31 protein-coding genes and 2 pseudogenes (1 of these 33 cut by a window edge) are annotated in these 42,027 nt (G+C 34.7%); 18 read left to right on the forward strand and 15 right to left on the reverse strand.

Annotated features, from left to right (window positions below):
- The 5 genes from LEP1GSC049_RS208800 to pyk form a co-directional block, all read right to left on the reverse strand.
- Positions 1-904, reverse strand: the 5' portion of a protein-coding gene (locus tag LEP1GSC049_RS208800) for a sensor domain-containing diguanylate cyclase (protein WP_004759441.1). It extends 23 nt beyond the left edge of the window; the window shows 904 of its 927 coding nt (coding positions 1-904); its start codon is at positions 902-904; its stop codon lies off the left edge, out of view.
- A gap of 25 nt (positions 905-929) precedes the next feature.
- Positions 930-1,871 carry a sensor domain-containing diguanylate cyclase gene (locus LEP1GSC049_RS208795; RefSeq protein ID WP_004754111.1) on the reverse strand — a complete coding sequence of 314 codons (942 nt, stop codon included), beginning with the start codon at positions 1,869-1,871 and terminating at the stop codon, positions 930-932.
- A gap of 28 nt (positions 1,872-1,899) precedes the next feature.
- Positions 1,900-2,841, reverse strand: coding sequence for a sensor domain-containing diguanylate cyclase (locus tag LEP1GSC049_RS208790; protein ID WP_004755222.1), 942 nt, complete (start codon positions 2,839-2,841; stop codon positions 1,900-1,902).
- 122 nt (positions 2,842-2,963) lie between these two features.
- Positions 2,964-3,905 carry a sensor domain-containing diguanylate cyclase gene (locus LEP1GSC049_RS208785; protein ID WP_004759461.1) on the reverse strand — a complete coding sequence of 314 codons (942 nt, stop codon included), beginning with the start codon at positions 3,903-3,905 and terminating at the stop codon, positions 2,964-2,966.
- Between the two features lie 1,274 nt (positions 3,906-5,179).
- The gene (pyk, locus tag LEP1GSC049_RS208780) at positions 5,180-6,607 is read right to left on the reverse strand and encodes a pyruvate kinase (protein ID WP_004762998.1); all 1,428 of its coding nucleotides are present in this window, start codon (positions 6,605-6,607) and stop codon (positions 5,180-5,182) included.
- 102 nt (positions 6,608-6,709) lie between these two features.
- On the opposite strand from pyk, the gene LEP1GSC049_RS208775 reads away from it, so the two are divergent.
- From LEP1GSC049_RS208775 to LEP1GSC049_RS208760, 4 genes are all read left to right on the forward strand, one after another.
- Complete coding sequence (locus LEP1GSC049_RS208775) at positions 6,710-7,618, forward strand: histone deacetylase family protein (RefSeq protein ID WP_004755293.1); 909 nt, start codon at positions 6,710-6,712, stop codon at positions 7,616-7,618.
- 2 nt (positions 7,619-7,620) lie between these two features.
- Complete coding sequence (locus tag LEP1GSC049_RS208770; RefSeq protein WP_004754296.1) at positions 7,621-8,436, forward strand: hypothetical protein; 816 nt, start codon at positions 7,621-7,623, stop codon at positions 8,434-8,436.
- Position 8,437: 1 nt separating this feature from the next.
- Complete coding sequence (locus LEP1GSC049_RS208765) at positions 8,438-9,547, forward strand: SpoIIE family protein phosphatase (protein ID WP_004754961.1); 1,110 nt, start codon at positions 8,438-8,440, stop codon at positions 9,545-9,547.
- 199 nt (positions 9,548-9,746) lie between these two features.
- The gene (locus LEP1GSC049_RS208760) at positions 9,747-10,922 is read left to right on the forward strand and encodes a hypothetical protein (RefSeq protein WP_004762987.1); all 1,176 of its coding nucleotides are present in this window, start codon (positions 9,747-9,749) and stop codon (positions 10,920-10,922) included.
- Between the two features lie 40 nt (positions 10,923-10,962).
- Here LEP1GSC049_RS208760 and LEP1GSC049_RS208755 read toward each other — a convergent pair whose 3' ends face one another.
- The 3 genes from LEP1GSC049_RS208755 to LEP1GSC049_RS208745 all read right to left on the reverse strand — a co-directional run bounded on the left by LEP1GSC049_RS208755 (position 10,963) and on the right by LEP1GSC049_RS208745 (position 15,283).
- Positions 10,963-12,453, reverse strand: coding sequence for a hypothetical protein (locus LEP1GSC049_RS208755; protein WP_025178540.1), 1,491 nt, complete (start codon positions 12,451-12,453; stop codon positions 10,963-10,965).
- Between the two features lie 347 nt (positions 12,454-12,800).
- Positions 12,801-13,286, reverse strand: coding sequence for a putative lipoprotein (locus LEP1GSC049_RS208750; RefSeq protein WP_004759345.1), 486 nt, complete (start codon positions 13,284-13,286; stop codon positions 12,801-12,803).
- A 56-nt stretch (positions 13,287-13,342) separates the two neighbouring features.
- Complete coding sequence (locus LEP1GSC049_RS208745; RefSeq protein WP_004754591.1) at positions 13,343-15,283, reverse strand: glycoside hydrolase family 36 protein; 1,941 nt, start codon at positions 15,281-15,283, stop codon at positions 13,343-13,345.
- Positions 15,284-15,399: 116 nt separating this feature from the next.
- On the opposite strand from LEP1GSC049_RS208745, the gene LEP1GSC049_RS208740 reads away from it, so the two are divergent.
- The 3 genes from LEP1GSC049_RS208740 (at position 15,400) to yqeK (ending at position 18,359) form a co-directional block, all read left to right on the forward strand.
- Entirely contained in the window at positions 15,400-16,038 is a 639-nt protein-coding gene (locus LEP1GSC049_RS208740; RefSeq protein WP_004753787.1) for a ribonuclease D, read from the forward strand.
- Positions 16,035-17,414: a DNA repair protein RadA gene (gene radA, locus LEP1GSC049_RS208735; RefSeq protein WP_016748572.1), complete on the forward strand. Its 1,380-nt coding sequence runs from the start codon at positions 16,035-16,037 to the stop codon at positions 17,412-17,414. The genes LEP1GSC049_RS208740 and radA overlap by 4 nt, the downstream gene beginning before the upstream one ends.
- 348 nt (positions 17,415-17,762) lie before the next feature.
- Positions 17,763-18,359: a bis(5'-nucleosyl)-tetraphosphatase (symmetrical) YqeK gene (yqeK, locus tag LEP1GSC049_RS208730; protein ID WP_016561152.1), complete on the forward strand. Its 597-nt coding sequence runs from the start codon at positions 17,763-17,765 to the stop codon at positions 18,357-18,359.
- Between the two features lie 624 nt (positions 18,360-18,983).
- Here yqeK and LEP1GSC049_RS208725 read toward each other — a convergent pair.
- Entirely contained in the window at positions 18,984-19,373 is a 390-nt protein-coding gene (locus tag LEP1GSC049_RS208725) for a hypothetical protein (protein WP_004755139.1), read from the reverse strand.
- 645 nt (positions 19,374-20,018) lie between these two features.
- Here LEP1GSC049_RS208725 and LEP1GSC049_RS01095 point away from each other — a divergent pair.
- From LEP1GSC049_RS01095 to ruvA, 3 genes and pseudogenes are all read left to right on the forward strand, one after another.
- A pseudogene (locus tag LEP1GSC049_RS01095) lies at positions 20,019-20,942 on the forward strand (helix-turn-helix transcriptional regulator).
- Between the two features lie 332 nt (positions 20,943-21,274).
- Entirely contained in the window at positions 21,275-21,754 is a 480-nt protein-coding gene (locus LEP1GSC049_RS208720) for a flavin reductase family protein (RefSeq protein WP_004763036.1), read from the forward strand.
- 453 nt (positions 21,755-22,207) lie between these two features.
- Positions 22,208-22,846 (forward strand): Holliday junction branch migration protein RuvA, encoded by a 639-nt coding sequence (gene ruvA / locus LEP1GSC049_RS208715; RefSeq protein WP_004753979.1) that lies wholly within the window; start codon positions 22,208-22,210, stop codon positions 22,844-22,846.
- Between the two features lie 422 nt (positions 22,847-23,268).
- On the opposite strand, the gene LEP1GSC049_RS208710 is transcribed toward ruvA, so the two are convergent.
- Together LEP1GSC049_RS208710 and LEP1GSC049_RS2000000228910 are read right to left on the reverse strand one after the other, a co-directional pair.
- Positions 23,269-24,351: a hypothetical protein gene (locus LEP1GSC049_RS208710; RefSeq protein WP_025184687.1), complete on the reverse strand. Its 1,083-nt coding sequence runs from the start codon at positions 24,349-24,351 to the stop codon at positions 23,269-23,271.
- A 471-nt stretch (positions 24,352-24,822) separates the two neighbouring features.
- Positions 24,823-25,130: pseudogene (locus LEP1GSC049_RS2000000228910) on the reverse strand (WGR domain-containing protein).
- Between the two features lie 702 nt (positions 25,131-25,832).
- Between LEP1GSC049_RS2000000228910 and LEP1GSC049_RS208700 the strand changes: the two are divergent.
- The 3 genes from LEP1GSC049_RS208700 (at position 25,833) to rsmI (ending at position 28,831) form a co-directional block, all read left to right on the forward strand.
- Entirely contained in the window at positions 25,833-26,621 is a 789-nt protein-coding gene (locus LEP1GSC049_RS208700) for a M23 family metallopeptidase (protein ID WP_004755042.1), read from the forward strand.
- Complete coding sequence (locus tag LEP1GSC049_RS208695; RefSeq protein ID WP_004753509.1) at positions 26,622-27,434, forward strand: HAD family hydrolase; 813 nt, start codon at positions 26,622-26,624, stop codon at positions 27,432-27,434.
- 650 nt (positions 27,435-28,084) lie between these two features.
- On the forward strand, positions 28,085-28,831 hold the full coding sequence (rsmI, locus tag LEP1GSC049_RS208690) for a 16S rRNA (cytidine(1402)-2'-O)-methyltransferase (RefSeq protein ID WP_004755292.1): 747 nt from the start codon (positions 28,085-28,087) through the stop codon (positions 28,829-28,831).
- A 354-nt stretch (positions 28,832-29,185) separates the two neighbouring features.
- On the opposite strand, the gene LEP1GSC049_RS208685 is transcribed toward rsmI, so the two are convergent.
- Positions 29,186-30,067, reverse strand: a complete 882-nt coding sequence (locus LEP1GSC049_RS208685) for a pseudouridine synthase family protein (protein WP_004759434.1) — start codon at positions 30,065-30,067, stop codon at positions 29,186-29,188.
- 1,431 nt (positions 30,068-31,498) lie between these two features.
- Between LEP1GSC049_RS208685 and LEP1GSC049_RS208680 the strand changes: the two genes are divergently transcribed.
- Together LEP1GSC049_RS208680 and LEP1GSC049_RS208675 are read left to right on the forward strand one after the other, a co-directional pair.
- The gene (locus tag LEP1GSC049_RS208680; protein WP_001067493.1) at positions 31,499-32,110 is read left to right on the forward strand and encodes a helix-turn-helix domain-containing protein; all 612 of its coding nucleotides are present in this window, start codon (positions 31,499-31,501) and stop codon (positions 32,108-32,110) included.
- Between the two features lie 511 nt (positions 32,111-32,621).
- Positions 32,622-33,608, forward strand: a complete 987-nt coding sequence (locus LEP1GSC049_RS208675) for a hypothetical protein (RefSeq protein WP_016561184.1) — start codon at positions 32,622-32,624, stop codon at positions 33,606-33,608.
- Between the two features lie 541 nt (positions 33,609-34,149).
- Here the strand turns inward: LEP1GSC049_RS208675 and LEP1GSC049_RS208670 are convergent.
- Complete coding sequence (locus tag LEP1GSC049_RS208670; protein ID WP_004754624.1) at positions 34,150-35,595, reverse strand: sodium:proton antiporter; 1,446 nt, start codon at positions 35,593-35,595, stop codon at positions 34,150-34,152.
- A 1,147-nt stretch (positions 35,596-36,742) separates the two neighbouring features.
- On the opposite strand from LEP1GSC049_RS208670, the gene perRB reads away from it, so the two are divergent.
- Entirely contained in the window at positions 36,743-37,180 is a 438-nt protein-coding gene (gene perRB, locus LEP1GSC049_RS208665; protein ID WP_004767587.1) for a peroxide-responsive transcriptional repressor PerRB, read from the forward strand.
- Here perRB and lpdA read toward each other — a convergent pair whose 3' ends face one another.
- Together lpdA and LEP1GSC049_RS208655 are read right to left on the reverse strand one after the other, a co-directional pair.
- The gene (gene lpdA / locus LEP1GSC049_RS208660) at positions 37,181-38,599 is read right to left on the reverse strand and encodes a dihydrolipoyl dehydrogenase (protein ID WP_016561171.1); all 1,419 of its coding nucleotides are present in this window, start codon (positions 38,597-38,599) and stop codon (positions 37,181-37,183) included.
- Between the two features lie 598 nt (positions 38,600-39,197).
- Positions 39,198-39,941 (reverse strand): class I SAM-dependent DNA methyltransferase, encoded by a 744-nt coding sequence (locus tag LEP1GSC049_RS208655; RefSeq protein WP_004753947.1) that lies wholly within the window; start codon positions 39,939-39,941, stop codon positions 39,198-39,200.
- A gap of 59 nt (positions 39,942-40,000) precedes the next feature.
- On the opposite strand from LEP1GSC049_RS208655, the gene LEP1GSC049_RS208650 reads away from it, so the two are divergent.
- A complete protein-coding gene (locus LEP1GSC049_RS208650; RefSeq protein WP_004762996.1) occupies positions 40,001-41,149 on the forward strand; it encodes a hypothetical protein in 1,149 nt (382 codons plus the stop codon).
- On the forward strand, positions 41,140-41,652 hold the full coding sequence (locus LEP1GSC049_RS208645; protein ID WP_004753494.1) for a chemotaxis protein CheX: 513 nt from the start codon (positions 41,140-41,142) through the stop codon (positions 41,650-41,652). Before LEP1GSC049_RS208650 ends, LEP1GSC049_RS208645 begins: the two co-directional genes overlap by 10 nt.
- Positions 41,653-42,027 lie beyond the last annotated feature (375 nt).

Here is a 42,027-nt window from a genome sequence, read left to right on the forward strand (position 1 = left end):
TGACTCTGTTTCTTCCGTTAACCTTTGAGTGGTATAACGCGCGATCCGCTTCTTCTATAATGTCTATCGAATGATCAGCGTTATTTGATGGGTTTATTTGAGAAGTAGTAATTCCTACGCTGATCGTAACGGATCTTTTTTCCCATTTCGATTCTTCAATTACTTTAACCAATCTTTCTGCGATCTCAATCGCTTCTTTTTCGGATGTGTTTGGTAATGCTACGATAAATTCTTCTCCGCCGTATCGTGCGGTTACGTCGTCTTTTCTAAGAGTTTTTGCTAAAAGAGACGCTAGTATAGTCAGAACTTTATCTCCGGCAGGATGTCCAAATTTATCGTTATAGTCTTTGAAAAAATCTACGTCGATCATCAATAGGGAAAGAGGGCTGAGTTGTTTTTGAGACAGTTGGATTAGAGAATTTAGTTCTTCATTAAAGGCTCTTCTATTTTTCAATTTTGTCAATGGATCGGTACAAGCTTGTTCAAATAGCTTATCGTTTGCGTCTTTGAGTTCCGCCGCTAATAGACTGATTTTACGGTTGGATTCGATTAGATCGCTGATGTCCCTTCCAGTTACATAAATTAAACCTGCTGATAGATCCGGAGAAGCGGTCCAAGAAAAATATTTGTAGGTTCCGTCGGAACAAAGAAAACGATTTTGAAAGGCAAAAACGGGTAAACCTTGGTTTAATTTTTTAAACTCTTGAAAGGTACTTTCTCTATCTTCCGGGTGGAGTAAATGAAACGGATTTCTACCAATCAGCTCTTCTTCTCTCCAACCTAAAAGACGTTCAAAGGCAGGGTTTACTTGTAACACGGTCCCGTCCAATCTCTGAATGGATAGTAAATCCAAAGAGTTATTTACGAGTTTTTCGAGGTCGTATTCTTTTTCAAAATTCTTCATTTTAAAATTCCATAATATACTAATTTTAGATAGATCCGCTCTTTTTATTTTGGATCCATGAAAAATGTGTGATTCTATCCCTACCGCTTACTTTGGAACAATAAAGAGCCTTGTCGGCTTGTTCAATTAGATTTAGAGAGTATTCTGAATTTATACTTTTCGAATTAGATGTAGTAATCCCTACACTGATTGTAACGGATCTTTTTTCCCAACTAAATTCTCTCACGGTTTGAACGAGTCTTTCTGCAATTTGGTTCGCTTCTACTTCGGACGTATTGGGAAGGGCTGCGATAAATTCTTCACCTCCATATCGAGCTAAAACGTCTTTTTTTCGAAACGTTTTTGTCAAAAGAGACGCTAGTTCTACCAGAACCTTGTCTCCGGCAATATGTCCGAATTTGTCGTTATAATCTTTAAAGTGATCTGCGTCAATCATCAACAAAGAAAGAGGAAGTGATTCTTTATTACAAACATGGATGAGGTTGTTTAATTCCTCGTTGAACATCCTTCTGTTTTTGAGTTTTGTCAACGGATCGGTAGAAGCCTGTTCAAATAGTCTATCATTTGTTTCTTTGAGTTTTACTGCTAGTTGACTGATCTTACGGTTGGATTCGATCACATCGGTGATGTCTCTTCCTGTAACATAGACAAGACCAGCCGCCAGATCCGGAGAAGCAGTCCAGGAAAAATATCTATACAATCCGTCTGCGCAAATATATCGATTTTGAAAGGATAGAGTAAGTAGACCTTGATTTAATTTTTCAAATTCACGATAAGTACTTTCCTTATCTTCTGGATGAAGAAGATGAAACGGATCTTTACCGACCAGGTCTTCTTTTTTCCAACCTAAGGTCCGTTCAAAAGCAGGATTTACGAGTAGAACGTTTCCGCTTAGGTCTACGATTGTAAGTAAATCCAAAGAGTTATTTACAAGTTTTTCGAGGTCGTATTCGTTTTCAAAATTCATGATTTTCTAGTTCCGTATTTTAATTTTGTTATAAGGAGGAGCTTTTTCTTGAAAAATGAGTGATTCTATTTCTACCGTTCACTTTGGAGCAATAGAGAGCTTTATCCGCTTGCTCGATTAGACTTATCGAATATTCTAAATTTATGTTTTTAGAATTTGAATTAAAGTCGTGTGTAGCAGCACCTACGCTGACTGTAATACTTCTTTTTTCCCAATTAAATTCTTTCACGGTTTGAATGAGTCTTTCCGAAATTTCGATCGCCTCGTTTTCAGAGGTTAATGGAAGAGCTACGATAAATTCTTCTCCTCCGTATCTAGCGAGTACGTCACCTTTTCGAAATGCTTTTGTCAAAAGATCCGCTAAAGTGATTAAAACTTTATCTCCTTCGAGATGCCCAAACGTATCGTTGTAGTCCTTAAAATGATCTGCGTCGATCATCAATAGAGAAAGGGGACTGAATTGTTTTTGAGAGAAATGAACTAAATGATTTAATGCTTCGTTGAAGGCTCTTCTGTTTTTAAGTTTTGTCAATGAATCGGTAGATGCTTGTTCGAATAGTTTATCGTTTGCGTCTTTGAGTTCAGTTGCCAATTGACTGATCTTACGATTGGATTCGATCGTTTCGGTAATATCTCTTCCTGTGATATAAACCAAACCGGATTCTACATCTGGAAAACCAGTCCAAGCAAAATATTTGTAAGTTCCGTCTGCACATCTGCAACGATTTTGAATGGAGTATCTGGGAATTCCTCCATCTAATTTTTGAAATTCCTGTAGAATCGTTTCTTGATCCTCAGGATGTAAAAGATGAAAAGGACTTTTACCTAGTAGTTCTTCTTCTTTCCAACCCAAGATTCTCTCAAAGGATGGATTTACGGAAATGACTGTCCCATCCATTCTTTGAATGGAAAATAAATCCAAAGAATAGTTGTAGAATTTTTCAAGATTGTATTCGTTTTTATATTCCAAATTATTTTCTCCAGTTACTTATAAATGAAAGCTTCTTTTACAACGAGTCGGTTTTACAATTTTTAACCTAAAAATAGAGTTCTTCTTCAAAATGAATCCAATTTGTTTATTAAGAACTTGGATCACGACAAAATCTGGGAACAATGAGTCGCTTGATTTCTACCGTTGGCTTTGGAACGATAGAGAGCACGGTCTGCTTCTTCTACAATCCTTGTAGAAAGATCCGTATCGCAAAAAGTAAAAATTGGAAGGCTGAAGTCTAAGGTTGCAATGCCTACGCTGATCGTGATAGATCGGTTTTCCCAGGTTTCTTTTTCGATTGTGGTTACCAATCGATCCGCGACTTCGATTGCTTTGTATTCTCCGGTGTCTGGTAATGCGACTACAAATTCTTCTCCGCCAAACCGAGCCAATAAATCAGTGATTCGTAGTGTATAAGTAAAAACGGAGGCCAAGCGGATTAAAACCCGATCTCCTGCGGGATGACCAAATTGATCGTTGTATGTTTTGAAATGGTCCACATCGATCATTAATAAAGATAAAAGTCCTCTTTTTTTGTTCGTGTGAATGATCAGATCGTTTAATTCTTTGCTAAATGTTCTCCTATTTTTTAACTTTGTGAGAGGATCTGTACTTGCTTGTTCAAATAATTTATCGTTTGCGTCTTTGAGTTCTGCCGCGAGTTGGTTGAGTCTACGGTTAGATTCTACGATTTCAGTAATGTCTCTTGCGATGGCGTAAATCAATTCAGAACGCAGATCAGGAAAGGCCGTCCAAGAAAAGTTTTTATATTCCCCATTGGCACAACGATAACGATTTTGAAAGGATACAATAGGCACACCTTTTTTTAATCTTTCTACAACTTGGTAGGTTGCCTCTACGTCATCTGGATGTAGGAACGTATAAGAACCGAAGGCGAGTAGATCTTCGTTTTTCCAACCAAATGCTTTTTGGAAAGAAGGATTGATTCTGAATATGTATCCATCTAGTTTTGCTATACAAAGCATATCTAAAGAATAATCAAAAAATTTTTCGATATCGTATTTCATTTCTTCGTATTTCACGCGATTCCTCGGATAAAAAAGAAATGAATGAGGCAATTAAAGAAGAAGTTTTGTTTAGTCATAAGAATTCGGTTTGAGAAGTTTTGTAAAAAATTTTTGTATGAATGAAGAGTGATTCTCTTTGACTCCACGAATGTTTTTATTTTGCCTCTTGTAAAAGTAGTCTAATAGACGCAATTTTATAACTAAAAATCATAACTGCAAAGTAAAAAAACCAAATCGAAAGATGAACATTATATAATAAATTGTATTCAAATTATAGAATGTTGTTCTTGAATGAATTAAAATTATAAAAACGGAAGATTGTTATGTATTTATATAAAATCCTTCCTATTTAATCGTTTATAAAATGTGCCAATTGATAATATGAATTAATATGAGTTGATTCGATTATTACTTGTATCTATCTGATCTCAAAATACTGAAAAATAAATTTTTATAAAGAGGATTTCTTATACCGAACTTTCGTTTTTTTTAAGTTTTTTATTTTACTCGTCTAATTAGGTTTAGGCGAATCTGATATTTTATCTTTAAAAAATAGGAGTCTAATTTTTGTTTTCTGATTCCTATAAATCGGACATACTGAATTTTTATCATAAAACTCTGTTGGTGATAAATGTTTGGTATAGTTCCGAATAAAAAGTTTTTAGAGATAATTTACAGAATTGACCATATAACTATCTTTAAACGATTTTAAGTGAAATTATAGACTCTGAAATAACTCAAGCAAGAACGTAAGAAATCAGTTTTACCTTAGGTCTATTTTTTTGTAAAAAATAAACGTGGGAACTCTCACAAATACCAGTTAAACTTTGAAAATTGTGGGAACTACTATAAAATAAAAAAGAATCATCGTCCAATCCGATTTTTGTACAAAGCCGTTTTTGCGACCATTATCAAAATTTAAATCCCAGTTTAACGTAAGTTCGGTCGAGAAAGAGTCTTCTAGAGTTCCTACAATTTTAGATTTTGTTCGTCAAATCTTGATTTGTAATAGTTCCCACGTTTTAGAAATATGGCTGTAGTTCCGACCTAAGTTTTAATATTAAAATCTTGATTTGTAATAGTTCCCACATTTTAGGAATCGATCTGTGAAATTCAGATTCCAATTTTTTTCAGAAAAATGAGAATCATAGCCGAACTCACGTTTAAGAGAGATTCATCGTTTTGATTACAAACTAACAGTGTGTAGATGATATGATTTGCAGGACTTACAAAAATCAATTTTCGAATTTGTAATAGTTCCCACATTTTTAGATTTGTACGTCAAACTCTCAATGTATTTTATAAATCTGTAAAAAGTCTACACTTCTGACCGTGGCTCCTGGTGCTCCGGAAAGAATTACCACCTTATCTCCTGGAAAAAGAAATTCGTCCTCTTTGAGTTTCTGATTCATGTAAGCGATCATATCTTCCAACCTCGTAAAAAAAGGCATTACAAATGGAACCACACCTCGATAGAGTTTCATCTTTCTGGCGGTAGTCACAAACGGAGTGAAAGAGTAGATGGGAACTTTGGGCCTCATTTCGGAGGTAATCAATGCGGAATAACCGCTTCTCGTAAAATTAACGATTGCCTTTGCATGAATTCCGTGGGCTATTTCTCTTGCGGCGTTTCCCAGTGCGGTTTTTTCTGATTCTAAGAACGTTTTTTTAATATTCCAGTGAATCTCATAGATATGATCGATGGTTTCGGTTTCTTGAATGATTTTAGACATGATCTCAACGGATTCGACCGGATAATGACCGTTAGCCGATTCTGCGGAAAGCATAACCGCGTCCGTTCCATCCATGACCGCGTTGGCTACGTCGCTTGCTTCTGCACGGGTAGGTCTTGGATTTTCAATCATAGATTCCAACATTTGAGTCGCTGTAATTACCGGTTTGCCCGCTTGATTGAGTTTGTAGATGAGTTCTTTTTGTAGAATAGGAACTTTTTCAGTATCGATTTCTACTCCTAGATCTCCTCTTGCAATCATGATTCCGTCTGCTCTTTCTATGATTTCTTCTATGTTTCCGATCGCTTCCGGTCTTTCTATCTTTGCGATGAGTCCGGTATACGTACCTTCTAAATAAGATCTTGCTAATTCTAAGTCTGCTCCGGTGCGAACAAAACTGAGAGCCGCGTAATCTACGCCTAGAGAGAGTGCTAACTTAAGATCTTCCACGTCTTTTTCGGAAAGAGCGGGGGCGGAGATAGGCGTTCCTGGAAGATTAATTCCTTTGTTGCTCCATAAGATCCCGCCTACGATTACTTTTAAAGTAGCGGAGTCCGATTTTTTAGAAATAACTTTTAAAATCAATTTACCGTCGTCGATTAGAATCTTGTCTTCTTCTTGTATGTCTCTAATTAGATTTGGATACGTACAACCGATCCTATGCTCGTCTCCCAAAATATCAGAGTCCGGAACGATTTGAATCTCTTGATTCTTATGAAGTAGAATGGAGTTGAGTTTTAATTTTCCGGTTCGAATTTTAGGACCTTGTAGGTCTGCCATGATCCCTAAAGGAAATCCGAAAATTTGTTCGCACTTGCGTAACGTGTCATAGACTCTTTTATGAGAATCGTGAGTGCCGTGTGAAAAATTCATCCGAGCTATATCCATTCCAGCTTTGAGAATGGAGAGTATGGTTTCTTCGGAAGAAGAAGCCGGACCTATAGTGCAGACGATTTTGGTTTTTTTCCCGTTTAGAATTTTCATGCAAGGCAATTGTAAAGAAATATACTCGTTCTTCCAGCGAATATTTCCTCTTTACGAACGGAAACCGGAAAATAGAATGAACCAAAAATAGGCGTCCTCTTCTTGGAGAAGCACTTAGAACGTATCGGTTTGGTTTATCACCCGGATTATAACTTAGATCTGGGGCCTCACGTATTTCCGGCAAGGAAATACCAAATGGTTTATGATCTTGTAAAACGGGATTCTAAACTTTCTAATCTTTATATCTATAAACCGGACTTAGCTAAAACTAAAGACTTATCTTTAGTTCATACTCAAGAATTCTTAGATGATTTTTTCTCTCTCAAAATCACAGAAAGAACCCAGTATTCCGAACTTCCTCTAACAAAACAAATCGTTCATAGTTTTGTTTTAGCCGTGGGGGGTACTATTCTTTCAATGGAACTGACTCAGAAATATAAGTTTGTTTATCATATAGGTGGAGGTTTCCACCATAGTATGCCGGATCGGGCGGAAGGATTTTGCTATTTGAATGATGCGGCGATTGCGAGTAAGTTGTATCAGAAAGAATATCCAGGTAAAAAAATTCTTTTTATCGATTTAGATCTTCACCAAGGCAACGGAAATTCATTTGTATTTCAAGATGATCCCGACGTATTTACATTTTCCATGCATCAGGAGAATTTATATCCAAAGAAAGAAAAATCCGATTTAGATATTTCTTTAGAAGAAGGAACAGACGATAAAGAATATCTTGAGCTTTTGAAAAAATCCTTACATAAAATTGAATCTGATTTTAAACCGGATTTGATTTTTTATATCGCGGGAGCTGATCCGTTTGAAGGAGATTCTCTCGGTGATTTGAAACTTACGTTTCAGGGTTTAAGAAAAAGAGATCAGATCATAAGAGACTTTGTGTATTCGTTGAACGACACTCGGGTTGTTATTCTTCCTGCTGGAGGATACGCAAAAGATTTTTACGATACGGTAACGATCCATTATAATACGATTAAAATATTTGCGGCCGACTGAGTATGGGCATCTTTTCCAATTCTGATAAGAAAAAAGGAAACCCAGGTTTTTGGGATGGTCAAGAGCTGGGAATGATCGACATTTCCAGAGAGTTTCATACTTCTCTTGGAATCGAAAATAGGCTTTTTAATCGTTTTTCCCAAGAAGAAGTAAAAGAGATGATTGAAAGCGCCGGTATTTTTCGGATTTTGAAAGTAAGAGGTTATCAGGATTACGAAATTTCTTTGGATGGAATTTCTGATATGGACAATCGAATTTATATCAAAGATCTTTCTGGCGGAATTTTGGTCCATATGCGTTTAAAATTTTCTGACTTTCAGTTTAAAAAGCTGGATCATTCCTATAAGCTCGTTTATATTGACTGGCTCCTGACTCAGAATTTAAAAATGAAAAATATGAAGGCCAAAAAGAAACTCTATCAGGGACAAGAGTATCCCGGACTTTCTCTGATGAATGAAATCACTTCGTTTATTAAAATTCTCGCGGCTAAATTGGGAGCATACGGAGCTTTTAATATTCCAGAATACTTTCACGATGCGGTTTTATTTCATAAGTCTTTTCAATTTGTGGATCCAGAAAAAGAAGGAAGGTTTAGAGCGATTCTACAATCTTTTAGCAGAACCAATTTGAGGGAACTGAGCGATCAGATTCACAAAGAAAAAATTTATGAAGCTTCCACGGGAAATATTTACATTTGGAAATACGGAGAAATGGTTTCCTGTATTAATTCTTATATGGAAGCGACTCTTTTTGATGAAGAATATGATAAAAAAGTGAAAAAGATCGTTTCCGAAATAAGGTATATCAGGAAAATATAATATGACGGAATTTTCCCTAAAACCAGAGATCATCATTTTAGACGACGACAGAGATGTCGGAGAAACTTTAGAACTCATTCTAAATAAGTTAGGGTATCAGAGCGTTTTTTTCGATTCCGTGGAACAAGGAAAACAATACTTCGAAAAAGAATTGAATCCGATTGTTTTTCTGGATATTCATATGCCTGGTACAAGTGGTCTTGAAATTCTTCCCTATTTTAAGAATTTGGAATCTAAAACCCAAGTGATCATGATGACCGGCGAAAGGGACATCAATAACGTGGTCACTTCTTTGACCCACAAAGCGAGTGATTTTTTACTGAAACCTTTTTCGATTCAGACGGTTCAAATCGCAATTCAAAAAGCATACGATTATTATGTTATTCTAAAAGAAAAAGATATACGAGAGGAAGTGATCATGCGGGATCTTCGTCTCGCTTCTAGGGTTCAAGGAAAAATTTTTTCTATTCCTGATTTAAGTCCGTATAAGGTGGAAGCGGATATTACTCCGGTTTCCTTTGTGAGCGGAGACTTTAATGTGATCTTGAAAAAGGAAAAATCCACACTCGTACTTTTAGGAGACGTTGAGGATCACGGAGTTACTTCCGGTTTGATTGCTCTTTTGATGACTACGATTGCTAGGGAAGAATTTAAAAATTCCAATAACCCGAGTGATATTCTACACAGAATGAATCAAGAACTTTGTCTGAATATCGGAACTCATAGTATGACCGCTGCCTGTGTGATTCTTTTTCCGAACGATAAAAAGTTGGTGTATGCGAGAGGAGGACATCCGTTTCCAGTACATTTTCATAAAGATGGGTTCTCTTTTTTAAAAGAAAAATCGGGCCAGTTGTTGGGAATTTTAGAGGATTTAGATTTTCCGAGTCATGAAGTCCTTTTAGAAGATAAGGACGTTATCTTTCTTTTTTCGGACGGGATTATAAACAATCTCAATCATCCTTTAATTTCAGAGTTAGATCGTATCCATAAGTCAGAAGAGAATCCTATCAAACCCATGAAAAAAGCTTTGGATGATTTTGTTCGTACTTCGATTCCTTCTAAAGAATATAGGGATGATTCTTCTTATATTCTTTTAGAGATTCATTAAAAAAATCAATAATTGATCGTTGTTTGCTTTTAAACATTTAGATTGGATCGTTCTTGGGCCAATAGATTCTGCCAATTTTATATTGAATATGAAGGAAATATAATAAATAAGTTCATGATTATTTGATAGATGTTTGAAAGTGCCAAATGTCTGGTTTGATTTTTACCTCGCTTAAAAAGTAACTTACGGAGGCTGATGAATGAAAACTTTTAAAGACGAAATTCTTTTTGAATTAGAACGTTTAGAAGGAAAAACAGGTGAAGATTTGTTGGCTATACTCAAAAAAATAAAAGCCTATGATTACGATGGTTCATTATATCAGAGTGTAATCAGTAAAAAATACGATCCGAATTGGGATGATTATAAATCTTTTATCAATGCTCTATATGATAAATATTTAAATAAAACTTTCGAAATTTTAGAAAAAGAAAATGATTCGTTTCTAAGGGAAGAAATTAGGAAGTTTGCTCTCGGATTTACCATCATAAAAGATAATTTATATATTATCCTCGCAAGATTAGCCGATGATGAGTCTTTTTTGATACTTTGGGAAGAGTCCAAAAAAGTTTTAGAAACTGAAACCGATTATCCAGTCATTGCGACTCCTATATTCTGTTTTTTGAAATTATATGCGATTGAAAAATATAGAGAACGGATTCGAGATTTTTTATTAAACTCGTTCGAATACTCACGAAAATATGCCTTAAAAAATAGAAAATACGATTACCTTGGAGATAACCTTAATAGTGATATTTACTTGGTGATTTCCCAGGGAATTCTTTCCCTAAATCAGGAAGATCGGGAAGAATTTTGCGATTTAGTGTTGAGTGCATACAGATTTGCGACTGAAAGGAAAAGAAAATATAGTATGTATCAAGTTTCTGGTTATCTTGCGATTTACCTGACTGCATTTTCAAGAAAAATCGAAAGTAAAATTTTCGACAAATCTATCGCAACGATCGGTAAAAACTATCTGGAAAATAAATTCGTTTTTCAGACTAGATATACAAAGTGGTATTTGGAAAGAAATGGTTCTGAGGCTCTTGAATTTCTAAGAAATTGTGAATGTTATGATCAGTTAGGATACATTGCCGCACTTTTGGCTGATCTTGACTATAAAAATGCAAAGCACATATTGCAGGAAAAGAAAAAGAAAGTTCAAGATATGATTGTTATAGAGATTTTTTTAGAAGCAATCGCAAGACTTGAATCTCAAACAAGTATGCCCGAGTCGCAAAATAGAATGATCTGGATGTTTGAAAGCGTTTCGGCTACTCAGAGAACACTAGGTGCAGGTTCTGACAATGTGTTTTTGAAAAGAGCTCAAGAGAAGACAAACGTTGAAGACTGGTTGCAGGAGGCGGATCAAGAGTGATTATAATCGGTATTTTAAACAAGGATAAAGTCTTCCGTCTTTAATCCTCGTCTTGAAACTGAAAAAGTTCTTCGGGGATCTCTTTTATGGAAACGGAAGGAAATGTTCCTTTTCGAATATTAAAAAAAACTAATTCTGGAAGACTAAAGAATAAGGATTGGAATCCTTTTTGAAGTTTTTCTCCTTTGTCAAAGGGTAACGTGAAAACGCCTATCAATGTGGATCCGATTCCTGCCGCTAAATTTACGGTTCCGTACAAGGGTCGACCCAAAAATACGTCGTCCGTAAAAAGTGGAAAAAAATGATCCTCTCGATTTGATTTGTAGATGGAAGAAGAAAATGTAAACGATTCTAAAATATGGGTTTTCAAGTTTGGATTTTGTTCAAGTAGTTCGGCTAATTTTCTTCTTCGATATGAAAGAAAAATTTTTTCTCCTTCGTTATCCCAGCTATTGGAAACGGAATAAGAAGCGTAAAAAGGAATAAAGGAGAGCGAAAAATTAAAGTTTATCTTTTTTCCAGGAAAGGAGATTTCATTTTGTTCAAAAGAATTTTGGGCACTTTTTAAAATTTCAGTCGTACAGTTTTCAAATAAAATGCGAAATGGGTAGAGTTTTTTTAAACGACTATGGTATTCTTTTTCTCTTTGTTTTGCAAATATTAGATATTTCTTAAGCACGGAATTTTCAGGCAAATACATAGGGATTAGGAATTTGTTTTCTCTTTGAGGAAGTAGTTTTTCAGACGTCACTCGTACTGGAATCGAGGTTTGAATTCCTTCTTGAAACTCAAAGGCTCTGTTGGACGCGTCTTCCCAGATCTGATATTCCTTTTCTGTAAGTTCGTTTAAGGTGGATATTTTTTTTCTAGCCATTGAAACGATGGCCCATGTTTCTTCGAAAAAATATTGAAGCGTTTGCGCGTCTTGTGAATCTTCTTTGTAAACGATGGGGGAATCGTCCGGGAAACTGGATAAAAAAACGGGAGATCCTATTCGGATGCTTTCTTCGATTGTGTGTAGTCTGGCTAAAGTTACAAGTGCGCTATAAGCCCAACCTGGATCTTTGTCGGATAAAGTTTGTATCAGCCCTTTCGTTTGTTTTTCTCTGAAGTTTTCTAAAAGTTCCTTTTCCTTAGTACTTAATGGTTCTTGTATATTCGATATTTTTAATTCTGAATTTAAACCCCATTCTTCCCTTAAGATTTGACAAAATAGGATCCCTTCTAAGATGTCTCGTATTTTTAAATAAGATCCTGGTTTCAAAAACGGAAAAACGTATTTGTGCATTTTTTCGGGAAGAGGGGAAAACTCCATTTTTACGAGTAAGTTGTTAGGAGAGAGTATTTCGTCCTTCAGGTTCTGTTCTAAGTCTTTTAGAAAATTTTCACCTAACGCGGTCGTAAGTTTTGATTTTAAATCTTTGGAAAGAGCTGAATTATATTCGGAAGTAAAGTAGGCGGTGGCTCTCAGTCCTATTTTTTTTTCGGGTGAATTTAGTTCTTCTAAGAACTTGGTTTCCTTTTTTAACATCTCCAGATTTTGCAGATGTCTAAATTGGACCAGATAAAGACGATTGAGTCCGGATTCTAATGCGGAGACTTCTTTCTGGCTAAGTTTGAGTCTAGTAAGAACGCTGGTTCGATTAGAAATGATATTGTAATCAAAAGCGAAATCGTCGTAGGATTCTCGAACTATATGAAAGATGTCGTCCGGAAAAAATTGATAGTGATATACTTTGTTTCCTACTCTAATTCCGGTGTGTCCTCCGCTGGATTGTCCAATGTTCGAATCTACATAGATAAAATCAGCGGTTGTAGGAGTGGAATAAAGCCCTGTGGAAAACAACAGGGCTATCCACAAAGGAATGAAAAAAAATCTCAGAATTGATGAAATCCTTTTCGGATGGATTCTACAATTTCTGGATTGGAAGTTCCGATTTGAGAAAGAAAGGTTTGAAATTTATCTTCGTTTACTCCTGCTTTTTTGAGTCCACTTCCAATTCCTAAATACGTTACGCGCAATGACTTCCAGTTTGTGAGTCCGTTATGAAGCGCCAGTGTTGTAAGATCGTTTTTAAATTCGATTTCTTGAAATCCGTTTTCTACGTGTATCGCAGTTAGATCTCTAACGTCTTTGAGATACGCCTTTTCTTTTTTTTCATCGTCGTCTGAAGAAGAGGAAAAAATAGAACTCACCGAAGTAGAAAGAGATTTAATCGACTTAGAAAGACTTTCTAAAGAATCAGAGGATTTACTGAGAGAATCAACCGCTCTGGAAACGGAATCGGAAATAAAACAATCATTGAAAGAAATGATGGTAAGCCCAAGAATCAAAGCGATCAGTAGTTTTTGAATACGTTTCATCAAACGAAGTCTCCTTGTTTTTCGGTTGGAATTCTATTTGATAGCTGTGCCTTGAGTCAAACAACTTTTGCGGTTTGTAATACCACGGAACCGAATGCTGGAAGTTTTAGTTTTAAAATTCCTGTTTTTACAGAGTATTCTAAAGATTCTGGAACTTGTCCGGTCCAATAATCTATAAATTGTTTGGGTTTGGAAACGAAAGTAGTTTCGATTTCGATTGTATTTTCTACTTCGTTCGGGTTCCAGATTCCTAAAAAACCGGCGGGGTTGTAAAGTGCCGGTGGAAAAAGTCCGGAGCTGATTCCTATCGGGATCGGGGTTTTGTTTTTACACTTGGCTCCTAGTTCTAAAGTTCTTTTTAAAAAAGTGAGTCTTTCTTCTCCGATTAGAGAAAGATCGTCGCTGATAAAAAGTATTCCTCCGCTTACTGCCATTACACTTGCCATCAATTGAGTTTGTGCGGTGGTCATTTTATTTTTACTTTCTCGAACTAAAAGACAGTCGGGATCGTTAATCCATAAATTTCTATGCATTGAAGAACGGTTGATATCGTTGATCAAGGCTCTTTCAGTACAAAGAGCGTGTTTGTCTTTGGATAAAATCCTAACTTTTTCCCTTCCCCAAAAAGGAGCTACGTCGCAACTGATCCTCATCGCATCAAAAAGTCCGATCGAAGGATAGATAGGCGCCCCACATCCTAGTAAAAATATTTCTTTTCCTACTATCTTGCGGATGAACTTAATTACGTCCGTATAACGTTTGTGAGGTGAAACTCCTCGGTCGTAAGTCCAGCCAGGAAGTAAGGCTGCATATAAAAAGTCCAGTTTGAGATAGGAATAACCGAATTCTTTTACGATTGTTTTAAAAATGTTCTCTAAAAAATCCCTAGAAGTGGGATGGGTGACGTCTATACAATACGTGTGATCCATTCCCCAAAGAGGGTTCCAAAGCGCGGGGGTAGGTTTTCCGTCCCTATCTTTTAAAACAGCTTCTGGATATTTTTGGAAAAATTCGGATTTTTTTCGGACTAAAAAAGGAGCGAGCCAAATTCCAGGAATCAATTTTTCTCTTCGAATTTCCTCGGCTAACAGTCTCATTCCACCCGGAAATTTATCGTTTGTAGTCAGCCAGTCTCCTATTTCTTTTTGGTAGCCGTCGTCTATCTGAAAGAATTGGATCGGAAGTTTTTTTTCCTTTATAAGAGAAAGATTTTTCAGAATGATCTTTTCGGATATTTTAGTATAGTATTGATACCAGGAACACCAACCGGTTGGAGCTGGAGTGGTAGTAAGTTTTACTTTATGAGCTTTTCCTAATTCACTAAAATACTTTTTTAAGTGTAATTCTGGTTTGATGGTAAAACGAGAAATTCCTATTGGAGTCAGAGGGATTTTATTTCCTCTGAAATCTTCATAACGATAAAAATCGTAGATCAAAGAAATTCCAGAGTTAAAAATTCTAGGTTTCTTTTTAGAACTTTCTAATTCTTCTTTTCTGGAAGAAGAAATGACTCTAAACTTGACTCCTTGTTCTCCCGGACCGATCGCGCCCACAAAGTAATTCGGTTCTTTTGAAGAAGAAATTAAAAGGATCATTCCTTCGCTGTGCCAGTCTCCGTTTACGCCGGAATGGTTTGTGTAAAAATTCTCCTGACAATATTTTAGAAAGTCCAACTTTGGAGATTCGTCTACTTCTGAAAGTGGATAAACTCCGCAAAGGCTCCAGGATTGATAGCCGTGTTGAAAAATTTTAGGTTCGTTCAGTTGGTGTGGAGGAAGTTCGATTTCCAAGGTAAGTAATTCTGTTCCGGCCTTGGGTCTTTGTTCTCCGATCCATTCTAGATGGGGTTTGAAAGTTTCATTCTTTCCTGTTTTTTTATGCCCAAGAGAAAGTGAAAAATTTCGACAATCGCTATAGGTTTTAGTTTCTTTACCTGATATTTCAAAAGTGGATGTAAAGGAATTCTCATAGACTTTGTAGTTTAGAATGGCTCTCATAATCTCTATCGCTCATCTTTTTCTTTTTTCCGAATGGAAACTTTTCTATAATAAGAGAATTTCCACTTCGTATTTTTGATTCCCGAAAACCGCGTGGCACGGATTATTATGAAATTATGCCTCTAAAACCTTCAACTATAAAACCAGAGCTTTTTCTTGGAGATCTTTCGGAGCAAAGATTTGAAGAATATAAATCAGACGATCGTTTAGCGGTCGATTGTGAAATGATGGGACTCAATCCTAGAAGAGACAGACTTTGTGTAGTGCAGATTTGTGATTCTTCGAATAACATAAGTTTGGTTCAAATCCTTCCAGATCAAAAAGAAGCTCCGTTACTTAAGTCTTTATTTGAGGATCCTGAGATCGTAAAAATTTTTCATTTTGCGAGAATGGATTCTCTTTTTCTACGTTATCGTTTGGGAATCGATTTGCAAAATGTATTTTGTACAAAAATTGCTAGTAAACTTGCTCGTACTTATACGGACAAACACGGTTTGAAAGATCTCATCAGGGAGTTTTACGACGAGGTGATCGATAAAAAAAATCAATCTTCCGATTGGGGAAAAAAGATACTTACGAAAGATCAAATAGAATATGCGAGCGGAGACGTTAAATATCTAATTTCTCTAGAACAAAAACTTACTGAAATTTTAGTAAGAGAGGGTAGGGATTCTTTGGCAAGGGAAGCTTTTCGTTGTCTTCCTGTTTTTAATCAGATCGATTGGCTTGAAATGCCTGCTCTTTTTGAACATTGAAAAAGAAACTCACTCGAACCTTTATATGTCAGTCCTGTGGTCAAGATTATACACGCTGGGCGGGGAAATGTGAATCCTGTGGGAATTGGAATTCGATCGTGGAAGAGATAGGTGGTGAACGTTTCTCTTCTTCGAACGGAAGTTCTCAAAAAAACAAATCGTATAAAGAACCGATTCCTTTAGACAGAGTAGAAGAAGAATCTCTTAAAAGAATGGGAACTGGTCTAAAAGAATTGGATCTCGTTTTGGGGGGAGGACTGGTTCCAGGTTCTCTGACTTTGATCGGTGGAGAACCAGGTGTTGGCAAGTCCACTTTGATTTTAGAAGTTTCACGTTATCTGACACAGGTAAATAAAAACGTTCTCTATATTTCCGGAGAAGAATCCCCTTCTCAAATTCGGATGCGCGCGGAGAGGATGGGAATCAGTGCTTCTAATCTTTTTGTCACATCTGAAACGGTTGCTGAAAATATTTCTTCTATGATTGAAGGGGAAAGACCTACGGTCGTTTTTGTAGATTCGATTCAGACGATTGCAAGAGAGGCACTTCCCAACCAAGCCGGAACTGTCACACAACTGAGAGAGTGTACTCAAGTTTTATTGGAAACTGCAAAACGATCTGGAATTCCGATTTTAATGACCGGACATATTACCAAGGAAGGAACGATCGCTGGACCTAAAGTTTTAGAACATCTTGTGGACACGGTTCTTTATTTTGAAGGAGATAGACTCAATTATTATCGTTTACTTAGAGCGGTGAAAAATCGTTTTGGTGCAGTTGGTGATCTTGCAATTTTTGAAATGTTTTCTGGCGGTTTAAGAGAAGTAGGGGATCGAAATCGTGTTTTTGTAAGTGCTGGTGCGGAAGAAAGAAGCGGTTCTGTGATCAGTGCGGTTTTGGAAGGTAGTAGGGCGCTTACTGTGGAAGTGCAGGCTTTGGTTAGTAAAACCGGTTTTGCTCAAGCGAGGAGGATGGCGGAAGGTCCGGATACTCGTCGTGTGATCTTGCTGGCCGCTGTGATCGAAAAGTATATTAAAATCAAATTAGGAGAATGTGATCTATTTAGTAATCTTGCTGGAGGTTTGAGCGCGGATGAACCTGCTTTGGATCTTGCGATTTGTGCTTCGATTATATCCAGTTATCTGGATCAACCTCTTCCAAAAGGAACTTGTGTTTTGGGCGAGGTTGGGCTTTCGGGAGAAGTGCGTAGTATTGGTCAGGCCAATCTTAGGGTTAAGGAATTGGCTGGAGTTGGTATGAAGAAGGTAATTTTGCCCGAAGGAAATTTAAGCGAATTGGATCAAAATTTAGAGATACAAATCAAAGGGATTCGTTCTTTGAACGATCTGCGCTCTCTTTTTCCGGGCGCCAACTAAATCATATTTTTTTGAATATTCTTTTTTTATAATATAAATGTTGAAAAATTAATTTTTTATCTGTTTCTATTTTATGGAAACAATTTTGTTAATTGAACTATGGAATTTTCTAACAACTCTAATTTACTAATATGGTGTTCCTATTATTGTATAGGGGTTTTGATTTTATTAAAATTGACTTTGGGATATAAAACTGGGATCCATAAATTTTTATCGCAAATGTTTATTTCAGAGTAAAGTATAGATTTATATTTCTGAAGTAGTTTTCAAAATTACGTTACTATTGCTTTTATACACTGTAAGTATCAAAACGATTTAAAAAGTTAGAATTCAATTGGATCAAATTTAATGACTTCGCAAGAATTAGAAATTCAAATTCAGAAATTCAAAAAGATCGTTCCTACTGAAATTACGAAAACTCGTTGGGAACATTCGATACGAGTGGCAGAAATCGCAAAAGAACTTGCAATCATTCATAGTAAAGAGGAAGCGGGACTTGCTTATCTTGCCGGGATCGTACATGATATAACAAAACAAAAAACTTCAGAATTTCATAAAACTTTGTTCTTAGAATCAGGACAGAATGAATTAGAACAACTTCCATCTGCCGCATGGCACGCATACTCTGCAGCGATTTATCTCAAGTCGCAATATAATTTACAAAACGAAAAAGTATTATCCGCAGTAAGAAATCATACTTTAGGAGCGGAAACTCCCGGACTTTTAGATCTAATACTCTACGCGGCCGATTTTTTAGGTTCGGAATACGCAGAAAAAAATCCGCATTATGCAAATTGGAAAGAACAAGCTAGAAAGAATTTGTATCAAGGTGTTTTGTGTAAAGCTAGAAATACAATAGAAGATTTAATCTCTTCCGAAAAGTCGATTCATCCTCGGACTGTTTTTACATACAATCTTGCAATCTCAAAATGTTTTTTATCCTAAAATATAAGAATATTTTAATTTTATAAAATTATAAGCATTTCTGTTTCTCTATGTGTGAGCTTTATGCGCAGATTGTTTAGAGTACTGGATTTTTTCTGAAACATAGAGTTATTGAAAATTACATAGTGAAGATCTGTGAAATTGTTTCAATGTAACGGAAGCAGATGAAGAATTCATTTTTCAACAACTCTAATGTTTAAAATTCAAAGTAATATAACGTGAGCAGGAATCTATTTCCTAAAATGTCGTTTTTCCGTGAAAAAATGGATGTGGGAACTCTTACAAAAACTTGAAATTACCGTAAACACTAAAATGTGGGAACTACCACTTTTAGAAAATTCTTTCTCGTTTTCTAACGACGAACTAACGTTAATATAATTGTTTAAAGTCGTTTTTTAGATTTTATGGAGGTTTCCAAAAATAAACAAAATTTTTGAAACAACTTTCAAGTCCGCTATTTTTATCAGAATCTGTCCTCAAAAAAACAATGTAATGGAGTTCTGGGAAACTCAGTGTATCGTGTTCTGTAGGGACAGATTCTTTCAGTTTGATCTTTCTAAAAAATACAATTTGATTTTGAGACGTACTTAAAAATGAAACATCTGATTTTAGAAAGCCCGTCTTTTAATTGTTAGTCGAACGGTCCGTAACCCAACCCACCGTAAAAGAAATAAAAATCATAGTGAGATAACGAAGTCCTATTTGGATAAAATAATCCCCCACGCTCATCTTGGACATAGGAAGTAAAATTAAAAAGTCCAGTCCCCAGTTGATTGCAAGCCAGATGAATCCTGTATTAAAAAGAATTGAAAATTTCTTTCCGGAAATTTTCAGAGCAAGAGAGGCTAACAAAATACAACCTGTAAAATTTCCGACAAGAATCATCACCGTTTTGAATAAAAATAAATCGGTCAGTAATTTTCCGTCTCTGGAATGAAACGGAACTGCGACAGCAAAAGGAATTAACCAGACTAAAAAACCATAACTAAAGATACGGACTAAATGTTGTTTCATAATACTCCTCAATGATGTATGAAATTCTAATTCTTTCTATTTAAGAAAAACCCTAGGTAATGAATCAATATTTAAAAAAGTCAAAAAAACTAAATTTTTATTCAAAACCATATAGCAGAATACCAGATATTTTGCACTCCGTTTTACAATAAAAGCTCACGATATTTAATTTTATATGGTCCAGAGTATAATCACATAATAAAATTTTAATATAACAATTTGACAAAGTATGTCATATATTTTCGAAATTCTCTCTAAACTTAAATAACGTGAGTTCGACGTAAGGACTCCATGGTTCATTTTTCTAAAAAAAGTTGAGATCTCAATTCCTAAAGTGTGGGAACTCCCGCAAATCACGATTTTACAAACAAATTCTAAAATTGTAGTAACTCATACTTTTAGAAAATACTTTCTCGTTTTCTAACGACGAACTAACGTTAAATAAAACGAAAGTCAGGTTCATCATAATCAAAAAGATTTACAATAGAGTTGTTGAAAAATTCCATAGTGAAGATTTGTAAAATTGCTTCAATTGTCCATTCAATCCAATACAAACAGATCAAGAATTCATTTTTCAACAACTCTATTGAAATTAAAAATTATATATGATAATTTTTGTCTTATATTGTGTTGTAAACTGAAAACATGAGTGCGGATAGACTTCTTTCCATACTTTTACGACTACAAGCAAAGGGAGGATCTCATCTAGGGACCCGGCAAAAAAAAATTAGAAGTTTCTGAAAGAACAATTCACAGAGACATGGAAGCCTTAAGCGTTTCCGGAGTTCGCGGAACGAGGATCTAAAGGAGGTTGGGAATTATAGAACCAATTTTACCGGGATGAAGAAGGAAGAGATCTTTTCGATGATTCTCACAAGTTCCATTCGAATTACATCTGATCTCGGAAGAAAAAAAGATTTAGATTCGGCGCTTATAAAATTTATGGCTTGCTTATCAAAAGGAAGCGGAGATGGTTCGGCAAAGAATATATGTGGACGACGCCGATTGAGTTGTTCAGAAGAGGAGTTTCCTTTTTTATCTCTTCTACAAGACGCGGTCTGGCAGAAAAAGAAAATCGTTCTGCGATATAAAGTGGATGAAGAATCTAAAAAAGGAATCGTTTCTCCCTTGGAACTTGTGGCTAAAGGAAAAATTTGGTATTTGGTGGCCAAATATGAAAAGGAATTTAGGACTTTCCGTGTTTCAAGAATTATAGAAGCCAACTTAGGAGATTCTTTTGAAAGACCAAAAAGGTTCGACTTGGAAAAGTATTGGAAAGATAGCGCGCTGAATTTTTTATCTAAAATTCCGTCTTATCCGGTGCATTTTAAGATCCGAGTTTTAAAATTTGATTTTTTTAAGAATATATGATATATAAGAATATTAAAATATTCGAAAATTAATAAGGATTAGATCGGAATAAGGGCCGATCTTGAGACTAGGAAATGGGCGTTATACCATATTCTAGGTTTAGGGGATTCAGCGGTTTTATGGGAGCCAGAAGAATTACGAGAGGTTTTGTTGAGTTCTGTAGTAAAAATTATAGATTCTTATTCTAAAATCTTGTGATCGCATTATTGAAAATTCATTTTTCTTTTGTCTTAAAGCGGATGGCAAAAATCATTTTGTTAATCTGAGTTATAGAATTTTTTAACAACTCTATTTATAAAAGTTAATATCCCCGTTCACAGTAAAGTTATAAGATACGATATATTCTTTTCGATTATAAATTTTTATCCGATAGGTCTTAGTAACCGCTAGATTCGAGTCGTAAAATCCAATCTGATTCGAGATAATTGGGAAAAAATGGTAAGTCAAAGTAGTAGTTTTTTGGTTTTCTCATCTTTCTTTTTCCTCTTTCGATCGATTGACAGAGAGTCTTTCCATTTTAAGATAGCCTTATGAAAATTACCGACGAAGTTTTTAAAAATGCACTTTCCCATTTTCCATCAGGTGTCACCGTTATTACTTATTCTCATCTTGGAAAACACGGCGGTCTTACCGTTAGTAGTTTTAGTTCTCTTTCCTTAGATCCTCCTTTGATTTTATTTTGCCTTCAAAAAAATATAACAAGTCACGATCCTATTCATGACTCAGGTAAATTTGTAGTGAACATTTTAGCTCAGGGACAAGATTCTATTTCCAATCAGTTTGCATCTGGTAAAACGGATAAACATTCCCTCATTGGAGAGCTTGGTTGTGAGGTCGGCGATTTAAAAGTCCCTGTTCTACCCGGAATCCTTTCTTACATTGAATGTGAAGTGGATCGGTTTGTAGACGGTGGGGATCATTCTATTGTGATTGGAAAGGTGATTTCTGCAGGATCGAACGACGAGCTTCGGCCTCTATTATATTACAGGCGTAATTATTATTCAATTTAGAATATTTGAATATAATTTTATTTTAAAATTCTGTTTTTAAGTTGTTTGGATTTTTGCTGAGTATTTTTTTGTGTTTAGAGTTCATATGTTACCGATCGCGTTCTAAAATGCAACTAAAGACGAAAGTATATATTAAGTTTATTTAATGTAATTTGTTGCTGCAGCAATAAGTGCGGTCCGGTAAGTCAGATTTGCCCAAATTTTCTTTCGCAGAATGGAAGTAAAACAATTGATTGGGTACTTTGTTATATAGTTCTTTGAGTGGTTTTTCCAAAATCTGTCTCTAAAACGGTTATTTGTTTCAATTTTACAATATTCTATGGAATGGTAGAATATCTGTAGGTTGTCATTTTATCTTACAGTTAAAGAGGTTTGTTTTATTTGAACTCGTTTGAATGTTCATAGATTAAAAATTTATCTTTACTGTATCGATATGGAGCACTAATTGGATTTATGATCTCAGGTTTAAAAGGAACTCTCAAAAAATTAGAAGTAGGATTTGTGCATATAGAAACCGGTGGAATCACTTATGAAGTGACGATTTCTTTTAAAACCTATTTGGAATTAAAAAATCTCCCTCCATTGAAGGAAATCCAATTACAAATTTTTCACTCTATCAACGAAAGAGGACAAAAATTATTCGGTTTTTTGACGGAACAAGACAAAGAGTTTTTCAAAGTAATGAAAGGTCTTCAGGGAATTGGAGAATTGACCGCACTCAAAATCTTATCCTTTTTTTCGGCGGAAGAGTTGTATCGAATCGTTCAATCTGGAGAAGCCAAAGAACTGGAAAAAATTCCGAAGGTTAAAGGTAAAACTTCGGAGAAAATTTTTTTCGAAGTAAAACAAAATCTCAAAAAATTAGAATTATTCTTGTCTGGCTCTTCGAAAGAGTCTTCTGTAATTTTAACTTCTTTGCTTCAGTCTCCTGAGGAAATTGCATTTTCTAAGAAGAGAGAAACGGCAATTCTTGGTTTAGTTCAATTAGGATTTGAAGAAAAAACAGCTTCTAAAGAAGTAGATAAGATTCTAAAAAACTTTTCGTCGAACGATCCTGGAGAAATTATACGAGAAATCCTGAAAAGTCTTTGAAAACTTTAGCTTTTAATTGATTAGAAAAAAAGTATATATTAAAGTTGTTGAAAAATTTCATAGTGAGGTTCGTAAAATTGCTTCAATTGCCCATTTCAATCCAATACAAACAGATCAAGAATTAATTTTTCAACAACTCTTTTAAAGTTCTATCGCTAAACGAGAGTTCGTTTTTGCATATTGTGTAGAAGTTTTTAAAAAAAGTATAAAACCCGTCAAGGATTGCTCGGTACAATAGTATAAAGAATACCGTTAATTTTTATCGGAAAAGTTCTTTTGAACATAAAATATTAGATACTTATTCTATAGTTATAGGAAGCCATCTCAAAAACATTTTATAATGATCGGAACTTTAAGCAAAGATAAAGTATTTTTGAGATAAATTTAGTAATAAATAGAAATGAGACGTTGAGTGATACAGCTTAATCTTTTTGATAAAGTACAATTATGTTTTTTGGACGCGTCGTAAATTTATCTTTCGTTTGGAATTCGGTTATTGTAAAAATTTCTCCGTTATTTTTATAAAAATAAACCGTTTCCTTTTCTATCAAAAAATCGCATATTCCTTGAAAAAGATGTTTTTCACAAGTTAAATCGGGAAGTTCATATTCCATAATTTGATTTGTTTCCGGTTGCCAGATAGAGAAACTGTAATAGTTTTTATTTTTACGTTTAGATAATAATACGAAGTAAAATTGATTTTGAAATAATTTCCATGCAACAACTCCTTTTTTGGGAAAGAGTCTTGCCGTAGTGTTTATTTTTTTATCTGCATAAACAATCAAATAGAGACCGAAGCCTGAATCTGGATCGTCATTTTTATCGGCGACTACAATTCTATTTTTATCTAACATAGAGATTACTTCGGGTTCTATAATTGTATTATGAGGTTTTAAGACTAAACGTTGAACGGATGAGTTTTGCAATTGGTATAAAATTATCTCATCTTGCCCGATCAGCCATAGAACATCCTCCCAAATACAAATATCCCCAGCTTCGACGTGGGATTTGTATTTATCCATAGCATCATCTAACTTTACAACCGAGTCCGTCTCTATATCATAAACGTGTAATCCTCGCCACTGAGTAACAGAATTTGAAAAGTAAATCTTATTCTTATAAACTCTTGCTCCATGCATTGGTCCGTCTATTTTTTTCAATTGTTGAAATTCGTTATTTTCCAATTTGATAAAACGAACTGAATGATCATAAAAGATCTCTAAAGTATCTTCTTGGACTCGAACTTTGTGAAATGAATAAGATTTTTCTGATTTAAATAAAATAGGCAAATAAGGATTAGTTATATCATAATATACTAATTTGTCTGAATTGATATTAGGAGAATCTATTTTTGCAACCAATTTTTTTTGTTCAGGAAAGACGAATGACCGAATATATCGAATTTCAATACCTTCCGGTAAAGTAAGTGCTCCTATTTTTTTACATTGAGCTAATTGGTTTGGATTTTTTTTTATGGGTTCCGATTCTAAACGAAGGCCTAGCAATTCAGTGCATCTTTTTAAAAATGCAGCGCCTATGTTAAAGTTAGGGGTAAGATCAAGAGTTCCGCCGTGATCGTAAAAAATAAGGGAAGGTTCATTTGAGGGATTTTTTTCTTTCGGATGGTATATCCAAAAATTTGAATAATCACTCATCGGTATTTGTATCGATTCTAGTGGATACTCGTTCAACTCAGTTTAGTCCAATTCAAGATCATATATAGGATCTAAATCAACCTTGTGTAAAAATATACCGTTATGATTTTCGTCTATAAAAGATAGGGTAGAATGACGGATCATTTTTTCTTGGAATGTTTGAGGCCATTTAGTATATTTATTTTTATCTTCCGGGGGCCGGCTATCAATTGGAAACCTTTTTTAAAAAGAATCGTAAGTGTATTGTTTTTATCGTTGCGTCTTGGCTTGATTAAATAGAGAAGTTAAGATTGGTTTGTATCTATTAAATATTCAAAATATTTAATTAACTCTTTTTTTTAAGTCTTTGGATTTTATAATTTCGTTCCATTTTTCTATATGATTTTTTAGAAAGGATTCTGGCGCAGTAGTTTTTACAAATTCGCTCTCATCTATATAACCTTTTTTTAATTTTTCAGAAAGTAATTTTTTTGCCTCTCTAAGACAAGTTTCCTTATCGTCGAAGTTTTTAGTCTGTGTTTGACCCGAGAACCAGTTTTTCCATAGGCTACAGTGAAAGAATTTCCGGAAACTTCTATCTGCCAAAATTGATTGGAGTTTCTTTTTTTGAATGTTAGGTGATGTTTCATATACGTTTATAACTTTGATTGCAACTTTGGAATTCTTTAAAAACAAATTCTTTTTATAAAACTTTATTTTGGTTTTTGGGAAGTGGCATTTTTGTTTGAGAAAATTTCAAAATGGCTTTTTGGTAAGTCTTGCATTGTTGGCATTTTATTCATTTTTTATAATCTTTTATTAAACATTACTTTCTAAATTTGAAAACATATTTTGTGTTTTGTGGGCCCGTCTTTTGTTGTAGCTTGGATTTTCTTTAAATTCGCTTTTCTCGTGGGTATTCGATCAGATTTTTAGAATGATTTATGATGTAGGCTTTGGTTTTTAAAATTACACTTATTTACGGGATAATTTTTCAACTTGTGGGAACTCACACAAATCAGAGCTTCTTACGGGATAATTTCTTTCTTAACTGCGTTCACTTAAATATTTGTAGTTGTTTTTAAATGAGAATCAATTCTCAATAAAATGAAAAAGAGCTAAAACATCTTAAAAAAGAATAATAAAGCATGATTTTGAATAAAAATAAAAGATTTATATTTGAAAATATTAAATATCTTTGATTTTTACATCAAAAGTTGTCAGGAAAAATCCTTGAATGGAATTCTAAAATTAGAAGACTGACTTCAGAAGTTGTTTTCCGTTGCCGAAGTTCCATTTAGGTCTCAGATTTTCTGAGGTTTTCTTTGGCGACATATTTTGGAAGAAACAAAATGAAAAGAAAAACCGGTTATATACTGGCGGGATTCCTTATGATAGGGCTGTTTTTCAGTATTAAATCCTTTGCCAATACAAATCTCGAAGAAATTAAATTAGATAATCAATACCTTCAGACCTACAGAGGTCAAGAAGGGATTTGGATCGTTCCCAACCGAGTCAAAGAATCGATAGGGGATTTGATTCATAATTTTGGAACGACCGAACACGAAATCAAAAGGGTCAATGGAATTCCGGACAATACAAGGATTCCACTCACAGAGCCTGTATTTTTTCCCTATAATGAAAACTTTATTAGAAGTCTTTTATTAGAAGATAAGGGGCGTGAAATATTTAGATCCGATCAGAGAGAATTTATTTGGCCGATCAGTTTTAAACATTCGTTTGTAACTTCTCGATTGGGAAGAAGATGGAATGCAATGCATTCCGGAGTAGATATAGCCTGCCCGACAGGGTCCATCGTCATTGCCGCTGCGGACGGAACGGTTTTAGAATCTAAAAAAGACGGCGGTTATGGAAATAAGATTCTACTTTCTCATCCTGGAATCAACGGAATCAACACTCTCTACGCGCATAACTCTGTTCTTTACGTAAAAGAAGGAGATAAAGTAAAAAAGGGACAGATCATTGCACTTTCTGGAAATACGGGTCATACTACCGGACCTCACTTACATTTTGAAGTTCGTTATCAGAACGTAGTATTAAACCCCGAACATTATCTTCCGGTTTTTCAATCTTCTTCCGAGGCTCGTGTGGCGATTGCCCGGGAGACGATTGAAGAATAAGTGACCCTAACGCGGGATTTTTGGAATCCTGAGCTTTATGATATTCTAATGCAATTGCGGCCAGGGACGGCCGCATTCGATTTTGATAATACTCTTGTAAGAAACGATTTTGGGGAAGCGGTGATGGAGTCCTTTCTTTTGGAGGGAGTTCCTGCCTACAAAGGAGACATTTCTCTCCTTTTAGGAGAGAACGGAGATAAAGCGCTTTCTTCTAGATTTCAGAATCCAGATTTATTTCGTTCTATTGTTCTTTCCCAATACGAAACCATTCAATCAAAGTTTGGACTGGAAGCATCTTATCGGTGGAGTTCTTGGATTTTTTCGGGGCATTCTCCCGAAGAATTGAAAGAAATTTCTAAGAATGTCTGGAACCAACACGCTATTGATTCCGGTAAACATTCCGTCAAAATTTACCAACCGATGAAAGAACTTTTAGATCATCTAATTGAAAACGAGTGGAGAATTTGGATCGTGACCGCTTCTCCGGAGGAAATCATACAATCCGTTTCTCATCTTTTCGGAATTCCGAGTGAAATGGTTTTGGGAATGCGGTTATCTGTTAAAGACGAAGTTCATTCTTCGGAAATTTTAGAACCTTTTACGTATGGAATTGGAAAAGTAGAAAGATTAAAAATTGCAACGGGTGGTTACGCGGATCTTGCTTTTGGAGATTCTATCAATGATTTTGATTTACTGAGTTCTACAGTCAAGGCGGGAATTTTTTTAGATAGAGGAAAAGGTGTAATACCTCCTTTGTCTATAAAAATCCAACCGGTTAAAAATTGGAAAGTATTGGATCAAGTTTTTGTATGACCTCTTTCGATTTTGAATTATAAACTTAGATAAAACGTAAAAATTTTAGTTATAGAATTATTTTATCAAATCTAAAAATAAGAATCGTCCAATCAATTTCCCATAAAATCTTGTTATGTGGTTATCATCAAATTAAACATTTATTTTATATAGATTTCTTATATGTTATAATAGGCGTAAAGTGGAAGTTAAAAACATATTTCTGGAAAAGTAATATCAACTTTTAAGTGATCCTGGAATGTTGAAACTAGTTTTTATGTTTTCGATAATCTCTTTAGAATTGAATATAATGGAGTTATTGAATAGTTTTCTATCTATTACTCATAACTATATAATAAATTACCTCATATTTTACATAGAATCATCGTTTTGTGATAGAATTAACGGTACTTATTTTTATAGAGATGAGAATTAGAGAAGTTGTATTCCTGTTTAATAAAAAAGAAATGAAAGAAAGTTAATTTTTAAATAACTCTAATGGATAAAAACAATTTTAAAAATACTTTGTCTTACTCAAAACTATATAATAGAGTGTTACGAATTTTTATCGCAAAAACTCGTTCGAGTACGGAATTGTTCGCTACTTTGTTATATAGTTATCAATGGAATTGAATTACAATAAAATTCGAAATTTAAAAGAGTTATAAAATATGAGAATCGAATTTCAAAAAACCCTCGTTTTAGTTTCTGTTTCTTTAGGAAATCCTGGTGACCTGACGGCAAGGGCCAAAGAACTATTAGAACATTCTGATATACTTATAGGGGAGGAACCTCAAATTACTTCTAAGTTGCTTAAATCAATTTCGGTCTCTAAGCAATTTTTTCTCTGCAATGAACATACTACCCCCGAAGAAATTAGAAATCTTGGAGAAGCGGTGATCAATTCGGGTTTGAGTGTTTTGGTTTCCGATGCGGGAACTCCCGGAATTGAAGATCCTGGAAGGGAACTTGTGCAAGAGGTTTTGAAAAGAGGTGGAAATGTACGTAGCGCTCCAGGCCCGATCGCGTTTGGAGCCGTCTTGAGTATTTCCGGTTTTAAAATTTCTCCGTTTACTTTTTGTGGTTTTTTTTCCAGGGATTCTGCTGAACGAAAAAAAGAACTGATCTATTATCTAAAACCGGGACATACGATCGTTTTTTACGAAACCCCTTATCGATATAAATCGGTGCTTCGCGACTTAGATTGGGTTTTTAAAAAGACCAAGGATGATAGAGAAATTTTTTTCTGTTTGGATCTTACTCTGGATTCCGAATTTCAATTTCGCGGTAAGTTAGAAGATCTTTTAAAAATTTTGGATACCCTTCCTAAAGGAAATCCTGTGATAGTTCTTTCTCAAAGAAAAGAGAAGCAAGATCGATTTTCAAAAACAAAAAAACTAAAGCGAGTTTCACGTTAAAATAAGAATGGTTTTTATAGATCCAATTTGATATTAGATTTTTAAAAGGAATTTAGAATATTTTAATACACTCTGTGAACGACAGAACTATAACACGAACTCGAGGCTTTACAAGTATAAGGATAGATATTACAACCTTCAGCGGGCCCACCATTAAAACACAGAACGTTACCGTCTTTTATTTTTAAATCTATCATAGTAGAACGTTACTTGAAGTGTTTGTTCCATAATCGTTTGTAATTTTTCTTCATTAGAGTTGTTGAAAAATTCCATAGTGAAGATTCGTAAAATTGCTTCAATTGTCCATTTCAATCCAATACAAACAGATCAAGAATTAATTTTTCAACAGCTCTATTATCTTAGAGAGAATTTAGAAAAAATAGAAAAATCTAAGATGACGTCGTCTAAAAAATTTTGAAAGTCGGGTGGAGGAGGACAAAAAATTTTTTCTTCTGTTTGAAATGCAAAACCAATTGCGTGTAAGAGTGTACGTTTTACGGGTGAATTTTGTATTTTAGTTTTTATACGAAATTCGTTTGAGTTTTTTTCTAAAGAAATTTGTTTTTCTAAGATTTTATTTTTTGTTTGGATGGATGAAATGAATTTCGGTTCTTTCGTATTTTTTTTGTTAGCTGAAAGCCTGGAATCTAAATTACTAGATCGGATTGTATTTTCTGTTTCGATTTCGGGTCGTAACAATAATTTCGATTTGTTGTTTTTCCCGTAAACACAATCTCCTAAGATAGGGTACCCTTTTTCGCTTAAATGAAAACGAATTTGATGTCTTTTGCCAGTATGAAGTTTTGCGAGTAAAACCGAATAATTTTCTTTAGAGTTCTGTTTCAGAGTCAAAAATTCCGTGACCGCCTTGTCGCCGCCTGAAAACACCTTACGAACTTTTTTATTTCCGTCTTTGATATAACAAGTTTCCGTAAAATGTTTTTCTGGGATCACTCCGGAAGTTACACAAAGATAAATTTTCAATGAATTTTTTAAGATTTGATCGGCTTCTTTGTTTTTATTCGGGTTTTTACAGAAAAATACGAGACCGCTCGTATCTAAATCCAATCTGTTTACGGTTCTAAGATATTCAAGAGAAAGTTGTTTTTGAAGCTGATCGGTAAAGTTCTCCCGTTTTGAATCTTTGGTTGCGTGAACCGGAATGCCGGGAGGTTTTTCTGCAAGAAGAAAAGATTCGCTTTCGTAGAATATTCTAATATTAGAATGTTTTTTCATAGTTCCTTTGTTGAATCTAAAAGAAGATTTTGAATTTCTTTGTTTTTGAAAAAAGTTTTCCGTTTGTGGGTCTGTTTTTGAATTTTTTTATTTTTTCTCTAAAATAAAAATTATTGAACTTTTTTGCCGATGGTTTTTCGGATTTGTCTAAAATTTTCATATCGATTTCATTCTAATTTTTTATACTGGATTGTAAAGTGAGAATGGAACGTTTTAGTTTGTTTTAAATGAAAGGATTGGCTTTTGTTAATGGAACTTATGTAAAATGAATTCGGCGTAAAAAATTGAGAAAAATTCTTTTAAAAGTAAGAGCTCCTACATTTTAGGAATCAATCTATAAAGTTCAGATCCCAATTTTTTTTAGAAAAATGAATCATGGATTTTTCACGCGGGACTCACGTTATGTAAAATTCGATTTTAAAATTTTTATTTTTAGATTTTTTCTAGGTTTTACTCATAGCTATATAATAAAGTACCTGATATTTTGCACCAAAACGGTGTTTTGCGATAAAATTAAAGATACTCAATTTTATAGAGACCAAGTATTACTATGAAAATGTTATTTCTTAGAACTATAAAATTGAGTATTCAATTTTTTGTTTTGGAATAGTGTTTTGTGATAAAGGTTTACTATTCGGACATATGAAAATTGTATCTGAAAATGAATGGACGATTTTACAAAGATTCAGAAATTCTCAAAAAATTATATCTAACCTAAAATTATTGGTTTTTGTGTGAGATCCCACATTTTAAGTTTTGAAACAGGTTCAGAATTGTATTATTTTCATGTTTTCAAGTAGTAAGGTAATTAGTTTTTGAGATCATCATTTGTTTGTTAAAAAAGTTAGAATGTTATACCTGATTCTAAAAAAGCTATAAATTCAGAATCCGCATACTTACGTTTTTAAAAAGCCACTGTTCTTTTTTTATATCATTTTTATGAGTTTTTATAATAAAGAATCATCATTTGTATTTTAAACTTATCTTGAAACTCTTACTGACTTCCTATCAAATTGAGTACCCTTAAATAACGTGAATTCAGTATAACGCGAAAGGAATCGATGTGAGGTCAATAAATTGAATCTAAAGACGATTGTTGTATTATGTTTCCTGTATTCAATTTATTGACCAGAGCTAAAGGGCCCGGTTGGCAGCCGGATTTGCCCATCTCTTACAAGTATTCACAGAATTGATGTGTAAATGTTTGGATTGGATTCCTTATTATATAGTTCTAAGTAAATCATTCTTTAGAAATTTCTAATAAAATGCTGTAGTTCCCACAGATTACTTCCTATTTGTACGTTCTCAAACTTTCCAGTTTTGATCATAAATCTTCGTAGTTTTTAAGTTTTTGAACAAGCATTACGTCTATTTTTTCAAGTGGTAGTTTTGGATTGACAAATTTCTGCTATATTAGATAAAAAAGAGTAAATGAACCCAGCTATGGAAGAATTAGAAGAGGGGAAAGAGTCTTCCTCCGAACATATTACTGAAGTCGTCAAAGAAAATTTAAAACTCATTCGCCATACTAAAGGGTTCTCTTTGGATAAATTGGCTTCTAGATGTGGGGTCAGCAGGGCGATGCTTTCTCAAATTGAACAAGGAAAAAGTGTTCCGACCATTTCTGTTCTTTGGAAGATTGCGAATGGACTCAATGTACCTTTCAGCGAATTACTCAAAGAAAAAGGTACCGAAGGTGTAATTGTTATGAAGGCGGAAAACACCAAGGTTTTATTTTCTAGCTCTAAAGTTTTTTCCAGCCGAGCGCTTTTTCCTTATAACGGAAATCGGAAAACAGAGTTTTATGAACTCATCTTAAAACCGGGAGGGATCGAAGTCGCGGATTCTCATTCATCCGGCACGACTGAAAACATCGTTGTCGTTTCCGGTAAACTTCGCCTTAGGGTCGGCGAAAAAGTTGTGGAATTGGAACCAAGAGATTCCGTTTTTTTTAGAGCGGATATTCCTCATGAATATTCTAATCCGACAGATCAGGAAACTCTAATGTATTTGGTTATGGATTATAGAGACGAAATAAATTAGATAATTATAAATCTTTTAAATACATTTTGATTGAGTAAATATCTTTGTTTATCGTTTCAAATTCTATAATATGTTTTCATCTTTAGTAAAAATTTGGGGTATCTGCTTTATAAAAGGGAACCTTATAAAATGAATTTTTTATTTAAGAATGGTTGTCCAAACGGCGATTTTATACAGTAAATTTAATGATAGATCGTTACATTGGAATTTTATAGAGATTTTTAAAAGTTTATTGTTCCGTAAAAATAAAATACGATTTTATATCTGATTTTAAGTCTTATTCTAGTGAACGTGGGAACTATTACAAATCTGAATTTTATGGTGAATCTCTAAAAAATGCGGCAATTATCGTTTTTGGAGAAAATCTTTATTCACGTTAAACGGAATTTTACTATATTCTCTTTACTGATCCTATAAAATTAAGTGCCTTAAATTTTTATTACAATAGTCTTGTTTCAACGCAAAATACTGGATATTTTATTATATAGTTCTGAGTAGGATCTAAAAAAGAATGCTAAAACGTTTTCATCCAATCGTCTTGTTTTTTTTTAGTTTAAGTTTCTTTCTTGTTGTGATTCCATTTTCTTTTTTGTTTTCGGAAAGTATTTCGCCTGAATCGAGTTATACGGAACAGATTTCCTGTCATCCAAACGATTGTATCTCTTTGAAATTGGAAGAGCTTCTTTCCGAAGGTGTTCGATCCAAGGTTTTAGATCTTATGTCGGAGAACGCAGGAAAGATTCTCATCGATTCTTCCAATTTTCCTAGAAAATTTGATTCGGAAGATTTGGATGATATTAGAACTATCTTGGAAGAAATTTCAAAACGAGACGGTAAGGTTGCGATCGAAAAACTACATATTGCCGTTCGTTCCTTTCAACTTCCTGATCCTCCTTTTCTCAAGGATATTGGTCTTGTTGGTTGGGACGTCTTTAAAAGGATTTATAAAAAATTCTATTATAGAAAAACTTCCGACTATCATGCTAAAGTTTTATATCATCCCGAAACGTTAAACGTTTTTCTTATCTATTTCGTTCATCGTAAATACGGAGATATTTGTAATACCGTTTTTGCAAACTGTAATGAAATTGAATACTTGGACGATGATACGTTCGATTTACAATTGTCCGGGGCTTTGAAGGAATCCAAAGAAAAAAAAATTCCGATCAAGGTTGTATTCCGTCAAACGGAAGCGGTTCTTCCGGAAGGAAAGATTGATTTGGCCTTTTTAAAAGATGTCAATCGTTCTACTCGGATTTATAAATGGATGATCGCTGGAAAAGAAAGAGAAATAAAACCGGTTCACAAGTCTAGATTTTTAGTTTTTCAAGCGGTTGTTACTGCTATCGATTATTCTTTAACGGCCTACGATTTGATTTCCGCTTTAATGATGTATAAACCGGCTTCGGAAAGAAAATTAGAAATCAATTATATTGATTCTAATAATGGAAAACGGATCGATTCCGTGATTTTCTTTCCTCCGGATGATTCTAAGTAGTCGTGATTCAATTTTAAGAACGTGGTAGTTCCCACATTTTAGAAGTTTCATAGTAAAATCACGATTCGTGGTAGTTCCCACATTTTAGAAGTTTCATAGTAAAATCACGATTCGTAATAGTTCCCACATTTTAGAAGTTTCATAGTAAAATTACGATTCGTGGTAGTTCCCACATTTTAGAAGTTTCATAGTAAAATTACGATTCGTGGTAGTTCCCACAGATTTTACGGTAAATTAACCGTCTGTAGAGATAAAAAAATGTGATTATACGAACTTCCATGAGCGTTTAAGAACAATAAAGATTGCTCGAACGTCTATACAACCGCCGATATGACGGTTTCTGTGGAAACTCCTAAATTTTATAATAAACTTAACGTGAATTCCCACATTTTGAATTGTTATAAGTTTCTATTTTATGATTTGTGTGTTAGATTAAAACGAGCAAAGAGAAGTTCGTTTGTATTCTGTCGAATTATAGGAACTACTATAATTCGAGAAGAAGGCCCTTCTCGAATAGAAAAGGGCCAGAGAAAATTTTCTTTTAACGAAAGAAGATAAACGTAAGAAGCAAAAAGGTAGGAACTAATACTCCAAAAGAATAAAATACATATCCACCGAAGCTAGGCATCTTGATTTTATTCTCTTCCGCAACCGATTTTACCATAAAGTTAGGCGCGTTTCCGATATATGTAAGAGCGCCCATAAATACCGCTCCAACCGAAATTGCCTTTAGAATACTTTCTGCATGTGGATCTGCAAGAATTTGAGCGACACTGTTTAATCCTAGAGTACCTTTTGCCAAAGACAAAAATGTCAGATAAGTAGGTGCGTTATCTAATACTCCCGAGAATAAACCGGTTACCCAGAAAAATTGCCAGGTTTCGGTAATTCCTAATTCTTTTCCATGGTGTTCTAATAGAATCAGTGCAGGAATCATAGTGATAAAAATTCCTATGAACAGATAAGCGACTTCTTGAATTGGATGAAGAGTGAATTTGTTGTGTTCTCTTACATGCCCCTTGGTAGTGAACTTAGACGCGAAAATCAAACCGATCAACACTGCTTCTCTAATGAATGCTATATAAGGATTTTCATAAATTGCTGGAATATAATTTTGATTTAAATACGCGACAGACAAAACGACTCCTAGTAACCAGATGAAATTAACCTGACCTTCTAGACTGATTTTTTCCTTGTGAGTGTGATCTTTTTTAAGATCCTTGGCGGTTTCTTTTTTATAAGCGATCGAATCCCAGATAAAATAAAGAATCAAAAGAAGAATTCCAGCGACTAACAATTCAGGTAAAAGTTTAAACGTCCAAGTGAACGGAACTCCGATCAGATAACCTAAGAACAGTGGAGGATCCCCGAGAGGAGTTAAAGAACCGCCTATGTTAGAAACTAAAAAGATAAAAAAGACTACCGTGTGTACTACGTGTTTTCTTTCCGAATTCGTTTTTAAAATCGGACGGATCAAAAGCATAGAGGCTCCCGTAGTTCCAATAAACGAAGCCAGGAAAGTTCCAATAATCAAAAAGATAGTATTATTTAAGGGAGTCGCTTCTATATCACCTTTCAGACGGATTCCTCCGGAGATGTAAAATAGAGAACCTAGCAGAATGATAAATGGAACGTATTCGAACACCAATGTATGAACAATTTTACCAAACCAACCGTGTAACACTAAAATGACAAAGGAAACCGCACCTAACACAAGTGATAGGATCAGTTTATTGGTATTACTTTCCCACCAATGAGAGGTGGTGTGTGAAACGATCGGTAACAGCGCGATACTTAAAAGTATAAGTGCAAAAGGAATTACGCTCCAGTAGGGAAGATCTTCTCCTTCGACTTCATGATGGCCCGAGTTAGCTTCTTGTGTATGAGAAGAATCCTGGACCGTACTTTGTGGTTCGTCTGCTAAAAGAGTTGTAGCGGATAGGGTAAGTAGAATCGCCAGAAAGACGGATGTAAATTTTTGTTTCATGGTTTGTATCATCTGAAGAATTTTTAGACATATTATGAATTTGGAAGAAAGAGTAAAAGTAAAAAGACTTTCTGTTTGTTTTTTTTTGCGTGATTTTAAGATTAGAATTTTACGTTTGAGAATTTTTTAAAAAATAGAAAGTTCCAAAATACGAAGTTGTTTTTAGAGGTTAAGCGGGGAAATTTTTAAAAATGCGTGTTTTGTCGAGGTTCGTAAAATATTTTCCAGTTTATGCAGAATGATTTCTAAAAATAGTTTTCTACGGGAAATTTTTTCTTATATTCTACTGATCTTTATAAAACCGAGTATCCTTAATTTTATCGTAAAACACTGTTTCGGCGCAAAATTATTATATGGCTCCAATGTTTTTTCCCGTTCCTTAGAATTATTCGTGATAAAAAAGTGTTAGTTCCCACAATTTTTAGAAATCAAATACGATTGTTGTTTAGCCCTAGGAATTTTTAAACGAACGTTGGTCGGTTTTAAAAAACCGTGATTTATGTTCTCGTGAAAAAATAAAATGTGGGAACTCTCACAAAATCACGATTTTACAAATAAATTCTAGAATTACTCAGAACTATATAACCGAGTCTCCAATATTATATTATTCAAACAGTGTTTTTGCAATAAAACTTATGGTACTTAATTTTAACGTGAGTTTGTGGAGGAATCCATAATTCTGAAAAAAGTTGGGATCTGAACTTTACAGATCGATTTCTAAACTGTGGGAACTAGCACAATTCAAAAAATAGAAGTATATAAACAATTGAATCTGTAGTATTCAAGCGTGGGAACTATTACAAAACTTAGGTTTGTCTGTAAAATGATGTGGGAACTACCACAAATTTGAGATTTTATGCGAACTTGACTATTCCGAGATGATTGGCTTTTTTGAAGGAGTTCCTACATTCTAACTTTTAAAACAAACTCATAGTATCATTTTTATACTATTTTGGCGTATGCATCGGTATATATAAAACCTGTAAATCTACAATGCGACGTAAACTGTGGGAACTACCACGTTTTATCGAACATTCAAAAAAGATTGATGAATCAGTTTTAGAACAAGTTCCAAATAAAATTGTGCAAAAATGAAGTTTATCAGTGTCTTATAAGAAAGAGGTCTCCCGAAAACGGGATTCTAAAAATGGAATCGTTATTTGCTAAAAAAATTTGTCTTACTCCGATGGAAATAGAGCAGAGATTAAAATCGGTTTCCATACAACCTACGATTCAGAGAATATCAATCTGTCAGTATGTACTCTGTGAAGCGGATCATCCGACTGCGGAAGTAGTTAAAGAGTGGGTAGATAGTCGTTCGTTTAAAATGAGTTTAGCGACTGTTTATAATACCTTAAACATTTTAGTTTCCGCCGGATTGTTGAGGGAATTTAAATTTTCCTGTTTGGGAAAATCTGTCTATGACAGCAATATCATAGATCATTATCATTTCTTTGATGAGAAAAGCGGAAAGTTTCACGATATAGATCCGTCCTTACTTTCTCTCAATTCCAAACTTCCACCCGAATTTCTGGTTAATAAAACAGATATATTACTTACCGGAAACCTAGTTATAGAAAACTAGCTAGAGATTGATCGCTTTACCAAGTGAAGCTCCAAAAGATTCCATTACGGTTTCTGAAAGTGTTGGATGAGCAAAGATCGTAGATGTAATTTCTTTTGCAGTCAGCTCCTGAGTGATTCCCAGAGAAACTGCAGGTAAAAGTTCCGTCACACCAGGACCAATGAAATGGGCCCCTAAAATTTCCCCTGAGCTTTTATCTACAATTACCTTTGTAAAACCTTCAGTATCTCCCATGGCCTTGGCTCTGCCGCTGGCAACGAATGGAAACTTACCTACACTGATCGTATAACCCATGTCAGTCGCTTTTTTTTCGGTAAATCCTATGGAGGCAACTTCCGGATGACAATACGTACAACCCGGAATTGCATTGTAGTCGATCGGAATATAACTGAGATGGTGGGCATTTCCGGAATGAATTGAAATCGCTTCTGCCGCTTTGATCCCTTCCATAGAAGCAACGTGCGCAAGAAGAGGAGGACCGTTACAATCTCCGATTGCGTAGATATGAGGGACGCTCGTTTTGTATCGAGTGTCCGTTTTTACAAAACCTTTTTGAAGAAAAATACCGATTTCCTCCAAGTGTATGGAATCCGTGTTAGGAACAAGACCAATGGAAACCAAAATCTTTTCTGCTTCGAAAAATTCTCCCGCTTCGGGAAGATTTTTACCTTTGAGAAGAACTTTTACTTTGCCGTTTACAATTTTGGGATCGGAAACACCAACTCCGGTAAGAACTCTAATTCCTCTTTTTACAAAGGATTTTTCAAGAAACGTTGAAATTTCTTTATCTTCAACTGGAAGAATTTGATCCAACATTTCGACTAACGTTACTTTGGCGCCCATCGTAGAATAAAAGTCGGCGAACTCCACGCCGATGGCGCCCGCTCCTACAATCAAAAGAGATTCCGGAATTTTTTCCTGGATCATTGCAGTTTTTGAGGAAAGAACAGTGTTACCATCAAAAGGTAAACCGGGAAGTTCTCTTGCTCTTGCTCCAGTTGCTAGAATAAAATACTTAGACGTAATTTCTTCTTTGGAAGAATCCGGAAGCCAAATCGTATTCGGATCTTTGAATACTGCAGTTCCTTTTTTGCGAGTGATTTTATTTTTGTTTAAAAGAAATTCCACACCGGAAGCCATACCTTCTGCTACGTTTCTAGAACGTTGAATGATAGCAGTAAAATCAGGTTTTGCTTCTGAAAGATTGATCCCATATTCTTTGGCAGAATGAAGTTTTTCTAAAAGATGGGCCGATTCTAAAAGTGCTTTGGTAGGAATACAACCCCAGTTCAAACAAATTCCGCCTGGTTTGTCTTTTTCGACTATACAAACATTCATTCCCAATTGAGCGGCTCTAATTGCGGCTACGTAACCGCCCGGCCCCGCACCGATGACTGTGAGATCATAAGATTCTGGCATAAATTTATAAATTCTCCGGAATTATAGAATCGAATTCGAAAAGATTTCGCAAGGATTTTTTAAGGGGATAGCTACTACGTTTCAAAAGACAAATGAATTTCGTTTGACTGTTCATACGATCTTTACTTTGACTCTGTACATTTACTTTGTTCACTATTTTAATATGAGTTCGGTATAACTAATGTGAAAGAGATGATTATGTGCAATCTGAAACACTTGAGTTTTTTTGTTCGTTTACTTTTTCCGTCAACTCACGTTAGTGACTGTTATCATTTTTAGGCAATTACAAATCGTAACCTATAATATTCCTAATTACTGAATTACAATCCATTGAAGTGGATTCTATAATAAACTACTTCAAATTTTTTTGTCACTCAATAATACTTGATATGATAAGAAACAAACGATAATAGAACTGTTGAAAAATTTTATAGTGGAAATTAGCAAAACTGCTTCTAATTGTCCATTTCAATGTAACGGAAACAGATGTAGATTCATTTTTCAATAACTCTAATTTAAAAAATCAAGCGGATGTTAAAAATCGTTTTTAAGAGAATCTGCATCCGAAAGATAAAAGAAGAATAAATTGATTCCGTTTTTAAGAACTCTTTTTTTTCAACACTAGAATCATTCTACCCGCAGAATTTTTGAATTTGGATTCGTTAAAACCGGAATAAACGTGCATAATTTCAAATTTATGCCTGAGAATCATTCTTTCTATTTCTGGAAGATAGAAAACGCGCATAACGTGTTTATCTCTCACTTCCTTCGTGTTGATTTGGTAGATGTAATTGACTTCCACCATCGTAGAGGTATCTGCTCTAACCAAACGAAAACCACGATTTCTCTGAATCGTAGCGTTTTGGGATTTGATTTGAGCTACTGGAGAGATCGGTTTTCTTTTAATCGCTCTAAGAGGTTCTGCGTTCCAAACTTCAAGAATTGCTAAACCGGCTGGTTTTAGATTTTGTTCTATGAGTTTGAGAGTAGCATCTATTTCTTCGTTCGTCAAAAGATAGTTAAACGAGCCAAATAAACTCACTACACAATCCAGAAGAGCTCCGGATTGATAGGATTGCATAGGAGAAACGTCGAACTTACAATGAGAATATCTTTTTTTAGCGACTTCGATCATTTTAGAGGAAGAATCAATACCTTTCGGCCTGTAACCTAAAGATTGAAAATAGCGGACGTGTTCTCCGGTACCGCAGCCCATGTCTAAGATGGACATGATCCTGTGTTTTCTAAAGATACGGTCTAAAAATCTGGCTTCCGAATCAATCTTACGAGATGGTTTTTCGATATCGAAGTAGAATTCTGCTAGTTCATTGTATAACTTCATAAAAATTAATTCAGAGGTTTCGGAATTTGCCCGTTAAATATATTAACGGCAGTCTGCTTATGAAAATCCAATATTTAGGAATCATTTTCATTTTTTTTAGTTGTACTTTTGATGTGCATACAAACATCAATAAAAATCTATTTACCGGAGATACTTTGGTTTTCGGTGGAATTTCGATTTCTCTTTTACTTTTGTTTGGTCTTGTTCTTAAAGAAAGTTCACAAAAAACTTCGGGTCGTTCTGCACAAAACGAAAAGAAAATGGATTCGGCTACAGAAATTATAAACGTTCATAACTCAATTTCCAATTTGGAAGTTGGCTTAGAAGAAGTAAAAACCGAGATTCCCGATTTAAAAAACGAAACGAAAATTGTAGAAAATATAAACTCCAGAATTCTAAGGTCCAACCAAACTAAGGTTGATAAAATTTGGAAGAGGGAAGTGCCTACTCATCCTGAGTTAATCCTCGCCCATCAGAAATTTTTGGAAAAACTGGGATCAAAATTAAACGGAGCGGAAATTTATTTTTTAAGCGGAGAAGTATCTTTTCTTTTAGCTTCTCGAAAAGGAAAAGTTTTTCATATTCCGGAATCACCAGAGGAAAAGATTTTAACTGAAAAAAGTTTAGAAGAGATCTCGGAAGGAAGAATCTTTTTTTCGGATCGTTCCGTGTTGATTCCACTAGGGACCTCTCAACTTTTTGGTTATCTTCAAATATTTCAAAACGAATGGAGTCGATTAGAACCGAGAGAGTTTCAATCCTGGAAGGAGGAATACGAGGAACAAGTTTCTATACAATTTGAGTCTTCTGATCCGGAAACTGGTTTTGGAAATCTACACGCATTCGAATTGGATAAAGTTAGGGTAGATAAGAATATTCTAATTCTTGCAAGTATTCAAACTGATTCACCGTATCCTTACGTCTTAAAATGGATTTCTTTATGGACGTGTAAATTATTGCATAAACAGGTGCGTTTTTATAGGATTCGAAAAGATAGGTTGGCTTTTTTTGTTTCTCCGGAAGAATGGGATTTTTTTAGTAAAAACCTAAACGAACTCGTTGAATCCTTACAAAAGGAAAATCATCTGGTGGATCTCAATTTAGGAGTTTCCATTTTAGAGGAAAGTAGGGAGGAATGGTCGTCTAACGCAAGAAAGGCGCTTGGACTCTCCATAGAAGAAGGACCGAACCGGTATATTTGTCTGTGAGTATAGATCCGCTACTCGACGAAAAATTCATTCTTACGATTTCTCAGATCTTTCCAGAATATCTGGATAAAACTTTGAACGTAACCGCGATAAGAGAAGCGTTCGGCCCTTCTAAAAATGAAGGGCTCTGTTACGAAAATTGTACAATGGTGGAATTTAAAGGAGAAATAGAAGGAAAACTGTTTTTCGCTATGGACGGTTATACGAAATTAAAGCTTCTTCCTATGGTGGCTAAATCTTTTCACATAGATCCTACCGTAAGAGCAGACGCACCTTCGATTTTAATGGAATTTGCCAATCAGATCTGTGGTTTACTGATTACGGAAATAAAACTAGGAAGATTTAAAACTGATCTTTTACCGCCGGAAATGCTCAATCATAAATTGATACCTGTGGATTTAGAAACTTACAGACAATACATACTGATCTATTTTTTGAAAGACTTAAAAGCAAAACAATACTTGGGAAGAGTATATTTAATTTTACTCATGAAGAAATTTTAGAGATTTTGCAAAGTTGTTTTGATCAAAGATGTAAAGTGGATTTTAAAGTTCTTAGTTTGTTTTTTGGGTATTTAACGTGAGTTCGACATAAGAAAACCGGGGCGAATCCGGCTTGCCACAGGCAGCCGGCCGGGCTCTTTAGCTCTGGTCAATAAATTGCATACAGGAAACATAATACAACAATCGTCTTTAGATTCAATTTATTGACCCTAAAACGCTTTAATAAAAAGCGTTTTGCTGAGTTCAAACGCGACCCTTAGGAGAGCGTTTTGCTTTAGAGCCGGTCTCAAAACTGGTTGTACTTTTGAATCGTAATTATTTACTTGTGAAATGGACAAATATTATTCAGAGATACCGGATGGACTTTGGAAACAA

This window comes from Leptospira kirschneri serovar Cynopteri str. 3522 CT, from assembly GCF_000243695.2.
Classification (GTDB): Bacteria; Spirochaetota; Leptospiria; order Leptospirales; family Leptospiraceae; genus Leptospira; species Leptospira kirschneri.

What these genes read in the sequence shown, in the direction of transcription:
- LEP1GSC049_RS208795 (WP_004754111.1), bottom strand. Translation starts at nt 1,871, where the DNA reads ATGAATTTTGAAAACGAATACGACCTCGAAAAACTTGTAAATAACTCT.
- pyk (WP_004762998.1), bottom strand. Translation starts at nt 6,607, where the DNA reads ATGAAAATTCTAAACGGGAAAAAAACCAAAATCGTCTGCACTATAGGT.
- LEP1GSC049_RS208770 (WP_004754296.1), top strand. Translation starts at nt 7,621, where the DNA reads ATGGGCATCTTTTCCAATTCTGATAAGAAAAAAGGAAACCCAGGTTTT.
- LEP1GSC049_RS208765 (WP_004754961.1), top strand. Translation starts at nt 8,438, where the DNA reads ATGACGGAATTTTCCCTAAAACCAGAGATCATCATTTTAGACGACGAC.
- LEP1GSC049_RS208760 (WP_004762987.1), top strand. Translation starts at nt 9,747, where the DNA reads ATGAAAACTTTTAAAGACGAAATTCTTTTTGAATTAGAACGTTTAGAA.
- LEP1GSC049_RS208755 (WP_025178540.1), bottom strand. Translation starts at nt 12,453, where the DNA reads ATGTTAAAAAAGGAAACCAAGTTCTTAGAAGAACTAAATTCACCCGAA.
- LEP1GSC049_RS208750 (WP_004759345.1), bottom strand. Translation starts at nt 13,286, where the DNA reads ATGAAACGTATTCAAAAACTACTGATCGCTTTGATTCTTGGGCTTACC.
- LEP1GSC049_RS208745 (WP_004754591.1), bottom strand. Translation starts at nt 15,283, where the DNA reads ATGAGAGCCATTCTAAACTACAAAGTCTATGAGAATTCCTTTACATCC.
- LEP1GSC049_RS208740 (WP_004753787.1), top strand. Translation starts at nt 15,400, where the DNA reads ATGCCTCTAAAACCTTCAACTATAAAACCAGAGCTTTTTCTTGGAGAT.
- yqeK (WP_016561152.1), top strand. Translation starts at nt 17,763, where the DNA reads ATGACTTCGCAAGAATTAGAAATTCAAATTCAGAAATTCAAAAAGATC.
- LEP1GSC049_RS208725 (WP_004755139.1), bottom strand. Translation starts at nt 19,373, where the DNA reads ATGAAACAACATTTAGTCCGTATCTTTAGTTATGGTTTTTTAGTCTGG.
- LEP1GSC049_RS208720 (WP_004763036.1), top strand. Translation starts at nt 21,275, where the DNA reads ATGAAAATTACCGACGAAGTTTTTAAAAATGCACTTTCCCATTTTCCA.
- ruvA (WP_004753979.1), top strand. Translation starts at nt 22,208, where the DNA reads ATGATCTCAGGTTTAAAAGGAACTCTCAAAAAATTAGAAGTAGGATTT.
- LEP1GSC049_RS208700 (WP_004755042.1), top strand. Translation starts at nt 25,833, where the DNA reads ATGAAAAGAAAAACCGGTTATATACTGGCGGGATTCCTTATGATAGGG.
- rsmI (WP_004755292.1), top strand. Translation starts at nt 28,085, where the DNA reads ATGAGAATCGAATTTCAAAAAACCCTCGTTTTAGTTTCTGTTTCTTTA.
- LEP1GSC049_RS208685 (WP_004759434.1), bottom strand. Translation starts at nt 30,067, where the DNA reads ATGAAAAAACATTCTAATATTAGAATATTCTACGAAAGCGAATCTTTT.
- LEP1GSC049_RS208680 (WP_001067493.1), top strand. Translation starts at nt 31,499, where the DNA reads ATGAACCCAGCTATGGAAGAATTAGAAGAGGGGAAAGAGTCTTCCTCC.
- LEP1GSC049_RS208675 (WP_016561184.1), top strand. Translation starts at nt 32,622, where the DNA reads ATGCTAAAACGTTTTCATCCAATCGTCTTGTTTTTTTTTAGTTTAAGT.
- LEP1GSC049_RS208670 (WP_004754624.1), bottom strand. Translation starts at nt 35,595, where the DNA reads ATGAAACAAAAATTTACATCCGTCTTTCTGGCGATTCTACTTACCCTA.
- perRB (WP_004767587.1), top strand. Translation starts at nt 36,743, where the DNA reads ATGGAATCGTTATTTGCTAAAAAAATTTGTCTTACTCCGATGGAAATA.
- lpdA (WP_016561171.1), bottom strand. Translation starts at nt 38,599, where the DNA reads ATGCCAGAATCTTATGATCTCACAGTCATCGGTGCGGGGCCGGGCGGT.
- LEP1GSC049_RS208655 (WP_004753947.1), bottom strand. Translation starts at nt 39,941, where the DNA reads ATGAAGTTATACAATGAACTAGCAGAATTCTACTTCGATATCGAAAAA.
- LEP1GSC049_RS208650 (WP_004762996.1), top strand. Translation starts at nt 40,001, where the DNA reads ATGAAAATCCAATATTTAGGAATCATTTTCATTTTTTTTAGTTGTACT.